This window comes from Ochrobactrum sp. 19YEA23 (assembly GCF_029909865.1).
Classification (GTDB): domain Bacteria; phylum Pseudomonadota; class Alphaproteobacteria; order Rhizobiales; family Rhizobiaceae; genus Brucella; species Brucella gambitense.
Genome location: NZ_JASAMQ010000003.1, coordinates 402,347 through 460,017 on the forward strand (window position 1 = coordinate 402,347; position 57,671 = coordinate 460,017).

Genomic DNA, 57,671 nt, shown 5'->3' on the forward strand with positions numbered 1-57,671 from the left:
TGGTTTTACCCTGAATCTGTGTGGCGTTGGCTGCTGCGTCAGTCTTCATGCGCCGCAATACGAAGATCAGCGCCGGTGCTGCAAAGCAGGCAGCCAGAATGCCTGTCGGGATGAGTGTGCCTGCGCTACTCAGCCACTGTGCGGCAAGGTCGGCTGAAAGCAGCGCGACAGCTCCCCACAGGCAAGCGGCGGGCAAAAGCACATTGTGCCGAACCATGCCGGTGGCGCGCAGCAAATTGGGCACTGCCAGACCAATGAAGCCGATGGGCCCGGCGATGGTGACAGCAGCGCCGGATAGCACGATTGTTGCCAGAAGGCCGATCAGGGCCGTCGCCTTGCCCAGCCCAAGGCTTGCCGCCATATCACTGCCGAGCGCCATGACGTCGAACTGGCGGGCGAGGGCGACAAGCAGCAGGATAGCACCCAGGATCAAGGGTGCGAGTGTTGCAACCTTGTTCCAGCCAGTCTGCTCCAGCATGCCGGACGACCAGAGAATGATGCCGGATGCGCGATCATCGGCAATCAAGATAATGGCGGAAGAGAGCGCCGAAAAGGAAAGCGACACCGCCACACCGGCCAGCGCGAGCCGAACCGCTTGTGCTCGCAAACCGCCGCCAACCAGCAGGCATATTGTTCCGCCAAGCGCACCGCCGATGATCGTGGCAAGAAAGCCCGGAAAGGCAAAAGGCAACAGCAGGCTGGAAACAACCAGCGCCAGTTGTGCGCCGCTGGTGACTGCGAGAATGTCCGGTGCTGCAAGTGGATTGCGCAAAATGGTCTGCATCACCGTGCCTGCGGCAGCAAGCGCTGCGCCGACCAGTATGGCTGCGATTGCGCGGGGCAGGCGAATGGTCTCGATGATGATCTGCGCGAGGGATTGCGGGCGCGATGGTGACTGCAAGACATCCTGTAAGGTGACATTGCCGCTACCTATGACAAGTTCGGCAGTTGTCAGCGCGACCAGCAGCAGGATTGCCAGAACAACAATGCCTACAGTGAAGGTCGCCGTTTTTGTCTGGTTCGATGCCAGAGGCTGCGCAGTCATTCCGCGTTCCGCTCATGTTCGGCGGATGGCTGAACCGTTGGATCATTGACCCAGCGGGGCATGCAGAACGGGATCGGCAAAACCGGATGCGCTGTCACCTCGATGTCGAAGTCGAAGGCTTCCCTAAGACGCTTTGTTGTGAAAACGCTTTCGGGACTACCGGAGGCCATCAACCGGCCTTTGCGCATCAGAATAACATCGTCGGCCAGTTCCAGCACCTGATTGAGATCGTGCAGAACGGCGACGATGGTCAGGCCGTGATTGCGGTTCAACTGCTTGAGTAACGTCAGCAGTTCAGCCTGATGGCGAATGTCGAGAAAATTTGTCGGCTCATCGAGAAACAGGACGGACGGTTCCTGGGCGAGAGCCAACGCCACCCAGGCGCGTTGGCGTTCGCCGCCGGAGAGAGAAGCCACCTGACGATGACGCAGGGCATGCAGGCCCGTTTGCGTGATGGCGCGTTCAATTGTCTGTCGGTCATGATCGCCGAGGCGGGAAAACAGGCCGCGATGCGGATGACGTCCGTTTTCGACCAGCTCTTCCACGGTCAGGCCAGAGGGAACCTCTGGCATTTGTCCCAGCACGGCAATCTTGCGGGCCAGATCAATTCGTTTCAGGCGGTTGATGTCTTCACCGTCGAACAAAACCTGACCGCTTGTTGGTGTCTGAAGGCGCGCCATGCTTCGCAACAGTGTGCTTTTGCCCGAACCATTGGCTCCGCAAATGACGGTTATGCGTCCGGCCTCAACCGAGGCATCGACCGAATTCAAAGCCATCGCGCCGTCAAAACTGACGGAGACGCCAACCGTCCTGATGATTGCTTTGTCCTGCGTGGCCATCGGCTTCCAAACGACACGTTCTTCGATGCCGTGTGATAGCCAAGAGGATAGGGCTTCGCAAGTTTTCTAGAGCGTTCCAGTTAAGATTGAATCGTGGGAAAAATTTCACTGTCCAATGAGCGCTCTGCCAACAGGTGCTCGATCAGCGCGCGCGCCGAAGAGGTCAGCTCATCCAGTGAGCGCATACAAAGCGACAAATGCCGTGTGGCCCATGCATCCGTCAGCGGTATTGGCACGATGCCGATTGTTGTCATCATGCGATGCGCGACCAGTTCCGGAATGATCGCCAGACCGACGCCTGCGGCCACCATCGGGCAGATGCTCTCGAAAGTGCGCAAACGTGTGCGCGTCTTCAGCTTGACACCAAGGCGTGCCGCGTGGGATTCGATGTGATCGTAAAGTGCGCCTGAATAGAGCCCGATGAACGGTTCATGGAGGATATCAGCAAGGCATGCCGATTTTCTGCCGGCAAGTGGGTGCTGCTGCCCGGCAATGAGGACCAGCCTGTCTGTGGTGAAGGGGAGGAGAACCAACCCGGTGGTATCGACAGCATCCGACAGGATGCCGATCTCGACAAAGCCGCCGGAAACGGACCGTGCGATTTCCGCACTCTGTCGTTCTTTCAGCTCAACATCGATCTGCGGATTATCCGCCATGAACCGGGCAAGTCGTGCCGGGAGGTATTCGGTCACGGATGCCGTGTTGGCCGCAACGCGCACAGTGGAGCGCATGCCCTTGGCATGGGTGATGAGATCGGCATGCATGTCAGTCATCTGGCGGAGCACGAGGCGCGCATGATGCGCAAGCGCTTCGCCTGCCGCAGTGAGCGTGACGCCACGTCTGCCGCGTTCGAGAAGCTTGACCTCGCCGATGGTTTCCATGTCGCGCAAGCGTTCGCTTGCCGAGGGCAGGGCGAGCCCCACTTCCGATGCGCCGTGCGTAATGCTTCCGGCGTCGGCAACGGCGATGAAAAGGCGAAGGTCTGTAAGGTCGAAACGCATGCTTGTTTATCGCCCATATTGTGCCTTCGGTAAAGCCGAAGGCACAATATGGAACTTCCGCATTTCGCAAAATGAGGATTTCTTTATAGCGAAAGCATGACCCAATCAGCCGCACTTATCGTTACGATCACCCTCACTTTCCTTGGCGCGGGCTTTGTCAAAGGCCTGACCGGCATGGGATTGCCAACTGTTGCCATGGGCGTGTTGGGGGCGTTGATTTCACCGCTGACAGCAGCAAGCCTGCTTATTGTTCCGTCATTCATCACGAATGTCTGGCAGCTTCTGGCCGGGCCGAGTTTTCGTGCGCTGGCTCTGCGCCTTTGGGCCATGATGCTGGCAATCATCGCCGGAACATGGATCGGCACGTTCATGCTGGTCGGTGGCGAGACGAGCCTGACCACCGCGATGCTTGGTGCATGTCTTGTCGTATATGCTGGGTATACCCTGCTCGCCCGGCAGTGGCATGTCGCGTCGCAGCATGAGGTCTGGCTGTCGCCGCTGATTGGTCTCCTGACCGGCTTGATCGCCGGTGCGACAGGCGTGTTTGTCATCCCCGCCGTTCCCTATCTGCAGGCACTTGGGCTGAAGAAAGACGATCTGGTGCAGGCATTGGGGTTGTCCTTCACGATATCGACCATTGCACTCGCCATCGGGCTTTCGTCCCGTCAGGCTTATAGCGGCGATATTCTTCTCATTTCGCTCGCTGCCGTCCTGCCTGCGCTGGCAGGCATGGGGCTTGGACAGGTTTTTCGTCAGAAAATAAGCCCGGAACGGTTTCGCCTCTGGTTTCTCGTCGGGCTTATGCTATTGGGAACGGAAATGCTGGTGAGACCGATATTCTTGTTAAGCTTTCAATAGCGGAAGAATTTTCTTTTCCCCTCCGATACATACGGATTTGCTTTCTTGTTCGCATATGCCGGAGACAGGATACTCACGCTCATGGAAGCGGGATCTGTTGCAGTTCCCGGGAAAGCTCGGAATAGACAGGCCGCCTCTGGCTGTAGTGTGACATGACCCGACATAAATCTCCTGACCATAACGGGTCGCCTGCGTCGCGATTCCGGCTGTTTAATCCGATGCTTGCGGGCGCAACGCTGCGCGAGCGCGCCATTGCCTGCATTGGTGCGCTGGTTGGCATCGCTCTCACCGGTTTCGTCTCGGGTTTTCTGCTGGGCAACGGCCCGCATCTTCCGTTGATCGTTGCACCTATCGGCGCATCGGCTGTGCTGCTGTTTGCGGTGCCGAACAGTCCGCTGGCGCAACCATGGTCGATCATCGGTGGCAATACGATTTCTGCGCTGGTGGGTGTGATCGTCGCTCGCTATGTCAGCGACCCGGCGCTCGCCATCGGTCTTGGCGTTTCACTGGCAATCGCAGCCATGTCGGTCACCCGCAGTCTCCACCCGCCGGGCGGCGCTGCTGCTCTGACGGCTGTGCTGGGTGGTCAGGCGGTCGCAAGCTGGGGGCTGTGGTTCCCGCTCGTGCCGGTCGGTTTCAATTCCTGTCTGCTGGTGGGGCTGGGTATCCTGTTCCACAAGCTCTCCCGTCGGAAGTATCCGCATAATGTGGCCGCCGCGCCGGTGAGCATGCACGCAACGAAGGACTTGCCGCCCTCCGTTCGGGCAGGCATCCGCGAAGAGGATATCGACGAGGCGCTGAACACGCTGGACGAGAGCTTCGACATCGACCGCAATGATCTTGGCCGGTTGTTGCGACAGGTTGAGTTGCAGGCATCGATCCGCGCTCATGGCGATCTGACCTGTGCCGATATCATGTCGCGCGATGTTATCAGCATTGGCGAAGACGATTCCGCCGATCAGGCCCGCAATCTGCTGTTGCGCCATCGTATCCTGACCTTGCCAGTGACGGGTTCTGATGGACGGCTCACCGGCATGGTGGGTTTGCGCGAATTGATTCAGCCGGGCGAAAGCCTGAAAGATCATGTGATCCCGGCCATTACGGCTGGGCCGGATGATGCCGCATTAAGCTTGCTTCCAGTCCTGACGGATGGTCTTACCCATGTGGCCGTGATCGTGGACGAGAACAGATTTGTGGTTGGCGTCGTGTCGAAAAGTGATCTTCTCAGCGCCATTGCACGTGTTTTGCCGCAAGCGGCTTCATCTTCCATCCGGGCCGCAGCCTGACATTTCAATAGGGCCGCATGTTCTTGTTCTTACCTGTTTTCGGCATGGCTTCTCATGGCCCTGCCGGAAATACGCTATTGAATAAAAAGCAGATTTTGGGCAGGGTCGACTCCCAAGACAATGTCGGTGAGTGAATATGTCCGTCCAGCGCGCAAGTTTCTATATTCTTCTGGCGCTCGTCACGATCGCCTTCGCCTGGCTGCTTATCCCTTATTACACAGCGGTCCTTTGGGCGATCATTCTTGCCGTCATCTTCTATCCCGTTCAGCAGTATCTCGTGCGGCTTTTGCGCGGACGGCGCAATTTTGCAGCCTTTCTGTCGGTGCTGATGTGTATTTGTCTGGTCATCATTCCGGTGCTGATCATTTTCAGCTCGCTGGTTCAGGAAGGAAACTCTCTGTACCAACGGCTGAGCAGTCGCGAATTCGACCTCAACAGCTACATCACCAGCATCCTATCCGTGCTGCCAGATTCGCTGGAAGACTGGCTCAAACGTTTCGAGCTTGGCAGTTTCGCCGAATGGCGTTCGCGTATTTCAGCGACAATTCTGCAAGGCAGTCAGCTTTTCGCCGGTCGTCTCGTTAGCTTTGGCCAGAACACGCTGCAATTTTTCATCGGTTTTGGCATCATGCTCTATCTGCTGTTCTTCTTGTTCCGAGACGGTGCGGACCTTGGACGCAGAATCCGGCAGGCCATTCCGCTGAGCGACGACTATACGCGCCAGTTTCTGGAAAAATTTACCGCTGTCATCCGCGCGACGGTCAAGGGCAACATCATCATCGCAATCATTCAGGGCGCTATTGGCGGCGTCGCTTTCTGGCTATTGGGCATCGAAGCCGCCCTGTTGTGGGGCGTGATGATGACCTTCTTCTCCATGCTGCCAGCAGTCGGTGCGGCGCTGGTCTGGGTGCCAGCCGCCGTGTGGTTCTTCGTCAGCGGCGATTGGGGCAAGGGCGTCATTCTCGTGCTGATCGGAACGCTGATTATCGGCCTCGTGGATAATCTGCTGCGCCCTCCGCTGGTCGGCAAGGGCACGCGCATGCCGGATTATGTGGTGCTGATATCGACGGTTGGCGGCATTTCGCTCGTTGGCATCAATGGCTTCGTTATCGGGCCGTTGATTGCCGCCATGTTCATTGCCGCATGGTCGCTACTTGCCGAAGAGCAGAAGGACAAGCCCATCGCCGCCGACGGTCCCAAACCGTCGGTAGTGAAGGTGAGACGCTCGAAATAATCAAGGATCAGGCGACTTTGAGCGTTTCTACGGGCAGGCCGGTATCGGTCATCTTGTTGTCGATGCCGTTTTCATCAAGGAACTGCTTCATCTCCGCATAGGTTTCAAACCATGCACGGTTGTATTTGTCGAATAGCGACTGATCCCAGTAATCTTCCAGACGGAACGGCTTGTCGCTGAAAACGTCATAGCTCGGAATCTTGTAAGTCTCGGCAAATTCGGCCGTGCGGCTGTCATAGGTGAAATAGATCGACGGCACGCCATTGGCGAGCGCCATCAGATTGCCGTGCAGGCGATAGCCAAGCACCAACTGTTGCTGGCGTACTAGGTTTTCATAATCGGCCACAACATCGGAATAGAACATCCTGTTGCGGTAGAGTTTTTCGATTTCTTCGTCGAAGTACCAGTCGGCGGTCCAGCGATGGCCTTTCAGTGCGGCGATGGCCTCTTCCTTCTGCTCGGGCGTGCCGAACACCATCTTTTTCTCGTCGATCTCGCCTTGGGCCATCAGCGTGACATCGAAGCGCCGCGCCATTGTCTTGATGAGATCGCGGTGGCGGGTGAGATATTGTTCAATGTCCTGCGCATAGGCGGGCGAAACCTCACGGCGCACCGTGACGCCAACCTTCTGGACACTGTCGAGTGGCGGCAGCTTGATGCGCAAATGCTGGTTGTTGCGGCGGAAAGCCGTGGGGCAGCCGATGATGCGCACATTGTGAATGCCGATATCGTTCAGCACCTGCGCCGTATATGCGCCGCGCACGCCAATGGAGACGGTCGAATCCGCGATGATGCGTAGTACGGCTTTGGTTTCTTCTGAAAGTTCCAGCGCGCCCTTGGAGGGGGCCTGCGCGCCGATGCCAAACGCGATGACCGGCAGTTTCAGCCGTTGCATAACGGCAATGCTCTCGCGCCAGTTCATGTCCTTGTTCACATAGTTCGACCCGCGCAGAATGACATAGTCATAATCCTCGCGCAGCTGGTCGATCTTTTCCGGCGAATAAGCGGTTATGGGAAGCTCGGACGCCTTTTCATAGTTCATCAGCTTGAGCGATGACTCGAATACGAAGGCATCGCCAATATTGTGATAGTGATTGATGCTGCCCTGCACGTCGGTGTGACGATACCAGCGCACATTGTCGTGGTCATACACTTCTCCAGCGGGAATCATCACGAGGGCGCGGGGGGCACGGGCCATTCGGTTTTCCTTTAGTTTTAGTTCAGGTAAGCCAGGCTCAGCTTGCCTGAGAGAGGACAGTTTCACTCACTGCCGGCTTCGGTTTGCGAGGCTTCGCCTCACGCAGTCGATTATAAAGGTCGAGATGCTCTTTGGCGCAATCAACATAGTGTACAGGACGACGGATGGAATTGTGAAGTCGATCCCAGATGCTCGGTTCGCTTAGAACTTCTGTGAAACGGTCGGCGAGATCTTCAGCGCTGCGGACGCGGAAATGCAGCCCGTCTTCACCATCGCGGATTTTCTCGGCCATGCCGCCAATATTGGAGCAGATGACCGGGCGGCGGTGATGCAAGGCTTCCTGAATGACGATGGGCGAGTTTTCCCACCAGATCGACGGCATCACCACCCAGTCTACCGACTGCATGAGACGCGGCATTTCCGCATTCTGGTAAGCACCATAAAAACGCACGCGAGGACCGGCTTCTTCGATCAGTTTCTGCATCCGCTCCTGAAAGGCAGGCGGCTGCTTTTCCAGATTGCCTCCGAAAATCATCAGGCGGGAATCTTCACCCCACACCTGTTCTGGAACACGCGATACCGCATCCACCAGTACATCGATGCCCTTGAACGGATTAATCTGGCCGAAAAAGGCAAAGCGGCTGCGGCGCGGGTTCGGGCCGGTCAGTTCGCGCGGCGGCGTAACCTCGCGAATGGCGATGCCGTTCTCGATGACAGCCATCTTGTCGGGGCTCAGCCCCCATTCGTGATAGCGGTTTGCCAGAAATTGGCTTGGCGAGATGAAGGCATCGGCCAGCTCCAGCATCCCGCGCACAAAGCGCTCACGCTTGAGGAACCGTGCTGGCGGAACCTGCGGAAAGCAAGCGTGGCAATCAATGGGCGAGGCCTCGTTGCAAAGCTTCGAGGTTCCGGCTTTCACCATCTGGCCGTCATTGTTACAGATCGACAGGAATTCGTGGAACGTGACCAGAATGATGCGATCTGGCAGGGCCTCGCGGATTGCATAAAGCGTTTCCAGTCCGAGCCCCATCACATGATGGAAATGCACGATATCCGGATCGAAATCGCGCACGAAACGCAATAGATCGCGACGGATTTCGTCTGTGTTCTTGTTCGACAGATAGAAGTGATCATACTCGTCGGCGTGAAACAGGATTTCATCGCTGGCGCGGCGCATGCTCATCAATGCCGTGGTGCCGTGGCGTGGGATCGGGTGTCCGGCGCGGGCCAGATAGACCGATTGCACGCCGGGAATGGCATTCAAACCCTTATGCAGATTATAGGATGCGATTTCACCCCCACCGAGCGAGATCGACGGGTGGGCGTGCGAGATGACCAGAACGCGGAGTTTATCGCTCATGCGGGTTCCTCAATCTGTGCGCTGCGCCTGCCAGAAAGAATATTCGACCAGCGAGCATCAAAGACCTGACGGTCGATTCGCTCGATCAATGCGATGGTTGATGCTCTGTCAGTGACTGACACATCGTCGGAACCGAGCATCTGCGCCGATGGCAGCCAGTAGGAGCGCAAGCCGGACTGTTTCAGTTTCAAGCCAAGATCGAGGCCTTTTTCATGCGTGCCGAGATAGCCGCGCGTGAAGCCGCCGACTGAAAACAGTGCATCACGCGGCAGAATGCAGCATTCGAAGGTGGCTGTGGCGACTTCTGTGAGTGACATGCCGGAAACGGAATCCATCGGATAACCGGCATAGCGGCTGATGAGGGCTCGATCTGATTGCGGCCCGGCAACCCAGGTTCCGGCCCAGCGTATGGAGTCGTCTTCGTAAACGAGTGTTGGCGAAAGAACGCAGTCGTGATGTGCATCATAAGCCGTGACGAGCTTGTTCAGCCAGCCTGCACGCCGTGGCAAAAGCGAGCCTGCCAGAAAGACCACCTTGTCGGTTGTTACGGCGCGCGCGCCCACTTCCAGCGCATCGTAAAGGTCTTCCGAACCGCTGGCTGAAACGAGGCGGATGCGCAGGCGATAGAAGTCTGCAAGCCTTCGAACCTGTACTCCGATGCGGTCGATGATTTCCGTCGCGGCTGCAACGACAATCGGCGCGATGCGGGTTTCCGGATCAAGTGCGAGCAGCGCCAGCAGAGGCTCGATCTCTTCCACGCGTTCATCGACACCGATGATGATCGCCAGATTGGCAGCGTGGTTTACCGCATCTTCGAACGGGCCAAGATCGACGACGCCGAACACTTCCGGCGCCGGACGGCTGACCCCGCTCAGCAGCGGAACCAGCTGCTGATCGACAATGTGGCGCAGCGCCCAGGCATTGGGGTCGGTTGCGCGTATCTGCCGGACAATCGCATCGCGTGACGTGACACGGGTCGGCGTCAGTGGATGAAAGGCGCGGCGTCCATCGCTGATGGCAAGCTCGATATAAAACGGTGATGTGCTATCGCCAGCAAGCTCTGGCGCAAAGGCCACGAAACCATGCGCGTGACGATTGGGGTCGAGACCGGCATTGAAGGGCGGTTGATTGTCGAACTCGCGAGTGACATCTGGACGGTCGTAACGGGTCCAGGTGCCGTCGACCTGTATCTCGCCGCGATGGCGGCGCAGCTTGACGCTTTCCACATGGCTGTCGGGGTCGAGCAGCCAACCAGAAACCAGAATGCCGCTGCCCTCGACGCGGAACACGTTGTCGATGCCAAGCCGCACCGGGAAGGGCAGGCCAGAGACAGTCTCGCCGCCGTCGAAACGATTGGCCGCCGAGCGTAGCCGGAGCAGAATATCTGTCGAACTGCGCACGCGCGGCAGGATGGCGCGAATGTGTCCCGGCGTCTCACGCGATCCGGCCAGCAGCCTGCGATCATAGACTTCCGTGAAGCGCCAGCCGCGTCGTCCGCGAAACAGAAGCCGCTCAATATCGTTCGGTTCCACCAGCTCATTGGCGAGCAGCAAACCGGCAAAACCCGACGCCTGATCGTTGAGATCGGGGCGCGCGAAAACGCTGATCGAACATTCTGCCAGCGAAGAGTTTTTACCGCTGATGAGAAGTCGTGTGACGGCGGGCGTCAAATCCTGCGCCCAGCCCTGAACGAAAATTTCGCCTTCGTCGCTACCGCCAATCAATTCGATACAGCCATCGGAGCGCGCTCCGACCTGCAGTAAAACGGTGATCGCAGCAAGCTTCTTGCGCCCAATAGGACCGGAGATCAGCCCTTCCACCAGTTCATCGATGACGGTTGGCAGGCTTGGCCCGGCAAGATCGCCGATCATGGCGACGAAATCGGCGACAGGTGCGGCGCGCGAGGCGAAATTATAGCGCGCCACCTTGGCCTTATGCTGGAACATCACCGTCTTGAGGATGCCCCGGCGCAAGATGCCAGTTGGCACAATGGCCACGAAGCCATGGGTTCCAGCAGGCGACGGCTCTTTCAGCGGCCAGGTGACGAGGTTCACCTTGACGCTGAGCGCCGGATCGCCATTCAGAAAGGCCGTGACCTGATCGCCGCTCGCATTGCCGATGCCGAGCACAAGCAAAAGCGTTTCCTCGATCACACAGCCGACAACCATCTCGCCTTCCATCATCATGGGCGGGCGTTCCGATGGTCGGGCAGGTTTTGCTGCCGGTTGCTGCGTGGCGGGTCTTTCGTCTTGCGTCATGGGTTTCCCCTCAGCGCATCACGAAAAGGGTCAGGATGGCGCCTGCGACAAAGCCCGCCATAACGTACATCAGCATGAACAGCAGCTTCACATCGCCACCGGCGCGTTTGCGCACGTCGTCCATGCGTTTTTCAAGCCCTGCGACCACACCATCCATACGCATGATATGCACGTCGAGTTCGGTCATGCGCTGATGCAAATCGGTACGCAGGCCATCGACCGAGGCGGCGATGTCTCCCATTTCGGCGGGCGCAGCATTGCCTGAACTGTCGAGCACCGGAGCCACGCGCTGCAGCGAACGCTGATTAACCTGCAACTGGCGTTGCGCGGCCATCAACATGTCGAGCTTATCCAGAATGCGGGTCATCGGCGCTGCAATGAGCGCTTCAGCGGCCTGTTCGTCGGGTTTCGGCACACGCAGTTTCTGCTCATTGCCTGCCGCATTGGCTGCGACGACAACAAGCTCACCGGCGCGGGCGGCTGCAAATTGTGGCAGCATCACTTCGAAAGCATGCAGGCCGTCGCCAATGCCGTTGCGTTTCAGGTCGGGACGTTCCTTGTCCGCCGGTGCTTCCGCGATGGGCTTATCATCGAGCAGAACGCGGATCAAAAGCCGTTCGGTGGGCGCTCCGGGATCGAACGCCCAGCCGTAAAGGCGGCCTTCCTCGATGGCGTCAACGCGTCCTTTCATGGCTTCGGTCCTCTGAGGTGCGGCGGATGCAGCCTGTGCTGCTGCCGGTTTTGCTGCCCCTTCGGTTGGAACTTTGGTCGCGATGTTCATGATCTACCTCTTATGCTGCCTCGACACGGGCCGTACGCAATGTCCCGATCAGATCGAGATAGTGCGAAGCCGTCGTGTCGATGGTGTCCGGATGGCGTGCATTGTCGCTGAGTGACTGACGCAGCTCCGGGTTTTCCGCCATGCGGCGCATGGCTTCCGCCAGCGCCTGCGGATCATTGGGCGGAACGGTCAGGCCGTTTACGCCGTCCGTAATCATTTCAGCCATGCCGCCGATATTGGAACAGATGACCGGGCAATCCTGTCCCTGTGCTTCCTGAATGACGAGGGGCGCATTTTCCCACCAGATCGACGGCATGATGGCGCAATCGACGGTGCGGATCAGTTTCGCGATATCTTCACGCCGATAAGCGCCACGCCGTTGCACGAAAGGGGCTGTTTCAGCGAAGAGCTGGTCGATTTCGCTGACAAAACTCTCGCTTTGAAACGGTGCCGCGCCATGCACGCGCAATTCGAAATCGAAGCTTTCGTTGATCAGCTGCTGCGCTGCCCGGAGCAGAACAGGCGCACCCTTCCATGGGTTCAGATTGCCGAAATAACCGAACACAGGTTTGGTTCGTTCGCGACGTGGGGTGTTGATCGCAGGACGTTCCGGTTGGCCGTTTGGGATGACACTGATCAAATTTTCCGACAGACCCCAGTCAACATAACGTTGCTTGAGGAATTCACTCGGGGATACGAAGGCATCAACGGCGGTCAACAGCGACTTGATGTGGCGTTCGCGCAGCACGAATTTGTCGAGCGCGATGTCCTTGAAACAGGCATGGCAGCGATCCGGGCTGGCACCGTAACAAAGTTCCTTGCCCGTCGTACGCACCATCAGGCCGTCGTGGTGACAGATCGGGTAATAGTCGTGCAATGTCAGGACGATACGGCAATTCGGTAATGTGCGTCGAACAATATGCGGAAATTCTGCGCCGAGCAGCAGAAGGTGGTGAAGATGCACCACATCCGGTCGAAAATCCTTCAGCAGTTCCACAATGTCCGGCACGATACCGTAGAGATCGACCTGGCTCATGTTGAACCGGTCGAAATGACCAGACCAGAGCAAGATTTCATCACCGCCATTGCCGATGCTCTGAAAGCTCGTTCCCGGGCGTTCCTGACGGTGAACCTTGTTGGTGGCTCCCAGAAACAATGCTTCGCAACCCGCACGCTGATAGGCGCGAAACAGGTCATGGGCGAAGATTTCCGTCCCGCCGGGATGCAGCGAGGGATGATTATGAGCGGCGACGAGCACGCGTTGGGCCATCAGGCAGCGCCTCCGCGTGTCGCGATGAACAGATCCTGATAATGGTCGGATGCGATCCCACGCCAGTGGCCGAATGACTTCAGTTCCAGTGTCAGGCCGACACCCGCCAGAGCTCGATCCAGAAAGCCATTCTCAAAGCCGACTGCCGCGAGTGGTGGAAGTTCCGGCACGTACCAGCACGGGCCTGCACCGCTGCGTTCGAAACTGAGGCGTGGGTCTCGCTTGCCATGGCGGTCGCGCGCAGCAATGTCGTCGACAACAAAAGCCGTCATGAACAGTTTGCCGCCGGGCGCCAGCACACGGGCGATCTCCCGCAGATAGACTTTGACTTCGTCAGCGGCGAGATGCGTCACCACTGACGTCATGATAACGAAATCGATACTCTTGTCCGGAAACGGCAGGACAAGGTGATGCCCGTCGACAGCGCCACGCGGATTATAGAGCGCGTGTGCGATATCAATATGCTGGAACTGGAAGTTTGGATAAAGCGCGCTGATGTGCTGACGGCACCAGTTCGTGCCGCCCGCTACCGGATCAATACCCGCATAACGCCCTTTGGCCGGATCGAGATATTGCGTCAGCGGCACAGCCATGCGTCCGATGCCTGATCCGATATCGAGAACGCGCGCATCGGGCTTGAGACCACCTTTGCGGATGAAGTGACCGAGAAACTCTGCACCCACAGCCCGGAAATCGCCGTCGCCCACAAACACGCTGTTGGGGTCAGGCGAGGGCAGGAAGCGGTTCTTCAAGACGGCGCGTGTCAGCCAGCCGATCTGTTCTTCGGGAATTGGAAGTTTGGTTTCAGGCTGTTTCAGCGCTACCACGTCGGTCAAGCGACGCTCCTTTCATATTTGGCAACGATCACATTGGACGACGGCGCGGTCTGCGTGTCGTCCTCTGGCGGAGCCATCAAGTCGGTGATGTCTTCATCCCAGCGCTGGGTGTGCATCCAGGAATTATATTGGCTGGCGAGGCCGCGCATATAATCAGCGCTGCGGCGGATCGAGCGGCGCTCGAAATGATAGAGCGCGACGGCCGGATCGTAATAAACCTGAAAGCCAAGCTGGCGTATTTTCAGGCAAAGATCACTGTCTTCATAGTCGCCGATGATATAGTCTTCAGTATATCCACCGACGAGATCGAAGATATCCTTGCGCGTTATAAGGCAGGCACCAGTAATGCCGGGCACATCGCGTCCGACAAGGGCAGGCGCATAGCTGCCGGGCATGCCCTTGTAGTAATGATGGTTGAGCCAGACGCCGTGGCGATCACGGGCGAAATAGAGGCCTGCGTGCTGGAGCGAGCCGTCTTCAAACAGAAGTCGGGGGCCGATAGCGCCGAGCCGCTTGTTATCGAAGAGCGGTTGCAGCAGGTCTTGCAGCCAGCCGTGCTTTTCCGGCACGACATCGGAATTCAACATCACAATGGCCGTACCCGTCGCCACGCTCGCACCGGCATTGCAGGCGCGAGCATAACCGCCATTGCGGTTCATGATGACAAGGCGGAATGGCAGGTCGTGCAATATATGCAGGCCACCCAGCATATGCTCGGTATCGTCGTGTATTTCCGGCGAATCGAGAACGAAAATGAGTTCTGCATTGGCGACGATCCAGGGATCGGTTGCCAGTGACGAAAACTGGAAGCGCAGGAAATCCAGATTGCGATAAAGCGGGATGACGATTGACGCGACCGGGTTGGCGGGCGTGGTGCCAAAATCCTTGGTTTCCGCAATGCGCACGGTCGCGCCCAGCTTCTTTTCCACTTCGGTCAGCGCGGGAGCGAGAATGGTCTCAAACACTTTCGGGCGTGCGTGCTGCGGCGGCACGGCGCGCAAGATGCGCTTGCGCTGCTCCGCGGGCTCGAACGGTTGCGGGGCAGGGACCAAGGGTGCGGTTGCGCCGGACGTAAACCGCATCTGGAAACGCGGCTGCAAAAGCGGACCAAGGTTCTTGGCAGCAGGCAGCCAGGCGACGAACCCCGTCACATCGGCCTGTGGGGCATCTTCCCGTTTGGCGATCTTGCCGGGGAATTTGTGGAAATGGGCTTTCAGTGAAATAGCGCTGCCATTGGCAGGCAGATATTCGATGTCGCCCAGCATCGCCGATGGATCGTGATACCAGCCGCCGACGATCAGCCCGTTATCCAGTGCAAGAGCAAGGTCGATTTCCGCCGCCGGGTTATGGCTTGCGGATTGTGTGATCTGGCGCAAAGGAAGAGGAGAACGGCTTTGCAGGTCGATGGCTACAGCCGGGCCACTTTGGCCAAGTTTGGCGAGTTCGCTGACCAGAAATTCGCGCAGATCGGCATTGCCTTGCCATTTGGTCCACCATTTGCCGAAATCCATCGGTTCCGAGGGACCATCGGATAATTTACGGATCGCAACGCCTTTCTGTCCGGTCAGGACGAACAGAAATGATGATGGCAGGGCTTGTGGAGATTCAACCAGAAGATGGCAGGGCTGCCATGCCTTGTGCGATTGCTGGCCGACAGTGAAGCGCGGCGGGATAACGATGACGCTACCATTGCTCACGCCATAGATGGCGGAGATTTCGCCGAGCATCGGATCGACAGCGGTTTCCAGCAGATGATGCCCGCCAACAGGCTGGCCGCAGTTCTGGATTTCGCGCGGTTCCGGCGTCAGCGCCAGCGTGAGGTTGCGAACGAGGGCTGCAAAAGTTTGATTGCGCGACAGGCGAAACGCGCTGCGCCACGTCGTGAGAATGGTCGAAAGCAGCTTGATGTGCCCCGGCAGGGTCAGGTCTGACAGGACGCGCTCGCTATCAAAGGATGCAAGCTCGTTGGCCGGGTAGAGAATGGACTGAACCGTGGGGCCGAGAGAGCCCGCAGACAGAGCGAATTCAACAGGCTCGCTGCCTGTGCGCATAGCCCAGAACATTCGCGTGCCGCCACTTTCCAGCGGAATGCCGACGCTCAGCAGTGGCACCGGTTGGACAGGCATCTCAAGCGCACATTTAGTCGACTGGCGTGCCGGGCTTGGAATGTCCCAGGCGATCACGACAACATCGGCACAAAGGCGGCAAATGGAGAGATTCTCGGGTTTACTTTCCCTGATATCGGCGGTTCTGCCGATATCATTTGCCCCGGTGCCGATTGCAATCTCCGCCGAATGGTCGAGGTTCAATGCGAATACCCTTTCATTCTTATCGGATGCAGGAAAATCAACGAGGAGCCCGCATTCTGATCCGAAAACTGGCAACCACTTTTCGGAATAGGCTTCAAAATCAAAACGTGCCCGGCGGGAGGCTGCCGGGCACGCCATTATTGGATCAATCAGTGAACAGTGAAGTACTGGTCAGGATGCGATTGGATGTCGTCAGCATTGGTGTTCACGAGGGTAACGGTGTCGCCATTGCCGAGATCGACAACGACATTGCCACCAACCTGCGTGACGCGATCGGCAAGATCGTCCGCGGACGAAATATCGAGACCATTGATACCTTTCTGGATCTGAAGGATGTCCTCGCCCGGATTGAAGTCGAGAATGACGTCGTTTCCGCCGCCACCGTTGAACAGGAACGTATCGCTCCCGTTACCACCAATGAGCACGTCGTCGCCGGCGCCGCCATCGAGGATGTCGTTGCCATTGCCGCCATACAGAATGTCATTGTGAGCGCCGCCATAAAGCAGGTCATCGCCGTTGCCGCCCTGGAGAATGTCATCTCCATTGCCGCCATACAGCACGTCGCTGCCATTGCCGCCGCTCAGAATGTCGTTTCCTTCATTGCCGTAAAGAATGTCATTGCCATTCTCGCCGAACAGGATGTCATTACCTGTGCCGCCAAAAAGAATGTCGCTGCCATTCCCGCCGAAGATGGTGTCATTGCCATCCCCTCCGAAGACGAGATCATCGCCGCCATGGGCACGGATGAAATCGTCAAAGCGGGAGCCGAACAACACGTCGTCGTAGGCGCCGCCTTCTAGAGTGGCCATCTGCTTCTCCTTGTGTTCCGTTGGGTTTCACAAGCCGGAATGCTCCGACCATTATGCTCGTAGTAGTCTGATACTTATCTTTGATAAATACAACATCGGAAAATGGTATAATTACAATAATGCCGTGTAACAATTTATTACGAAAGATTTATATTCCACAATTGTGAATTTCTTTTAAAATTACTTTTGTATCAATAATAATTTGTATTTGGATTATATTTGAGAGTAAATTGCTTCAAAATTTGAAACGTCACGGAATTGTCAAGAAAATGTCTATTTTTCAAAGCGATGACGCCGCACATTGTTTCTAATGCGCAGCGTCGCAAAAAACAGAAAATCTGAAATGTCTATGAGGAATACTGTGGAATACAGTTCTCCGAGGGTTGGCGGTCTGGCTTCGAAACGTTCTCAATCAGGGATTTGTCACGGGACAAGTCCAAACCATTCCATTTTGGAACATCTTGCTTGGAGGGGTTTGAAACTTGGAACGCGTAAGTTTTAATCTTCACGGAAGGCGCGGTTTAGACTGTCGGTGATCGGCGACACGATATAGTCGATTGCGCGACGTTCCTTATGCACGATGATGACTTCCGCAGGCATGCCCGGATACATGCGGGCTGTCGGATTGGCAGCCAGTGAATCCGGATTGATTTCTGCACGCGCCACGAAATAAGCCGAGTTGGTTTTGTCATCGATGGTTTGATCAGCGGCAATGTAGGTCAATTTGCCGTCAAATGGCGCCATGGAACGCTGATTATAAGCAGTCAGTTTGATCTGTGCTTTTGAACCAACTGCAACGCTGTCGATATCGTTAGGGCTGACTTTCATTTCCACCAGAAGAGGCTCGTTCTCAGGGACGATATCCATAATCGCTTCGGCAGGCGAGATGACACCGCCCGGTGTGCGCAGGCGAATATTGGCAACGATGCCTTCCTGCGGAGCAAGCACTTCAACGCGACGCATCACATCCTTCGCAGCGATGATCTGCTCTTCTGCGTCCGAGAGTTCGACCTGACTGGTTGTGATCTCACCGGCGATTTCCGATTGCAGATCGCTCTCTATGCCGGAGAGGGCGAATTCCGCGCCAGCCTTGGCTTGTTCGGCCTTGGCCTTGTCGCCGGTATATTCGCCACGGTCGCCCGCAAGCTGGCTTAACCGTGTCTCGATTTCGGTCAGCTTTGACTTCTGTGCGAATCCCTTTTCCACAAGGCTGGCGATGGCCTTGCGCTGCTCTTCAATCAAAGCGATCTGGCGGTCGGTCGCAGCGATCTGTGCTGTCGATGCCTTGGCCTGCTCGGTATATTGTTCGATGGTTTTCTGTTGAATGTCGATCTTGCTTCGCTTTTGCGTTAGCCGCTTTTCGAAGAATATCTGTTCGGCGCGAATGGCATTTTTCGCGTTCTCGCCGCCTTCCTCGAATCTCTCCGGGAAGGTGATTTCGTGCTCGCCCGCTTGTTCCGCTCTCAGGCGCGCCAGCTTGGCGATGAGACCAATCCGGCGGCTTTCCAGCGATTGCAGTTGCGAGCGCGCTTTGGTGGCGTCGAGACGCAAGAGCGGCTGGCCGACCTTGACCAGATCGCCTTCCTGAACCAGCAGTCGGTCGAGAATTCCGCCTTCCAGATGGCTGATCGTCTTGCGCTTCGAATCGACGATGACGGTTCCATTGGCAACGGCGGCACTGCCAAGTTCGGCAGAATAGGCCCAGGCGAAGAAACCACCAAAGGCGACACCAATCGTCGCCATACCGGCGATGATGAGATCGCGCAGCGGAGACTGGTTATCCTCGCGTTCGAGATCATAGGCCCATTCGGGTTTGACGCTGCCGAAGCGGGTGAGCGCCTTGTGGTCGGATGATTCTGCACGCGGCGCGAGCAGATTCGAAACGCGGCGGGGAATGACGGATTTTCCGGTCATGAGTTCACGGCTCCTGCCTGCGGATTATTGTTGCCGGGCGTCAGCGACGCCACGACGTCGGTGCGCGGGCCGAATTGTGTGATACGACCGTTTTCAAGCACGAGCAGTTTGTCGGCGACCTGCATGATAGTCGGGCGATGTGCGATCATGATGACGATAGCGCCATCATCGCGCGCGTGTTCAATGGCGCGCATCAGGGCGCGTTCGCCGATGGCGTCGAGATTGGAATTGGGTTCATCGAGCACGATGAGGCGCGGGCGATTATAGAGGCAGCGCGCCAGGCCGATGCGCTGGCGCTGGCCGCCCGAAAGCGTCAGTCGTCCGTCGCCAACCGGCGTGTCGTAACCGAGCGGCATGCGCCCGATCATTTCATGCACGTCGGCAAGGCGAGCTGCTTCCAGTACGCGGTGCGGGTCGCTGTCGCCCATGCGCGCAATGTTGTCCTTGATGGTGCCATCTAGAAGCGAGACCGACTGCGGGAGATAGCCCGCGATCTCGCCGAATGAGCCACGCTCCCAGAGATAGACATTGTTGCCGTCTAGAAAGACGCCGCCCGCAGTGGGTTTGACGATACCGATGAGCAGGCGCGCCAGCGTGGATTTACCAGCCGCTGAAGGGCCGACCACCCCCAGCACTTCGCCGGGCGAAATCGAAAACGAAATGCCCTTGATGATCGGAACCTCAACGCCGGGTGCGGCATAAATCAGCTTGTCGATCACCAGATCGCCATTGGGGCGTGGGGTTGGCATAGTCTGGCGCACGGCAAGGTTTTCGGACAGCAGCGACTGAACGCGCTTCCAGCTTGCTATGGCGCTGACCCATTGACGCCAGTTCTCGACAATGCGGTCGAAAGGCATCAGCAGTCGACCGATAATGATACTGGTGGCAATCATGGCGCCGGGGGTTATTTCCTGCTGCATGGCGAGCAGCGTACCGATGCCGAGTGAAGCGATCTGGATGATGAAACGTGCCGTGCGCGCAATCGACGACAGCGCTTTGACGCGGGTGCCGCCGAGGTCGAGAACTTCGAGCGCCTGCATCTGCATGGTGCGCCAGCGACGGGCGAGAGCGGGCAACATGCCCATGGCTTCGATGACTTCCGCATGACGCAGGCTGCTGCCGATTTTGGCCACCGCTTCAACATTGGCCTGATTGGCTTCCTGAATGAGATTGCGCGTCAGGAGATCAGTGAGCAGGCCGCAGGCGACCAGAATAACGACGGCTATGACGCCGATGACGCCGAGCATCGGATGCAGCAAAAACAGCACGCCGAGGAAGATTGGCGACCACGCCGCATCAAGAGGTGCATTGATGGCGGGGGAGGTCAGAAAATTGCGCAACTCTGTGAGGTCGCGCAGGGTTTGCGTCGCTTTCGGGAGACCTTGATCGACCGAAGCCTGGATGGCGGCCGTCAACACGGCCAGGTTGAGACGACGCACCAGAGCGGTGCCCATGGCTTGAAACGACAGCGCCCGGATGAACTCCAGAACACCGAAAACGACCATGGCACCGATGGCGAGAATCGTCAGCATGGTCAGCGTGTCGAGACTGCGACTGTTCAGGACGCGGTCGTGAACCTGCAACATGTAGAGTGGTACGGTGAGTTGTAGCAAATTGATACAGGCGCTCAAAAGCACGGCGTAAAGCAGCCCCGAGAGGAAGACGCGCCGAGCCCTGTAAATGAGGCTTTTCGGCGAAACTCCCACTTCGTCGGCGGCTTTTTTGCCGACGGAGCTCTTGCCATTTAGGTTCTTTTGGCCAGTATCGTTCATGCGCGGTCTGCCTTGGTATGGTCACAGGTCGTGGATATCCCTAAAGAGAGTCACCCATCTATCAGTATTATTCAAGTAATACCGCTTAGAATGTGACGGAAAAAAGTTATTACGGCGGGGAAATGCGAAAGGAGACAAGAAAATCTAATTGAAAATTTCTTCAAAATTTGAAGTAAAATTGAAAATGGAGAGTAAAAGATGCAAAAACTTCTGCACGAGGGAGTGGAAGTCGAAACATCAATTGACGGATATTCATCCGTTGATTTTCCTGAAGTAACCGCCGAGAAACAGGAACGCAGAAACCCGGTGCATACAGTCGTAATTACTCATTTCGAACTGGCCCGGATGATTGAAAGAGTGAACCGCCGCTTTGTGAGCCTCCTGAAGACGGAGCTTACCAAGTTGGGGGTAGAGGACATTGGCCCGGCACAGACGCTTGTTCTGATGGCGATTGGCGATGTCGAGCTCACTGTGGGTGAACTACTGGATCGCGGGCACTATGTCGGGTCCAACATTTCCTATTATTTAAAGCAGCTTACCGATGGCGGTTATGTTGATCGTGTTGCCTCGCAGCGAGACAAACGGTCTGCACGCATTCGTCTGACAGACAAGGGTGAACGCCTTTGCCTGAACCTGAAAAACGCCAGCAGGGACTATCATCATATCCTTGCTCGTGATGACGATGATCTTAGAAATCTCGAAATCGCATACCAGACTTTACACAGACTGGAATTGCTGTGGGGCAACGCCGCACGGTATGGCATTTGATGTTGATCGACGAATATCGACCAAAAAACCTACACGTTTTGTGACATGCATATAGCTTTTGTGCACAGACGTGGATTTGGTCAGTTCGCTGCTCTGGCCGGGCATCTGGCTGAAAGCGGACATGATGTAAGCCTGATTTGCGAGACGGTGGACCGTCGCCTCCCTGCGGTCCGCGTCATTCGCCACAGAGTTGAATCTGGTCCTCGCACCGATGGTGCGATGGCCAGATATCTCGAGGTTCCGGATCATCATACCCGGATCGGTTATCGTGTCGCCGAAACGCTTGAATCGATGGCGCGGCACGGTCAACCGCCGGACATAGTCATAGGTCATATCGGCTGGGGCAGCATGATGTTCGTCAAGGACGTGCTGCCCTCGACGCCGGCGCTTGGCTACTGCGAATTTTTCTATCGGGCGCATGGTGCGGATGTCGGCTTTGCGCCCGATGACAAGCCTGATGTGGAGATGCGTAAGCGGCTGCGGCTTAGAAACATGGCGCAGCTCGTGACGCTCGAAAGCATGGATGGCGGTTTCAGCCCCACGCACTGGCAGAAGAGCCTTTATCCGAAAGTGGCGCAGAATCGCATCGCCGTCGTGCATGAGGGTGTCGACACCAAGCTTTTCTATCCTGACCGTCACGCATCTTTGCAGCTGCCGGACGGTCGTGTTTTGAAGGCTGGAGAATCGCGCGTGATCACCTTTGTGTCGCGTGATCTCGAACCGTATCGGGGTTTCCCGCAGGCGCTGGAAGCGGCGGCGAAAGTCATCCGCCAGAACAAGGATGCCATATTCGTCTTCGTCGGGGGAGACGGGGTCAGCTATGGCACGCCACCTCCCGGTGGCGGATCGTGGCGGGAGCATCTGTTGCGCGATCATGATCTGCCGCCCGACAGGGTGGTGTTTCTGGGTTCCATCCCGCATGCCGATCTGCGCAAGCTCTACCAGATATCGACGGCGCATATCTATCTGACCTATCCGTTCGTGCTGTCGTGGTCGGTGATCGAAGCAATGGCGTGCGGCGCACTGATCGTCGGGTCCGACACGCCGCCGGTGCGCGAGGTGATCCGCGCCGGTCAGAACGGCCTGCTTGTTCCATTTTATGACACAGATGTGCTGGCTCAAACGGTGCTGGACGTTCTCGCCGACCCCGATGCCTGCCTCCCGATGCGGGCGGCAGCGCGCCGAACCATCGAAAATCGCTTTCGGTTGTCGGAATGTTTACGTCAGCAAAAAACGTTGATCGATGCAGTATTGAATGTCCGATGAGCAGTATGTGGCGACAATCGGGCATTCAAGTGCCTGTATTATAATATAATAGCCCGCAATTCTGCGTGTTTACGAGGTATAGTGAATATATCTGCATATTGTTTCAAATTTTGAATTAAACCATTTCCAATTATACGCAATATTATCATATAGTTGACGCTATATCACTGTTGACAATACATGGTCTGTATTTTCTCATTGTACTTGTAGGCCGAACCTCCCAATCGGCCATCAGACAATGGACGATTATGTTGAGCACACCACTTCCTGCGATCTCGGGGCGGAAGAACCGCCGCTATGCCATTGCTTCGATGCGTGATCGTGAAGCGCTGGAAGCGACTTCTCTGGGCGACGTGACTGCTTTCGTTGAAGGCGACGGCAAGCGTCTGCGTCTGGCGAATACATTTCCGCTCATTGCGGTTGCCGCTTCCGATGAAGGCGCGCACGAACTGAACGCCATACTGCAGCAGCTTTATCGCATGCGCACCATACCGGAAGTGCCGGTCGTGCGCGTTGACGAGGCTGGGCCGGAAACCGTGCCCATGCTGGTGACACAGTTGCTGGAAAGCAGTCTGGACCGCCTTGTCGGGCATGTCAGCAAGGTGCATGCGGAGCTTGCCATGTTGCGCCGCGAACGCGAAACGATGTTCGAAAATTATCGCGCCATCGAAGACGCCTTTCACGCCCGCAACTGGGATTCATCGACTGAGATATTCAGTCACGCGCCTCTGGTGGATCCAAAGGACGAAGGTTTTGCGCGCCTGCTGCGCGAATCTGAAATCGAGCAGCTTTTTCCGGTTTCAAGCTATGCCGTGTCCGGTTTCGCGCTGCATTTCCGCGATCTGCCCGCCAACCGCAACGGTCAGCTGATCGTCACGCTGGATTATCTCGAAAACGGCGAGGGCATTGCCGAATGGCTGGTACCTTATGGCACGCTGCATTCGGAGTGGAACTTCTTCTCGCTCCCGAAAGCCTGTGACGGCAGCCATCGCACCTTGCGTCTGCGCATATCGGCGACGGGCGGCGTGCCGCCGGAATTGTCTTTGGGCAATGTGATCGCCAATGAGCGCTATGCCGCGCGTGCGCGCATTCCGCATGCCGATCTCGACATGCGCCCGCTGGCGTTGAGAATCTTTACCGGCCTGCCGGGTGTGCGTCCGGCATCGCTGCCGAATGCCATTGTGCCGACCTCGATGATCAATGGTCGCAAGGTGGACGATTATCGTCTGCCGATCGAGCTGTTGCGCAATGTCTCCAATGTGTCGGTGACGCCGCTCACACCGGATTTCCCGACGGTGCGTTTTCTGGAACATGAAGACGCCATCGGTTGCCACCCGCTTGAAGAGGGTATCACCGCTGCTGCTATCCGACGTGTGGTTGCGCCGGGAACCGTGCGGATTTCCGCCCGTGCTGTGATAGACCATCCGGAAGGCCAGCCCTGCGCCGTCGGTCTGCTGCTCGTCAATCTGGCGTCCGATGCGCAGGAAGAAATCGGCGCGCTTGCTTCCATGGATCAACGGCGTTCGCAGGTCCTGTTCAGCGGCTGGTCGGAAGTGGCGCCCAATCGCCCCATCGACATCAACTTCATGCTCGAAGAGCCAATCGACCGCACGATGGATCTGGTCGTTTTGAGCAGGGCCGCCGGTGGGTCTGTCGATTTCTCATGGCTGAAGGTGTTCAACTTCCGTCTGGTCAAGCACGTTGAAGCCAGTCCCGCCCAAGAGGTGCTGAAAGAGGCTGCGAATGTACGATAGATCGAAGGATTTGATCGTCGTCGCCATGCCGCTCTACGGCCATGCGGCGCTGGCGCTTGAAGCGCTGGAATCGATCCTCACATCACAAACTGTGTTCCGCACGCAGATCGTGGTGTCGGTGGACGGCGATCCGCGCCGCGAAGTGTTTGACAGTCTGGCGCTCTATTCCGCGGCCCATCCGAATATCCATGTGATCTTTGGTGAAAATGCAGGGCCCGGTGGCGCGCGTAACCGCGCTGTCGATTATATTCTCGAAGAGATGCCTGACGTTAAAGCGGTCTACTTTGTCGATGCCGACAACCGTGTGCAGCCGCATACCATCGATACGCTTTACCGTAAGCTGCTCGCTTCCAATGCGGGCTGGGTCTACACGAATATCGACACGTTCTCGGTTAACTGGCGCGCCCATTATGGCGACAGCTATTCGCGGCTCATCCACTGTATCACGGACAATATTTGCGATACCGGCTCGATGATTTCTGCGGATGTATTCCGCAGCGGTGTCCGCTTCGATGATGACCGCCAGAACGGTTTTGAAGACTGGGAATTCTGGCTTTCGGCCATTGAAGCAGGCTTTGTCGGGACGCCGTGCCATGACACCGGCTTCGAATATCGTCTGCGTGCCGAAAGTCGCTTCAAGGAAGCCAATCGTGACCGTTCCGGTTCGATCAACTTTCTGCGCAAGCGGCACAAGGCGCTGTTCCGTCGCCCGACATTGGTCGGCTTCGAGCATGAGGAATGCCCACGTTACGGCGTCATTCGCGCGGGCGAGGGGACAGTCAGTCTCTTCACCGATCCGAGCCTTGGCGCGACCGATCTCAAGTTTGACGATGCGATCCGGGCGTTCTGGGGCAGTGTGTCGGAACCCGACAATTTCCATTTCCCGCCCTTTCTCGCTTCATCCAACACCGAAACGCTGAAACTGCTGGCGCGGTCGCGTCTGTTTCCGAACATTCTGTCGCGACTGGAAAAGCTCTCCGAGCAGGCCAACATCGTTTTCGTGGAACTGACGAATGTTGAAAACGAGCGGCGGATCGATACCGAAATCATGCCGTCCGGCACACGGCAGCCACATGCCGATCTGATTTTCGTTTCGACCCGGCTGATCCGCGAGATCATCGAAAACGATGCGCTCAATTGGTTCGCGTCGCTTGGCACGCAGCAATTGTGGCCCACATCGGCTCGCATGAAAGTGCGCTTTCCTTTTCCGCGGGTGCGCCAGCGTCGCGCCTTGTCGCGACCGGAGCAATCCATGCTCAATCTGGTCACGTCGATCGCCACAAGCCCGCTGAAGCAGAGTGCGGCTATGCGCTGGACGTGGCGTCCGCGCCGCTTGCCCGCTTTGTCTGAAATGTATCAGGTGCTGCGCGATGAGCTTGGTGGTGGGCCTGTCCTGCCGCTCGCACATAATCCCGCGAAGAAGAAGACGGCCGCCGTTCTGGTGCCGAATGCATCGTTTGGCGGTGCCGAAAAGGTGGCCTATGCCGCAGGTCGCGAACTGAAGAATCAGGGCTTTGAAACCCACCTCTTTGTTCTCGGCAATGAACGTATGGACGTGCTGGACGAGTTCGACCAGTCCTTCGATTATCTTCATTTTTGGAAAGACGGTATTCCGGCCTGGGGCGATACAAATCGCTTCCTCGGGCAGGACTTCATCACGGAAGATCATCCGCTCGACTGGAGCATTCTGCGCGGTCAGCTTTCGGGCTTCGATCTGGTCGTGAACAACCACGTCATGGCGGCGCATCCGCTGATGGGCAAGCTGCGATCCGAAGGAACGCGCACGGCCTGCTATCTCCATGTGGTGGACGAAACGGTCTTTCGCCGTCAGGCTGGACAACCCTATGCGGCCATCGCTTTCGAACATGCCTATGATGCGTTTCTCACCTGTTCGGATCAGCTGAAAATCTATCTGCACAGTTTTGGCGTACCGTTCGAGAAAGTCTTCTCGGTGCCAAATGGTGCGAGCTTCTCCATCGATGCGAAGCAGCGCGCGCAGGTGACGGCTGCCCGCAAGGAAGGCCGCAAGGGGCGACCAATGCGCATCCTCTATATGGGCCGCCTCGACCGCCAGAAAGGCATCGACCGGCTGCATGATGCGATCATGAAGCTGAGAGAGCAGGGCATTTCCTTCGACGCGCAGGCGATTGGTGGAGAAATCCTCTCCGATGATCCGAGCGCGTCCTGGATGACGAAGCTGCAAGAGGCGGGCGTTCGTGTGTCGCCTCCGGTCTTCGACGGCAAGGACATTGCGAACCATCTTGCATGGGCCGATGTGCTTCTGATGCCTTCTCGTTGGGAAGGCGCGCCATTGATGATTGCCGAAGCGCAGCAGCTTGGCTGTGTGCCGGTGGCAACAGCGGTTGGTGCGGTTGATGAACTCATCAATCATGGTCGCGACGGCATCCTGATCCGCAATGGCAATGATGCGCAGATCGTCGCCGACATGACGCGCATCCTGACCATTCTTGCGCAGGACAATGACGCCCTGATGCGGACGGCTGAAGGCGCTCTTGCCTCCGCAGCGCATCGCACATGGAGCGCGGCATTTTCCGACTTCACGGATTGGGCCAATGAAATCAGCCCTGTCTATCCGAAATCCCGGCCTTCCCAGCCGGATGTTGCAGACGATGCCAGCGCGATTGCCGTTCTCCCCGGCCGCGCAGTTGCCTGATTATACCAGAAAGGTCGACCTATGAGCCGCCCAGCCAACCCACGAATTCTCGTCACTGGCATCCCGAGCCATTTGACCCGCCTTATCCAGCGCGCGGAAAAATCCCAGGTTTATTATTCGGAAAAGCAACGCGTACCGGAATCCAAGGAAAACTTTATCCAGGAACTGAAGAACATCAGTAATACGGGTAATTATCTGATCGGCGAGGGCGCAATGACTGCCCTTCTGCCATCAGCAAAGCATATTCCGTTCTGGCATCTCTATAACTGCGTCAATAATGGTGCGGGTCTGGAAGAGATCAACAAGGAATTCGACATCTGCGTCTTCACCTGCGCCAATCTTCTGCGCAAGGGCCTGTCTGCGGATGCGGAAGCTCTGGTCTTGTCGAAGCTGGACATGCCGGTGGTGATGCTGGGCATCGGCATTCAGAACCGCCCGGACATCGAAGGTGAAGATGGTCTGCCGGCGGGCACGAAGAAGCTTCTGGACGTGCTCAAGTCCCGCGAGCATTATTTCCTCACGCGTGGTGAAAACGCTGCCGGTTACCTGCGCGATCAGGGCTTTTCCTATGTCCGCCCGGTTGGCTGCCCCTCGCTCTATTTCCGTCCAGATAATATGCGCAAGGCGATCAGCCGCCTGCCGGATGTGAAGGTGGGCGAGGGCCGTACCGTCTTTACCGGCTATATGGGTGCGGAACTGGAAACCATCGGCGACATGAATGCGCTCAGCTCCGATGACGGACGCTCGGCCTATGTCGTGCAGGATGAGCTTTTGCATTTCGACATGCAGCTGGAGCCTGACACCAATGGCCGCGCCTACGATTCAACGACGGGCGAGCTAGTCGGGCCGCTCACCTATAAAGGCTCCGGCGATCTCAAGAAGAAGATAAGCGTTCACGCTTTTCTCGACACCAATCAGTGGCGCGCCTGGTGCTCTACCATGGATTTCTCCTTCGGTCGCCGCTTCCACGGCAATGTCATTTCCATGCAGGCCGGTGTGCCGAGCCTGATGGTGGCCGTCGATGATCGCATGCGTGAAATGCTGAATTTCTCCGGTTTGCCAAAGATCGACGCCCGCGATCTCAACGCAGCCAACGACCGGCGCGCATTCGTGAGCGATCATATTGCGGCGATGAACATCCCCGACGTGATCGAAAAATATTCGGACCGCGAACGCAATTTCCGAAGCGCTCTTTCAGAAATCGGCATTGGATAACTCCCGATCCTAGTGGTCTGATTCCAACATTTGCATCCCTCGGTTCAAGCGCTGAGCAAATGTCGGAATCAAAAGACCACTAGCAAGTATATGTATCTAGTGGATTTTTCGAATTTGACGTTTGAAACAGCATACGTGTCAGCCGGGATTCAAACGTCAAATTCAATCCACTAGAAGCCGTCTCATAACTCCAGCGAAGATGGATCATCATGCGCATAATGATTACCGGCATCCCGTCATATTTGATGCGGACCGTCGAAAGCGTTTCCGGGGCGAGCGTGAAGCATCGTCCCTATTTCGAACCCATCCGCACGAAGAAGGATGTGATCGATCAGGTCAAGAAGATTGCCAATACGGGCAATTATCTGATCGGCGAAGGTGCCGCCAACGCCGTGCGCGGCCACGACGTGACTTATGTTCCGTTCTGGCATCTGGCCAACAGCCTCAATTCGCCGGACACCTATGCGAAGCTCAATGAGAGCTTCGATCTGTGCCTGTTCGCCTCGGCCAATCTTTTGCGCCCGGGCTATGCGGCAACGACCGAATCCTTCGTCTTCGAAAAGCTGAACATGCCGATTGTCGTCATGGGTATCGGCATCCAGAAGAAGGAAAATCTGAAGGAAGAACTGCCGGAAGGCACACGCCGCTTCCTTGAAATTCTGCGTCGCAAGGAAAGCTTCTTTCTGACGCGCGGGCATTTCACGGCGGAATTCCTCAAGGACGCGGGCATGAAATATGTCCGCCCGACTGGCTGTCCGTCGCTCTATTACGCGCCGGATCAGATGAAACGTTCGCTGAGCCGCCTTGCCGATCCAAGCCTGGCCGACGCGCAGAAGATCTCCTTCGGCGGCTATCTGGGCAGTGTTGCCGATACGATTGTGGACGCGCATGCACTGCTCGAAAAGGACAGTGTCGCAAGCTATGTCCTTCAGGACGAAGTGATCGTTTACAATATGAACATGGCCGGTGAAGACCACTCCGAAGCCTATGATCAGGCGGCAAGCCGCATCACTGCTCCTGTCGAGTACAAGCATATGGAAAAATGGCAGCGCAAGAACGAGCTGCTGGTGTTTTTTGATACGCACAAATGGCGCAGCTGGATTTCCAGTCAGGATTTCGGCCTAAGCCGTCGTTTCCACGGCACGATTATCGGCATGCAGTCCGGCATTCCAGGGCTGATGATCGCCGTTGATGACCGTATGCGCGAAATGTTGGGCTTTGTCGGCTTTCCGCATATCGATGCCAGCGTCTGGAACCGCGAACCGCAGAAGAAGGCTTTTCTGCGCGACTTCCTTTCGAAGATCGATGTGCCCGCCGCCATCAATCGCTATTCGGAATGCGAAGCCAACTTCAACGGCGCGCTAAAGGATATCGGCATACGATGAAACGGACGGTCATGAGCACCGGGGGCAGGAAACGGGCAATCGCAGCGCTTTTGGGTGTTGTCCTGCTTGGCATAATGCCGAACAGTGCTCTTGCCGATACGCGTTTCGGCGTCAACCGGGTCAATATGGCCTGGTTGCCCGCCGCAGAGCGCGAACGGATCTTCGACCAGATGGTGAAGAATGGTGTGGTCGCCGTGCGGCTGTCGCTGACGCGGCCTATCGACCAGAGCATCGATGCGGTGCGGCTTGCGCATGAAAAGAAGCTGGCCGTGCTGCTCGAAGTCTCGCTGAACAATGTGGATTTTTATCCTGAAGGCACCAAGCCCCGTTCGGGGCGAGGCCGGATCTGGGACATGTACCGGCTATCGGACATTGATCCGAAACGTTTCCAGACAGCGATTGGTGATGCGCTTCAAAAGATCGATGCGCTTGGCGTGAAGCTGATCGGCGTCGAAACCGGCAATGAAATCAACTGGGGTGCCTATAATGGTGATCTGGCTATTTTGCCGAGCGAAAAGACCAAGACTGCTCGCTCGTTGAGTGTAATGGAAGAACTTCCCATCGTGGAGAAGGGCGCGGAGAAATATGTTGAACTGCTGCGCGCCGTTCGTGCCGAACTGGCGAAGACCAAGCTCAATGCAAACGCCAAGGTGGTTTCAGCGGGGCTATCGGACATCCCCTTTGCGGATGCGGATCGGCGCGGGATCGATACGGTCGATCCGGAAGCCTTCACTGGTCTTCTGAAAAAACATGGTCTCGATGCGGTGGCTGACGGCTACGGTATTCACATCTATCCGGGCAGCAGCGGGACGCGCGCCGCGCGCGCAAAGCACGTCGAGAAGGCGCTTTCTTTCTGCGGCGGTGCCGATGGAAAGCCATGCTGGATTACCGAATGGGGCTTTGCCAACAAATCCAAAGCCTGCCCGGCAGATGACAATAATCGCCAGCAACTGGTGGAGAAGGCGCGGGAACGCTTCCGTCAGATGATGGATAGCGGCCAGATCGCGGCCGCTTATTATTTCGATTGGGACGAGGGAACTTACGGCGTCTGGCGTTGCGGGGCTCTGACCCCGGCAGGTCAGGCCGCAACGGTGACGAAATGAAACTCAAGACTGTAATCATTGGCGGTTCCAACACCGTCATGCTACCCGGCTATCTGCCGACCCTGCTTTCGACCATGGCGCGTCGCGGGGTAGAGCTGGACATTATGGCCGACCTCGCGGTTGGCGGTACGACGAGCGCCTTCGGCCTCTACCAGCTGAAGATTTTCGAGCAGCTGGAAGACTGCGAATTGCTGCTGATCGAATATGCGATCAATGATGCTTTCGTTTATGGCGACGAGCGTAGACCCTTCCGCCACTGGGCGCGGTTCTATGAAGGTATCATTCGCTACGCGCTGGAGCGCAATCCAAATCTGCGGATCGCAACGCTTGTTTTCGGCGCGCGCAACGGGTCGTTCCTGAACTCGGTTCCGTCCATCGACGCGGGCATCAATTACATCTCACAATGGTATGGCACGATCTGCGCCGATGTTTCGCGCATGTTGATGCAGCAATATGGCCGCGATGCCGTGACCAATCCGTCTTTCTATCTCGATCAGGGTCACTATTCGCGTCCCATCAGTACAACCATCGTTGCCAATCTGATTGCCGATGTGCTGGAACCAGCGCTTTCAATGCCCCATCGGCCAAAGGCGCTGCCCTTTGCCATCGATCCCTACCACTTCGCCAATGCACGCGCCTTGAGCGGTGTGCAGCTATGCAAGCGGTTGGGACGGACGCCGGTGGAATATAGCAATCGTCGTTTTTCGATTTCGGCAATTGACCTTGGCACTGACCGAATGCGCTTTGAAGTCGATAACGGCCAGTTGCTGGCGGTTGGCTATGTCTGTGATCCACGCACGTCGCCGCTTGATATTCGTATTGGCGATGAGTTGCACCGTGCCGCGATGATGAAGGGCGGTGTGCGTGACGGGACGTACAAGTTCCTCGCCTCAATGCTCAGCTTCGAGTTTCTCTATGGTGCCAGTCTGCTCGATGCGCGGGGCAATGTGGCGCTTACGCTTTCTGGTGCGGATAGCGATGTGGAGCATAAGCTGCATGTTCCGAAGGACAGTGTCCGTCAGGATAATTTGCCTGCCGACCCGGTTCTGCCGATCACCGGCATATTGTTTTCCGGCAATCTGAAAGTCATGTCGCTGGAGAAGAAAGTCGTGACGAACGAGCCCATCTCGGAAGCGGCGCAATAGAAGTTACTCGACGAAAATCTTGACGCTTGCCGCACGGCCTGCGGCGTCGATGACGGTCAGGGTCGAATAGCCGGTGCCGTCCGGTTGCCATGTGGCAGTGCGGCGGCGCTCCGGTTCTGCCACGGGCTTGCCGTTGGCGAGCCAGCGGAATGGTGCGCGGCCACCCTGCAATTTTAGCACGAGCGGCGAGGCGGTTTCAGTTAGCGCCTTCAAATCCACATGTGCGCCATCCGGCGGAAAGATAATGCGCGGCGCGGGTTCCGTGGACGCCTTCAACACCGGGAGCGAATCGCTGGCGGATGAAAAACGCGTTTGCGTTACCGGCAGATCGGCGCGTGCTGTTCGGAATGCTCCGGCTGGCGCGCGCGGCAGTGGCACCGAAACCACGCCCGACTTGACGAATGCATCGAACAGGATCGGCGCGGCAGATGCATAACCGGCAAGCCCCGGCACGGAGCCGCCATCAGCGCGACCGACCCAGACGCCGAGAACGTAACGTCCGTCATAGCCGACCGACCACGCATCGCGATAACCATAGGATGTTCCGGTCTTGTAGGCGAGGCCACGGCGTGGCGCGCCCTGTGGTGGCACGACGCCAGCCAGAATATCTCCGATCTGCCATGACGCCTGTTCGGTGAGAATGAGGCCGGACGGTTGCTTCGGCTCTGCCGTTTCGGTTCCGTCACGCAGGGCTGCACCGCGCCCACCATTAGCAAGCCCCGTATAAAGCTGCACCAGATCGCGCAGGCTGATACCAGCACCACCAAGCCCGATGGCGAGACCGGGCGGCTCGTTCTTCGGCAGTTGCAGATTGATGCCCGCCTGCCGGAACCGCGTGGTCAATCGCGCAGGGCCAATGGCGTCCAACAGGCTGACAGTGGGGACATTCAGCGACATTTGCAGCGCTTGTCGGATGCTCACATCGCCCTGATAGCTCATGTCGAAATTGCGCGGACGATAACCGGCAAAGTCCTGCGGGCGGTCTTCGATAATGGTTTCCTGCGCGATCATGCCCTGTTCGAAGGCAAGCCCATAAATGAATGGCTTGAGCGTCGATCCGGGTGAGCGCACGGCGCGGGTCATGTCGATCCAGCCCTGTCGTCTGCCATCGAAATAATTCGCCGATCCGACTTCGCCGAGAATATTGCCGTTGCGGCTATCGGCCAGCACCATGGCCACCGACACTTTCGGTCCCAGTTTTGATGCTGCTTCTCGGGCAGAAGCTTCAAGCCCGCGCTGGACGGATTTCTTCAGCGTCAGTGTGTGACGAGCTTCCGTCGGCGCTTTCTTCAGCGCCAGATCAGCAAAGTGAGCGGCAAGTGCTGGCAAGGCATGACGGGTTGCGGACATGGCCTCGCGCTTGCCGCGTTCGGCTTCGTCGATGGTCAGGACATCGGCCTGAACCATCCGTGTCAAAACGCGATCACGTGCCATGCGTGCTGTGCTGGCGGCGCGGTCCGGGCGACGACGTTCCGGCAATTGCGGCAGGGCGACCAGCATTGCGGCTTCCGATGTGTTGAGCCGCAGCGGCTCCTTGCCGAAATAGGCGAGCGATGCCGAGCGCACGCCTTCCAGATTGCCGCCATAAGGGGCAAGTGTCAGATAGCGCTCCAATATCTGGTCCTTGCTCAGACGGCGCTCGATCTGCACCGCACGGGCGAGCTGGCGGAATTTGGAGCCGAAGCTGCGACTTTCGCGTGGCTCAATCAGCCGGGCAAGCTGCATGGAGAGGGTGGAGCCGCCGGACACGATACGCTGATTGCCGGCAAGCTGTACCGCTGCACGCGCCAAGGCCCATAGATCGATACCGCTGTGATCGTAGAAACGCTTATCCTCATAGGCGATGAGCATTTTCACGAATTTCGGATCGACATCTTCAATGCGCGTGTTGAGACGCCAATAGCCGTCCGGTGTCGCATAGGCGCGCAACAGTTCGCCGTCGCGATCCATCACTTCCGTGGATATGGTCAGACGTTCAGGCAAGGGAGGAGGAAAAGCGCGGTCAAGCCAGTTAAGGCCGACCGTCGCAAGAGCGGCGATGCCGAGAATTGCGGCACCGCCAATCGCTATTTTCCATCGCCGTTTCATGTGTTGATCGTGGCCTCACCGGAAAAGGTTACGGCGCAGCAACCTCCATCATTCCGGTCGAAGTGCGGGCAGAATACTGCGGACGATACATGTCTTCGACAGTGGCTGCCGGATGGGTGTAAAGCCCAGGTGTCACCGCACGCACCACATAAGCAAGCACGATCTGTTTTTTCTCGCCTGCCGAACGGTCGAATGCTGCGACGAAACGATCATCGCGGAATTCGAGATGCGCTGCCTCGGTGCTTTCGAGCCATGGGAAATTGCCGAGATCGGCACTCGAAACCAGACCCGGATTGTCGATTTCGAGACCGGCTGGCAGAAGATCGGTGACCAGCAGGCGCGATTGCCATTGTTGCAGATCGTCGATCTTCAGCACCACGACGAAACGCTCGTTCTGGCTGATGCCCGTGATATTGGCTTCCTGCCCATCGAGCGTGTAATAAGCGCGCTCGATGTTGAAGCCTTCGCCACCGGCGGGCAGCGATTGTGCGGGCGGCGCAACGGCTGTCACCACGGCATCCACGGCATCGCTGCCCCGGTTCGTCACGACAAGCGGCTGAGCTTCAAGCGCATTGCCGTTGACCCGTTCGGAGAAAGCGCCCTCATGGGCGGCGCCGTTGATGTCGAGATTGATCCCGGCATTGTTCTCCTTGAGACCACGGGCTGCGAGCAGCATCCATGCCTGATCCTGTGTGCTGAGATATTTTGCACGGTCGCGTTCATAACCGACAAGCGTGACGAGCGAAGGCAGCACTTTCGGTGCAGGCTTGCTTTCTGCGGCCAGTGCCAGCATGGCCGCACCATCACGCAACCGCGAACCATAATCGGAGCGATTATAGTCGAATGCCGTGTTGGTGCTTGCGCGGTCGAGCGCGACATTAAACACCCGGTCCGAACGCTGCTGGTCGCCGTAAAGCGCCAGCCCTGCGGCCAGCTGGGCGATTGCCATCGGGCTTGTAAAGTTATCGAGCTGCGTATCCGCGTAATAACGCAGGTCGCCGACCGAAGCCTTCTTGTTGCGCGCCAGCACATAGAGCGAATAGGCGATTTCGCTGCCGCGATCCTTGGCGTCGGTGGTATAGCCGAGCGCGTTTTGCAGATTGGAAAGCGCCGAGAGCAGGGCTTCCTGCGGCACCACATAGCCTTTTTCGCGGGCACGGGTGAGGAAGTCGGTGACATAGGCGTCGAGCCACAGATCGCCGGAACCGGGTCCCCACAGGCCGAACGAGCCGGACGAGGACTGATAGCTAAGCACGCGATAGATTGCGTCCTGTACGCGCTTCTTCAGTTCATCCTGATCGCCATGACCAGCACTTGCTTCGGAGCCTGCCGCCATTTCGCTCAAGTAAAGCAAGGGCAAAGCTCGGCTGGTCGTCTGCTCGGCGCAACCATATGGATAGCGGTCGAGCGCCATCAAAAGTGACGGCACATCAAATGCCGCACTTCGGGTGATGCCAACGCTGACAAAAGCACCGTCGAGCAGGCTTTCCGACAGCAGGCCGCCATCGATCTTGAGGCTGCCGCCATTGGCGGGGAGACTGACCACCTGACGTGTCGTCACGGGCAGATCAACCGGGCGGACCGGTAATGACAGGTTCTGTTCGATGGATAGTCCGGCGTCGTTGTCGAGCCGGATCGTAATATTGCCCTGTCCCGTCTTCTGCGCGTTGAGCGGCACGGCGACAGACTGGCGTTTGCCACCGGCAAGCGCGAGCGTGTCAGGATAAGAGCCGATCTCCGTGCCGAGATTGTCGCTCGTTTCGACGCTCAGACGATAATTTCCGTCAGGCGCGTCCGTGTTGGCGATATCGAGGCGCAGTGTCGCCTGATCTCCCGGCGCCATGAAGCGCGGCAGGCCAGCTGTAATGACAACCGGATCGCGCACGATCACATCGCTGGAAGCGTGGCCCACGGCCTTGTTTGTCCAGGCCACGGCCATGACACGGGCGGTTCCGTTGAACTGCGGAATATCGAAATCAACGGTTGCCTTGCCATCGCTATCGAGTTCGACAGGGCCAGAGAAGAGCGCAACCAGCTTCTCGGTCGGCGGGCTGCCTTCCGCAGCCATGTTGCCGCCGTCACCGCCGGTGCGCAGCTTGCCGGTGGTGCCCAGCGAACCATCGATAAGGCGTCCATACATGTCGCGCAGTTCAAGGCCGAGCTGGCGCTGGCCGAAGAACCAGTTTTCCGGATTCGGAGCCTGATAACGTGTCAGGTTTAGTATGCCGACATCGACAGCGGCAACCATGACATAGGCCTGCTCGCCGCCTGCATTTTCTACCGAAACAGGAACCGAAAGCGTGCCACGCGGGGTGATTTTCTCCGGCGGCGTCAGCTTGACGGCCAGTTGTTTGTCGGCGGGATCGACCTTCAGCCATTTGAGGCCGATGGCGCGGGCGGGCATGCGGCTTTCCTGCGCGCTGCCTGGGCGGAAAAGCGTTGCGGTGACGTAAGCGCCAGCGCCCCAGTTTTCGCCGACTGGAATGTCGATGGTCGCACCGTCAGCCGATACGCTCTCGCTGATTGTCGTCAGCAGTTTTTCAGCGCCGATGGTGATCAGCAGCTCACCGGCAAAACGCGGGCTGATCTTCAGCTTCGCGGTTTCACCGGCTGCGTAATGATCTTTGTCGAGCGCGATTTCGAGGCCATCCGGCGTTTCCGTTGAGGTCGCGGCCACATACCAGCCCGCGTCGAATTCGTAGCTTGAAGCCGGACCGGAAGCGTCGCCCGTCTCGATTTCAAGGCGATAGCGACCCCAGTCGACCGGCTGGGTGATGCTGGCTTCCGCATCGGCCTTGAGGTCGATCTTGCCGGTAGCAACCGACTTGGTGAAGGTGACCGGCTCGTAGTTCCAGCTATTGCCGCTGCGATACCATTGATAATTGCGCTCGACCTTAACCAGCGACCAGACCGCACCGTCAAGGTTCGTGCGATTGCCGTTGGCATCCGAAGCGATGAAACTGAATTTTGCAGTGCCGCCTTGCGGAACTTCGTCACCGGAGAAATCCGGCCTGATGCCGATCATCGATCCTTGCGGACGAACGGCAAGGTCGAGCTTGCGTTCCACGGCGCGACCGCCGCTTTCGCGCATGCGAACAGTGACAGCTGCGTTGATAAGACGGGTGGTGGATGGCAGGTCATCGATCACGACCGGGAAGGTCGCCTTGCCATCGTCGCCAACCTTGGGCAACTGATCCAGCGGCAGGCGGGTGGCTTCGCCCTGACCTTCATCGGCAAGACCAAAATAATAGCCTTTGAAACGGTCCCAGTCGCGCTTGGTCGAAAGCGTGACTTCACCTTCCAGCGCCAATCCAGCCGCGGGCGCGCCATAGAGGAAGCGGCCATCGACGGTTACATTGGCAGCTTCACCGCTGGCGATTTCGGGCTTGTCCGATGTCAGGTCGAACTCAATGCGGTCCGGCACGAAATCTTCAACCAGGAACATCTGCGAGGCGACCGCCGGTTGCTTGGGGTCGGTATAGATATTCAGGCTCCAAGTGCCGCGCATGGCATTGGCGGCCAATGTCAGGTCGACGGAATGCCCGCCAGCCTTGCTGCTATCCGACACAAGGCGACGATCCTCCACGCCGTCCGGGCGTGTGAAGATGAAAGTCAGCGGCAGGTTGTCGACGGCCAGCGACGCATCATCCCGGGCGAGCGCTGCGGCATGAACCACTTCGCCTGCACGATAGATGCCGCGTTCGGTCCAGGCATAAACGTCGAGCGCCTTGGGCGCTGCGCGCCCGGAGACGCCGCGATCGGAAAGGTCGAAGCCTGCACGCGCCATATCGAGGAAGACAAAATCATCTTCACCTTGATTGGCCATCAGCACGGCAGGAACCATGCCGTCGGAGCCGCGGGTGAGACCTGCGGTAAAGGTGGCACGACCATCGCTATCGGTTGTCGCTTCGCCCAACACTTCGTTGTTGCGAGCCAGCAATGTCAGCTTGACGCCGGAAAGCGGTTCCGCTGTTTCGAGCGAACGCGCAAAGACATTGATGCCGTCCTGACCGGTATAGGTCGAAAGCCCGATATCCGACACGACGAACCATTGGGTCGCCTTGGTGTCATAGCTCTCGCCGCTCGCCTTGATTGGCTCTGCGGTCAGCACATAGACGCCCGGTTTTCGCTGTGGCAGTGCTTCATCGATGGGGAAACTGGTGGTGACTTCCTTGTTCAGCTCTGCGGCAGCGGTGTCGATTTGGCCTTTCCAGACGGGTGCGCCCATCTGGTCGGAAATTGTGCTGACATCATAGCCGTCGAGCTGGCGCAAAAACTGGTAGCCGGACAGAAGCTGCGTCAAGGAACGGTCGCCGATGCGATAGAGCTTTACCTTGGCTGCGCTCATATTGACGCTGACCATTGGAATGCCGCGACGCGCCTTGGCAGGCAGTACAAAGCTGTCGCCGGTAAAGCGCACCGATGGAGCACGGTCCTGCACATAGACGGACAGGGTTACCGGTGCTGGCAGCGTTTCACCGATGGCGGCAGGCAATCCGGCGCGGAATGTCACGCTATAGGTGCGGCCATGTTCCAGACCTTCGACGCAGATCTGGCGATCCTTGGCTTCAATAGCCTTGGGTGCGGCGCTGTCCAATGTCACGAAGCTGGAATAGTCGGTGTCGCTCTTGACCAGTTCTTCGGAAAACTGCGCGCAGATACGTGGCGATGCATTGTCGTTATCGACACTGTGGTCGACGATGCGGAAACCCTTGCGCGCCTTTAGGTCTTCATAGGCGGCGCGAACGGAAGCCGAATTGACGATATTGAGGCTCGCATCATAGGCCTGAAGGGCGGGCCGGGACAATTCGCGACGGTCGAGCGCCTGTGCCATCGCATTCAGTGCGTCGGCACGCGCGGCCTTGCTGCGCGAGGTCTGATAACCGTTCCAGGCTGCGGATGTCGCGTCGCGCTGGAATTTGGCCGTCTCTTCGCTGTTGGAAGGTTCCGTTGCCAAAGTGGCGAGAGCCAACCCGGTCCAGAGCGTGCTGTCGTCAGGCGAAGCGCCGGCTGCGGCAGCAAACTTTTCCATCGCCGTGCGCGGGTCGCTATTGGCGAGAGCGGAGGCAGCTTCGGCCTTCAGCGTGCTGAGGCCTTCGTTACTATCCGTAGCTAAAATAGCCGTGCGGAAACGGCGGGATTCATCGACAAGATTGTCAGCGAAGAATGTAACAGCTGGCGGCGCGCCGATGTCGGCTTTCGCTGTATCCTTGGTTGCGCCCGATACAACCTTACCGGCTATGGAGCCAACCGAAGGATTGAGCTTGTTGAAATCCGTCTTGAGGAAGCACCACTTGACCTTCGGATTATAGGTGAAGGCGCGGCAGGCATTGTCACCGAGGCAGGTGCTCTTGCACTGGTCCAGCGTCACGTTCTTCTGGGTGCGCAGGTCGAAGCCGAAATAATCGCTATCTTCGGTGATTTCGATACGACGCGTTTCAGCGGCGTTCGAAGGAGCGGGCGCAATGGCAAGCCCTGCGGTCAAACCGGTGATTGCAGCCAGCGTCAGGAAAATCTGTGCCCAAAGCGCACGACCCTGCTGCCGTTTGAAACCGTTAAGCATTTGCCTCTCCTTGCGATTTCGGTGCCCGGTCAATGTCCCCTGACAGAGCGGAAAGAATCTGCGCCATGTGAAGCTTGCGCACAACCCAGAGTCAAGTTGCTTTGCTAATATATACAGTGTTCAATCATCATCACCCGCAATTATGACGGCTGTTTCAGCTCCATGTGCCAAGCGTGCTTTCGGCGTGCAAATTGAATGAGACGTGTCGCGATTGAGACTGAGCCTTGCTCCCTTCGCCGTTACGTTTTCACTTTCTGACATCTTCGTTTGTTGTCCAACCTGGAGGAGGTAGACATGAGCAGGAACCGTGGCGTCGTCTATATGCGACCCGGAAAAGTCGAAGTGCGTGACATCGAAGATCCGGTGCTGTCTGCACCCGATGGGAGGAAACTGGGTCACGGTGTCATTCTGAAAGTCATCTCAACCAATATATGCGGATCGGACCAGCATATGGTGCGCGGACGCACGACCGCGATGCCGGGGCTTGTGCTTGGCCATGAAATTACTGGCGAGATCATTGAGAAGGGTTCCGATGTCGAGATGCTCGAGGTCGGCGACATCGTGTCGGTGCCGTTCAACGTCGCCTGCGGCCGTTGCCGCTGCTGCAAGGAGCAGGACACAGGCGTCTGCCTGACCGTCAATCCGTCGCGTGCTGGCGGCGCCTATGGCTATGTCGATATGGGTGGCTGGATCGGCGGGCAGGCCCGTTACGTCATGGTGCCTTACGCCGATTTCAATCTGCTGAAATTCCCCGATCGTGATCGGGCTATGGAGAAGATCCGCGATCTGACCATGCTGTCGGATATTCTGCCGACCGGCTTTCACGGCGCGGTCAAGGCGGGTGTTGGTGTTGGCTCGGTGGTCTATGTGGCCGGGGCCGGACCAGTCGGGCTGGCCGCCGCAGCCTCGGCGCGAATTCTTGGCGCAGCTGTCGTGATGGTTGGAGATTTCAACAAAGAACGTCTGGAACATGCACGCAAGGTGGGTTTCGAGCCGATTGACCTTTCCGCCAGCGACCGTCTCGGCGACATGATCGCGGAAGTTACCGGCAGCAACGAAGTGGATAGCGCCATTGACGCTGTGGGCTTCGAGGCCAGAGGCCATAGCGGGGGGGAACAGCCAGCGGTCGTGCTGAACCAGATGATGGAAATCACGCGCCCTGCTGGCTCCGTTGGTATTCCGGGGCTCTACGTGACGGAAGATCCGGGCGCGGTGGACGGTGCGGCCAAGCAAGGCAGCCTGTCGCTTCGCTTTGCGCTCGGCTGGGCCAAGGCGCAGTCGTTCCATACCGGTCAAACGCCGGTTCTGAAATATAACCGGCAGTTGATGCAGGCGATCCTGCACGGGCGTCTGAATATTGCTGAAATCGTCAACGCGGAAGTCATTTCGCTTGAAGACGCGGCGGCTGGTTATGAGAGCTTCGATCAGGGCGTAGCAAAAAAGTTCGTTCTCGATCCGCACGGTATTCTCGGTAAAGCCGCGTAACCTTGCGAAAGACCGAAGCGCTGCGCCCTCGCGCGGCGCTTCTGTTGTCGCCTATTCCGCGCAGCTACGCTAGAACAGCGGGTGGTAGCGACGATGCGGAGATTTCAATATGACCGACATTCGCCTCAAACGAATTTATGAAGCGCCATCAAGCGATGATGGCTATCGGGTTCTGGTTGATCGCGTTTGGCCGCGCGGCATGACCAAAGAGAAAGCCGCTATTGATCTCTGGGCAAAAGATATCGCCCCGTCCACGGAGCTTCGCAAATGGTTCAATCATGATTCGGCGAAGTGGGGCGAGTTTCAAAAACGCTATCTTGCCGAACTGCAAGATAGGTTGCCGGACCTCAAAGCACTGGTTGCAAAGGCCGGTGATGTGCCGCTGACATTGCTCTACGGCGCAAAGGACGAGGAACACAATCAGGCCGTCGTGCTGCACGAATTCATGCAGAATATCTGATTAGACAAGGTTGTTAGGCTCTAGCATGCAGAATATCTGATTAGACAAGGTTGTTAGGCTCTAGAACGAGAGCGCCATCAAATCGCGCCGGATTTGGTCGCCATTACCGTGCGAGAGATTCTTTTCGATTTCCGCATGGGTTGAGGTCCAGATAGGAACCGCGGCAGCCAAGGCCGCCTTGCCATCCGGTGTCAGTTGCAGCAGGCGCTCGCGGCGGTCGGCGGGATTGACCAGTATTTCCACCCAACCCTGTCTTTGCAGGGGCTTCAGCGCTGCGGTGAGGGTGGTCTGATCCATTGCCAGCAATTCAGCCACCGGTTTCATCGGCGGTGGCGCTGGCCGGTTGAGTGACATCATCAGGGAGAACTGCCCGTTTGTCATGCCAACCGGACGAAGAGCCTCGTCGAAACGCCGCGCAAGCGCGCGAGCTGCACGCTGGACATGCAGGCAGAGGCAGGTATCTCTGACCAAAAGGGTTGTTTCAAAAGGTACTTCGGCGGCGTTTGACATGATCCATTAATATTGATATCAATGTAAATCGTCAAGCAAATATCCCGATATAAACTGGGCGTTTTACAATCCGGGGGGCGGAGGAGGACTTGCATCATGAATGAAGTCGTATCCCGCGAAGTCTGGCTTGAGGCGCGTCGCGCGCTTTTGGCCAGAGAAAAGGAAGCGACGCATCTTCGCGATCGCGTCAATCAGGAAAGACAGGCATTGCCTTGGGTCAAGGTGGAAAAAGACTATGTCTTCGACACCCCGACCGGGCGTCGGACGCTGGCTGAGCTTTTTGACGGGCGCAGTCAGCTGGTTGTCTATCACTTCATGTTCGGGCCGGAATGGGAGCAGGGCTGCGTTGGCTGTTCTTTCCTGGCCGATAATCTCGACGGCGCGCTGGCGCATCTCAACAATCACGATGTCACGCTTGTCGCTGTCTCGCGTGGGCCTCTTGCAAAGCTGGAAGACTATAAGCGGCGCATGGGCTGGCATTTTCCATGGGTGTCGTCCTATGGAGGCGATTTCAACTTTGATTTCCATGTGTCGTTCGACAAGGCCGAGATCGAAGAAGGGCGCGTTTTCTACAATTTCGACAGGCTGGCGCCAGAGCAGGCGCATGATGAACTGCCCGGCATGAGCGCCTTCATCAAGGCTGATGACGGCATGATCTACCACACATATTCCAGCTATGCGCGCGGTATCGAGGAGTGGATCAGCACGCTGATGATCCTCGACCGGGCACCGAAAGGGCGTAACGAAAATAGCACCATGCATTTCGTGAAACGCCACGATGAATATGCTGCGCCAGCGGCAAAGCACAGCTGTTGCAGCTGAACGCTGAATTCAAATTCTGGGAGGAATGACAATGAAAGACGGAGCATCACCGTTCGTCTGGTACGAACTCATGACTGAAGATGCCGCCGAGGCCGCGAAGTTTTACGGCAACGTCGTCGGCTGGAATACGAAAGACTCGGGCGTCCCCGGTGTAAATTATACCCTTCTTGAAGCGCCGGGCTGCGCCGTTGCCGGTATGATGGCGCTTTCCGATATGCCCAGTGGAGATTGTGGCGCAAAACCCGGCTGGCTCGGCTATATCGGCGTGGCCGATGTGGATGCTATGTCCGAGAAGGTTACCGCCGCAGGCGGCAAAATCCTGCAACCGGGCTATGACATTCCAACCGTCGGGCGGTTTGCCATCGTGTCAGACCCGCAGGGTTCCGTCTTTGCGCTCTTCGAGCCGAAAGACCCGCCTGAACCACCAGCCGATTTTGGTTCGCGCAAGGTGGGCCACCCCGGTTGGCATGAGCTTTATGCCAAGAACGGCGAAGAAGTCTTTGGTTTTTATGAGAAAGTGTTCGGCTGGAAGCTCTCTCGCGACTTCGATATGGGAGCCATGGGCAAATACAAGATCTTCAGCATAAACGGTGCAGACGCGGGCGGCATCATGACAGCCCCGCCAAATGTGCCCAATGGCTGGGGCTTTTACTTCATGGTGGATGGAACGAACGCCGCTGCTGAACGTGTCAAATCGCAGGGTGGCACGGTTACATTCGGGCCGACCGAAGTGCCGAATGGCGAGTGGATCATCCAGTGTCTCGATCCGAAAGGCGTGGCTTTCTCGCTGGTTTCAGCGACGCAATAAGGGGCACGCGCGAAAGCGCATGAAACCAGAGCGTCAGGCGGCTTCTGATTTTAAATCAGAAGTCGTCTTCGTGATGATAATGGCGCAGATAGGCGAATGCTGTTCCCACCAGAACCGGCAGAAGCAAGATTCCTGTCCAGAATATAATGTTGCTCATTTTCTCCCTCCCTGTTGCCCTCAAACCGAAACGATAGCCTGAGACAGTATGCGGGCACTTCGAACAACGCAGAAAGCGGACATTTGTTCCAGCCAGCATCGCTTGCGCGTAAAGCTATTGCCATAACGTCCGCGTTTGAGTAGAAGTGCGAATACATCAAGAGTTGGGGAGACGCCCAACGCCAACCTGCCGCTCCGGGCAAGGTGGTACTCCCTGACAAGGGAGGATGTGGCCAAACCGGCAACTATGCGGATAAAGCCACTCGCGTCTACCTGACAGAATTAGGGACCGACGCGATCATGCCGATAAAAATTCCTGACGATCTGCCAGCAACCAGTGTTCTCCAGGCCGAGGGCGTTATGGTCATGCGCGAGGCGGATGCCGTGCGTCAGGACATACGGCCCCTGCGCATCGGCCTGCTCAATCTGATGCCGAACAAGGCGACCACCGAAACGCAGATTGCACGCCTGCTGGGCGCGACGCCGCTTCAGGTGGAGCTGACACTCGTGCGCATTACCAATCACGTCGCACGCCATACCTCCGCCGATCACATGCTTTCTTTCTACCGTCCGTGGGAAGATGTGCGTGATGAGCGCTTCGATGGCTTCGTGATCACCGGTGCGCCAGTGGAACGGTTGGATTTTGAAGACGTCACCTATTGGGATGAGTTGCAACGCGTTTTCGACTGGACACTGACCCATGTGCATCGCTCGCTGAACATCTGCTGGTCTGCGCAGGCCGCCGTCCATCATTTCCATGGCATGGGCAAGTATGAATTGCCGGCCAAGGCATCGGGCGTCTACAGCCAGCAGAATCTTGCGCCGGCATCGCCCTATCTGCGCGGCTTCTCGGACGATTTCACCATTCCGGTTTCGCGCTGGACCGAAGTGCGCAAGGAAGACATTCCACACAATAGCGGCCTGAATGTTCTCGTTGATAGTGCTGAATCAGGCCTGTGTCTGCTGGAAGACCCAAACCATCGGGCGCTGCACATGTTCAACCATGTCGAATATGACACCACGTCGCTGGCTGATGAATATTTCCGCGATATCCAAGGCGAGCCAGAAACGAAGGTGCCTGCGAATTATTTCCCGGAAGACGATGCCACGCGCCCGCCGCAAAACCGTTGGCGCGGCCACGCGCATCTCCTGTTCGGCAACTGGATCAATGAAATCTACCAGTCAACGCCTTATGATCTGGAAAATATCGGCAAGAAGTGATTGCCTGTGAATAAAGAAAACCCCGGAATGGAAGTTCCGGGGTTTTTGTTTGGGATGAAGCGAACTCAGCTGCCGACGCGATCGAGCCAGCGATGCCATTCTGCTTCCGAACCATGGAACACGTTCAGGTCGATCTTGTTGCTCACGCCCTGAGACAGACCCGATCCCGAATATTGCCAGAACAGCCATGGGCGGCCCGGATACACCTTGGATGGGTGCTGGGCGACAGCGCGCAGCCAGAACGGGTAGTTGGTGAAAGCGCCTTTCAGATTGTCGTCATAGAAATCCGGAGCGGTGTAGATGACCGGGCGCTTGCCGTAATGACGCTCCAGCTTGTCCATGAAAACCTGCATCTTCTCGCGCACCTGTTGCGGCGACGGGCGACGACGGCAGGCGGAATCGCCGTTCCATTCCACATCGATCACCGGCGGCAGTGCATCGGGATCTTTTGGTACATTGCGGATGAACCAATCGGCCTGCTCGCTGGCAACGCGGCACCAGTAGAAGAAGTGATAAGCCCCGCGCTTGATCCCGGCTTCCTTGGCCTCTCGCCAGTTCTTGCGGAACATCGGGTCGAGATGATCACCGCCATCGGTCGCCTTGATATAGGCGAAGTTCGCGCCTTGCGTGCGCAGTTTCGGCCAGTCGATATCGCCCTGCCAGCGCGAGACGTCAACGCCGTGAACAGCGAGCTTGCGCGGCGATGCGCGACCAAAATTGATCGGCTTGGCATCACGGAAGCGGTGGCTGTAAATTCTGGAGCGGTCCTGTGCCGAGCGGGCTTGTGGTTCGAGACGCACTGCCGGATAGGCCGCAACCTGTGGTGCAGGCATGCGCGGCGCTGCTGCCTGCGGTGTCGGCACCTGGGGAACAGGGGCTGGTATCTGCGCGACGGGCCGTTCCTGCAAAGGTGCGCGCGGTTGGGGCGCAACGGGTGCAGGCGGCTGTACCTTGAACGGTCCGCCATCGGGAACAGGTCCCGCCCAGGCGAGCACTTCTTCTTGCGGCGGGAGAGGCTGCGCGCGCGGCGCGCTTGCCGTTTCGGTTACGGCTGCGGGCGGAACCGGCCTCACAACAGAACTGGTCATCTCCGCCGAGGGTTTCGGCTGGAGCATGATGCTGTCGATGCCGGAACTCGATGTGCAGCCCGACAGGGCGGCGCAAGCGAGCGCAATGGCAGACACGACCAAAGAACGCGAAGGCGAAGAACGCATGGGCACCCGTACTCAAAACAAATGGGCTGCAACGCTCTTCCGAGTCATTGCTTTGTTTAGAGTAGCGGCAAAAACTGAATCCAAAGTTTACGAAAGTGCTAACGCACGCGGTTCAAATTGAGCTTTCGAGGATTTTTATCAATGCTGTTGCAGATTTCTCCAGATGGGCTTCATCAAAACCTGAGAAACCGAGGATAAGCCCTTGTCGGGGTTGGAAAAACCTGTAGAGCGGTGAGAGCGGTTGAACGTTGATCCCGGCATCTGCGAGTTTTTCTGCAAGCGCCACATCATTTTGGTTGTCGGAAAGCGCCAACAGCAGGGTCAGGCCCGCAGGCGGCGCTTCGATCCTGAAAAGTGCCGGTTCACCGGGAGACAATGCCGCGATGAGCTTGTTGCGACGTGAGGCGTAGAGGCGGCGCATCCTCCGGATATGCTGGGCGAAGGCGCCGGTTTCGATGAACTGAGCCAGCGCGGGTTGCGCGAGAAGCGATGGCGGCGGTAAAAGCTCTTGTCGAAGTGTGCGAAACTTGTCCGTCAGTTGTGGAGGCACAATCAGGAAGCCGAGCCGCAAGACGGGCGAAAACACTTTCGAGAAACTGCCGATATAGAGAATGCGGTCGCGATCAAGCGACATCAAGGCCGGAAGCGGCTGGCCGATATAGCGGTGCTCGCTGTCATAATCGTCTTCGATGATGAATGCGTCGCTCTCGCGTGCCCAAGCGATGAGATCGAGGCGCCGGGCCAGTGGCATGGTGACACCTGTCGGATGATGGCGGGCAGGCGTTACAAATGCCGCACGCGCATGCATGGCGGCGTGCCGTCCCGCGGTCACCTCCAGACCATTGCCGTCGACGGGCACCGAGACGACGTCAATTCCCTGACCGCCAAGAATGTTTCGGGCGGGAGAATAGCCCGGTTCTTCCATCCAGATTTTGTCGCCCGGTGCGAACATGGCTTCACGGAGCAGAGAAAACGCGTCGGTGCTGCCGCCAGTAATCAGAATTTGCGCGGGGTCAACAGCCATGCCGCGCCATTCGTGCAGATGGCGGGCGAGGGCGGCGCGCAGCGGCAAATAGCCGAAAGGATCGTGCCCGTTCAGCAGGCTGGCGTCAGGGTTGCGCCAGATGCGCCCAAGCAGCTTGCCCCATTCCGCATGGGAAAAATGATCGCTGTCGAACACGCCTTGCTGGAAAGGCTGCGGGACACGCGCTGTCTTGGTTACGGTTTTTGCTGTTTTGAAAGTGCCGGTTGGCCCAGTTTTCAGTGTCACTTCCGGCAATTGAGCGGCTATGCGTGTGCCTGAACCATGCTTGCCCTCCAGATACCCCTCGGCGATCAACTGGTCGTAGGCTGCCAGCGCCGTGGCGCGAGACACGCCCAATTCTTCTGCGAAGGCGCGTGTTGATGGAAGGCGGCTTTCAGGCTTCAGCCTTCCGGTCAGAACAGCCTGCCTTATCTGTTCGGCCAGCTGCACCGCGAGCGGGGTATCGCTCGTCCGGTCAATGCCGAACTCCGGTATCGATGCGATAAGTGGCATGGTTCTATATCTTTTAAGTGGCTATTTTCAACATACCACTATGGCGGCATTTTGCATGTATTGAAAGTCCAAATGCAGACGGGAACGACCAGCATGATGAATGCCCCCACAGACAGAACCAGAATGAAACGCCTGCATGATCGCGGCCATTATGATGCGAACAGCGTGCATGCAATCATCGATGCGCAGCCGCTCGCCCATGTGGCCTATGTTTTCAATGGCACGCCCTATGTGTCACCGACGCTGGTATGGCGCGAAGGCAATTTCATTTACTGGCACGGTTCATCCGCTAGCCGCATGCTGGAAGCCTGCGAAGAAGCAGAAGTCTGCGTCAGCTTCGCGACATTGGACGGGCTGGTTCTGGCGCGCTCTGCCTTTCACCATTCCTGTAACTATCGTTCCGTGATGGCTTTTGGCACTGCGAAGAAGATTACGGATGTCGCGGCGAAGGAACGGCATTTGCGTAATTTCGTGAATGGACTGTTTCCAGATCGCTGGGAAGGGCTGCGCCCGATGATGGCAAAGGAACTAAAAGCGACCATGCTTTTGGAGCTGGAGCTGAACGAGGCGTCGGCCAAGGTTCGCTCCGGTCCGCCGAAGGATGATGAGGCGGATTATGCGCTGCCAATCTGGGCGGGGGTCATCCCGGTGACGACGCAGCTTGGCGAGCCGGTTGACGACGAACGCCTGTTGCCGGGCGTAACGGCTCCGCAAAACGTGCTGCAATTCGGCTATCTGGCGGATGCGGCGGAATAGGCAGCCAAAGTATCAGACCGCCGGGGCGTAAACGGAGCCTAGGCGGTCTTGGACCGTATGACGGCAAATTGATCGAGCGTCGGGGCAGCATCCGCACGATGCTTGACGCTTTCGATCTGCTTCATGAGTTCGGCGATCTTTTCCGGTTGAAAGACGCCGCACTCGTAAATCTGGATGATTTCACGAACCAGTTCGTCCTTCAGGGGAGAGGTAACCGGACAACAGCCGATGGCCGTGCAAGTCTGGATATAGGCTTGCTGCAACCTTGCCAGCTCATCGGCCTTGAACCGTCCGAAGTAATAGTCCCTCGAAAAAGGCATTCCATGCATTCCGCTATGCGACCCGTGGGAGCGGCCCACGCAAGTCAGTGTTCGGAAACTTACCAATCTGCTATGGCTAACTATAGCATATAACCGGAAACCCTAGCCGCCAATCGTTTACGTCTTGTAAAATATTTGTGTTTTTTGGAATATTTATTACGAAAATAAGTATTGTTTCAATTAATTATCCATCGCTTACTCAAGCCTGCTGTCACGGGAAGGTGATCAGCGCAGGAAGACGGTATTTGCCTCGGTCGTCATGGCCATGGCTTGCATGAGTGCCGCCGCGTGCAACAACCGGTCTTTCTCAGCGCTGCCTGCGGTCTCTGATACGGCCAGAATGCGCGTTGCACCGGCCTTGGTGGTTTTGATCAGCGTTGCAGGGTCGAAAGCAGCCAATGTCCGCAGCATGTCCTGTACCGCCATGCGCACATCCGGCACCGGATGGTCGGTCAACTGCGCAAGTTCTAACGCTGCCGAGCCGAGGTTCAACACGGCCAGCATGCCGCGTAAATCCTGATGTGCCTCGGTAGAAGCAGCCGAAGTCTCCGTCACCAATAGACGCGAGATACGGTCCGCGCTTTGGCTGATCCATGCTTCGATGGTGATTGAGCGCGGTGCGGAACCGATCTTCTTCAGACTGTCGCGCATGGCGCGTTTCATGCGGCGCTGTGCGGCATGGGTGTTTGGCGGGATGAGCAGCGAGAATACAAGCGTTCCAATGCCGATGCCGAGAAGGAGTGCGATCACGCCATTCAGAAATGAAGTGGCGTCGGGCCGCGTGAAATTATCAGGTCCGATCAAATCCCAGAAAAAGATTGCGAATGCCGATCCTTTGGCAATTGTCGATGGATTGCGCATGGCGAGCCCGGCGCAGATCAGCACGGGCGCAATGACAATAGTGAAGGGCAGGAACCCCCATATGACTGGCAAAACACCAAAATTCATGATCGCCGCCACGACCGCGGCGATGGCGGAACCTTTCAGAAATTCCGTGCCGCTGGCAACCGGGTTTGGTCTGGTTGCGAAAAGGGCGTTGACCACACCAACGACAATGACGAAACCGGCCCCTGACGGCCACGCGGTGAAAATCCAGATTGCAGAAGCGGCGGTGAGGGCCACGAATGCGCGAATGCCGTTGATCACCGCTGCCGTGTGATCAACGTGATAAGAAAGGCGAACACGGTTGGCTTTTGGGTGGGTCGTGTCGAGTTCGGCCTCAATGGCCAAAGCCTGCTCCTGAAAGCCGAGCATACTTCGCAGGCGGTACAAGAACATCAGCCGTCCGGATGCGAGATCGGCATTGCTGGCGGTTTCTTCTTCCGCCGTGCGGATGATCTTTTCGCGCAGGGCTTCCAGATCGACGCTTTCGTCACCATCCGCGATCCGCGCCATGGCGTCTCTTGCCTCCAGCAGCAAAGGATCGTCACGGGTGGTTTGCGGCGGCATTTCCAATATGGCGCGGACTGCCGATGCCTGCTGCAACGTGACGACCATGGCCTGACGGAGATAGCCGACGCTGCGTCGGACAGTAACGGAACTCGCGGCTTTGTATTCAATGGCCGTATCGAAGGCGATGGCGTTGCGATAGGCGGTTTGGAGCGCGCCGGTTCCGGCTTCTCCGCCGAGCATTTCAGCGCAGAGTTTTGTCGTCTGCCGCATGAATTTTCCAAGCTGCGCGCGGGCCTCCTCGAAGGGATTGTCGGTACTGAACAGCCAGGTGATGATTGCTTCGGTGACGATGCCCAGCGCGATGTAGATCAATCGCGACATGGCGATTTCAAACACATTGTCCGGATCGGACAGCGAGTCGATGGCAACGATGGCCGCCGTATAGCCAGCGAGTACCGCGCCATAGGAGCGAAAGTTGCGCAAGCCTGTCGAAAGCGCAGTGCAAAGGCCGATCCAGCTTGCAAGCACCAGCAGAAACAAGGTTGGCGTCTGGATGAAGATTGCCGTGAGCAATACGGCGACAACAACGCCGATTGCCGTGCCCATCAATCGGTAGATGCTCTTGGAAACGCTCATTGCGCGGCTGCTTTGAGCGACGATCCATACTGTCATGGCGGCCCATTTCGGGTCGTCCATATTCATCAGGAAGGCGATATAAAGCGCGATCAGCGATGCGGCGGTAGTGCGTACCGCAAAAATGAGATCGTTGCGCTTGATGATCATGATTTCAATAGGTTGCCGCAAGAGGCCGAAAGAATGGCGATACTAAAAATGACGATGATAGTGGTTTGGCTGCTGCGTCAAGCAACTATTGTTTCAAAACAGCGTGTGTTGCGGCCTATAGAGGTTGTCGCTTTATTCCAGAGCCATAAAATAGGCTGCAAGTTTATTGAAAGCTGATTGAAAGCTTGGCTGCTGTAACCATTCTTCACCGATTAGAGGAATCGGCTGCATATCAGGAGGAGGGTTCGGCTTTTGCCGGACTGAAGCATTCCTTGGAGGAGCCTATATGAAAATTTCAACGAATTCGCTTCGGCTTGTTTGGCGCGCTGCGCTTTTGAGCGGCGTCATGGTGCTAGGCGCCGGTGCTGCGCATGCCGAAAAACTGACGGTTATCGTCGGCGGTATGGAAAAGCAGATTTATCTGCCGGCTGTACTGACCGAAAAGCTTGGTTACTTCAAGGATGAAGGCCTCGACGTCGAGCTGATCAACAGTCGCGCAGGCGTGGATGCCGAGAACGAACTGCTTGCCGGAGCCGCGCAGGCCGTGGTCGGCTTCTACGACCACACCATCGACCTTCAGTCGAAGGGCAAGTTCATTCAGTCCATCGTACAGTTCAGCCAGGCGCCGGGCGAAGTGGAACTGGTTTCGACCAAATATGCCGACCAGATCAAGTCGCCAGCCGATTTCAAGGGCCACACGCTGGGCGTGACGGGCCTTGGCTCTTCCACAGACTTCCTGACGCAGTATCTGGCAGTGCGCAACGGGCTGAAGCAGGGCGATTACACGCTGCTGCCGGTCGGCGCAGGCAATACCTTCATCGCAGCCATCAAGCAGGACGCTATTCAGGCCGGTATGACCACCGAACCGACGATTGCCACCATGCTCAAGACCGGCGAAGCCAAGGTTCTGGTTGATATGCGTACGCCGGAAAAGACCGCCGAAGCGCTTGGCGGACCTTACCCGGCTGCGTCCTTCTATGTGCAGTCGGCATGGCTTGAAACCCATAAGGAAGATGCGCAGAAGCTGACCAATGCTCTGGTCAAAACCATGCGTTACATCGCTTCGCACAGCGCCGAAGAAATCGCCGAGCAAATGCCGAAGGACTACTATGTCGGCGACAAGGACCTTTATGTGAAGGGCTTGGCTGAAGGCAAGGCGCAGTATACGCCCGATGGCCGCATGCCGAAGGATGGTCCGGAAACGGTTCTGAAGGTGCTCGCAACCTTCAAGAAGCCGTTGCAGGAAAAGCAGATCGACCTGTCGAAGACCTACACGACGGAATTCGTCGACAAGGCCAACGCGACGCTCGACGCCGCGAAGTAAGCGGGCCCCCGGCTGGCGTTCGCAAATGAACGTCAGCCCCGCCGACCCAACCACATTCAACAGCATTGCAGGCGCGCGATATTAAACATTGCGCGCGAGCGGTGCCGCACATCCGCGAGGAACCTATGCTGATGGAAGCCCCGAAAACCATTGCGCGCGACGAAGCCGGTAATGGCGCGCCCGCAATCGAACTCAACAATGTTACCCGTCGCTTTGTCACGCCCGACGGCAAGATGATGACGGCGCTGCGCGATTTCACCATGCATGTCGGCAAGGGCGAGTTTGCCTGCGTCGTCGGTCCGACCGGCTGCGGCAAGTCCACAACGCTCAATCTCGTGACCGGTCTCGCCAAGCCAAGCGCCGGTGAAGTGCGCCTGATGGGGCAGCCCATCGAGGGTATCAGCCCCGATATCGGCTTTGTGTTTCAGGCGGATGCGCTGTTTCCATGGCTCAATGTCATCGACAATGTGAGCGCGGGTCCACGCTATCGCGGCTTGGGCAAGGAAGAAGCCTATGAAAAGGCGCGCAGCTGGATTGCCCGCGTTGGCCTTGCACGCTTTGAAAAGCACTACCCGCACCAGCTTTCTGGCGGTATGCGCAAGCGCGTGGCGCTGGCCCAGACCTTCATCAATGAGCCGAAAATCCTGCTCATGGACGAGCCGTTCAGCGCGCTCGACATCCAGACCCGTACGCTGATGCAGGCCGAATTGCTCGATCTCTGGCAGCAATCCGGCGCTTCGGTGATTTTTGTCACCCACGACCTCGAAGAAGCCATCGCTCTTGCCGACAAGGTTTACGTGCTGACTGCCGGACCAGCCACGGTCAAGAGCGTTTACAACATCGACATTCCCCGCCCGCGTGTCATGGAAGACATTCGCTACGACGACAAATTCGTCGAAATCGCAAAAGTGATCTGGGACGACCTGCGTGAAGAAGTGCAGATCGGCCAGCAGCGCGCGCTGGCAAGCGGCAAATAAAACCGGGAGGAACCGACATGACTGCACAAACTCTTGCTTCTCCCGCGGGCGCTCAGGCCAATGGAAGCGCTGCGGAACTCGCCCGCACGGAAGCGACCTTCCGCGCCAAGTCGCGCCAGCGTCGCGCCGTCGTTATTCTCGTTCGCCTCGCCATTCTGTTTGCAGTCCTTGGCGGCTGGGAACTGGGCGCACGCACGGGCTTTATCGATCCGTTCTTCTTTGCCAGCCCGTCGGGCATTGCCGACCAGATATGGATCTGGATCACAGAAGGCACATCGCAGGGTCCGCTTTCCGAGCAGATCATCGTAACGCTTGAAGAAACCGTGCTTGGCTTCCTCATCGGTGCTGTGGGCGGCGTCATCTGCGGCATCATTCTCGGTCGTAACAAGTTTCTGGCCGATGTGTTTTCGATTTATATCAAGATCGCCAACTCGATCCCGCGTGTTGTTCTCGGCTCGATCTTCATCATCGCGCTTGGTCTCGGCATGGCCTCCAAGGTCGCGCTTGCCGTGGTCATGGTGTTCTTCGTGGTCTTCGCCAATGCGTTCCAGGGTGTCCGTGAAGCTGATCGCGCCTTGATTGCCAATGCGCAGATTCTCGGCGCTTCGCCGTCGCAGATCACCCGCTCGGTCATCATCCCATCGGCCATGAGCTGGATTCTGGCGAGCTTGCATGTCAGCTTCGGCTTCGCGCTTGTCGGTGCGGTGGTGGGTGAGTTTCTGGGCGCCAAGAAGGGCGTTGGCCTGATGATCTCGACGGCTCAGGGCTCGTTCAATGCCAATGGCGTTTTCTCCGCCATGGTCATTCTGGCCGTGCTGGCTCTGGTGGTTGAATACATCATCACGCTGATCGAAAATCATCTCGTCAAGTGGCGTCCGCAGGCTTTGTCCGAACAGGGCAGCTGATAACGAAAGCTGAGAATTGATAGAGCGGTTCCGTCGGAACCTCTCTATCCGTTGGTTTTCACGCATTATCCTACGCAAAACCGCTTCGCACTTTTGCTGGAAATGCTCTTAAATCAGGCGGCGGGCAAGGTCACAATGACCGTTAGCCCGCCGCCTTTTGTTTCGAGAAGCTGGACGTCGCCATCCGCCGCATCGGCAACTTCCCGCACGATGGCAAGGCCGAGACCGCTTCCTTCGGCAAGCGTTCCCGGCACGCGGTAGAAGCGTTCGAAAACATGTTCGCGTTCTGCAACGGCAATTCCGGGACCGTTATCTTCAACCGTGATACGAACCCGGCTATCCTGACTGTCGATGCTCAAGGTCACCATGCCGCCTTGCGGTGTGTAAGAGAGGGCATTGTCCACCAGATTGACGATCATTTCGCGCAGCATCGTGCCATCGCCAGAGACAGCGGCATTTGCCGTTTTCAGATCGAAGCCGAGATCGATGTTGCGGTCGAAGGCCTTTCCGGCGAGGCTTTCCAGCACCTGTTTTCCAGCTTCGGCCAGATCGATACGATCAGCGCGGGGCCGCCTGCTTCCGGGTTCGGCACGCGACAGTGTCAGCAATTGCGCGGCGAGGCGGGATAGCTGCATCGCCGTATTTTTGAGACTGGTGAGGACTTCGTTCCGTTCATTCTCACTGGTCGTGCGCACGGCAAAACTTGCCTGTGTGGTCAGCGTTGCAATCGGCGTGCGAAGCTGGTGCGCGGCATTCTGGATAAACCGGCGCTGTGCGGACATCTGTTTGCGTACCCGCTCCATATACTGGTTGAGCGCGGTAACGAGGGGTCGCAATTCCGTCTGGACCGTCTCAGGATCGAACGCTTCGAGTTCCGATTTGCGATTGCGCACTTCGTTGCGCAGCCTGATGAGCGGGCGCAACACGAAACGTAGCCCCAGCAGGGATAAAGCGCCCGCTGCGATGATGAGCAGGGATTGTTGCCACACCGAATGCAGCCAGAGATCGCGCTGCATGGCATCATAACCGGCCATGGTCACACCGACGATAACATCGATTGATTGCGGTAAGTTCGCGGAAGCGGCAACAGGATGGCGCAGAACCACGAGCCGCAATTCGCGGTCACGATAGGTTCCCAGGTAATGCTGCGGATCAAAATTGGCTATTGTCGCAGGCTGCGGCAAATCGGGATAACCGGCCAGCAGGCGACCGTCCGAGGTTTCGACACGATAATAGACGCGATCGCCGTAGCCGGTTGAAAACATTTCCAAGGCGACCGGCGGTATGACTGCATCGATGGCGTCGTGTGACGCTGCTGTCGCTTCGCCGATTGCGCGGGCAGAGGCTGTCAGCATCCGGTCGGAGACGATGCCTGCGATATTTTCCGAGGAGCGCCACGCCGTCCAGAGATTGAGGGCCGCGACAACGATCAGCGGCACGACAATCCACGAGACGAGCTGGGCGCGAAGACTTTGGGACAGTCGGGAGAAAAGCCGGGCCATGTCAGCCCGCGTCGCGCAGAAGATAGCCGAGGCCGCGTAACGTCACGATCTCCGCCTTACTGCCTTCGAGTTTCTTTCGCAGACGATGAATGTAGATTTCGATGGCGTTCTCGTCCGTCTCGCTGTCAAAATCATAGATGCCTTGAACCAGTGTCGCCTTGCTGACGGTGGTCCCGATACGGCGCAGAAGCTGTTCCAGCACCGCATGTTCCTTGGGGGCAAGCGGTAGAGCATCATCCCCGACTGAAAACAGCCGCGTATTGGTGTCGAAGCGCAGAAAACCACAGGTGACGACAGGCGCTGTACGCTGGCTCGCGCGGCGCAGATGCGCGCGGATACGTGCTTCCAGCTCGCTTAATTCAAAAGGCTTTGCCAGATAATCGTCTGCTCCGGCGTCCAGCCCGCGAATACGGCCATCGAGGCTCGCATTGGCGGTCAGGATGATGACCGGCACTTCATTGCCGCGACTGCGTATCTGCTCCAGCACGTCCAGCCCGGTCTTGTCCGGCAGGCCCAGATCGAGGATGACGAGATTATACTCGGTGAAAGCCAAAGCCTGCTCAGCATCGGCGGCATCGTGCACCGTATCGACGTTGTAATTCGACTGTTGCAGGCTTTTGGCAAGCCAGCTCGCGAGGGTCAGATTGTCTTCGACAAGCAATATACGCATAAGCGGCGATGATAGAGCACAAGGTGAGAAGTGTGAAACGGTTTTGCGAGAAGATGCGCGTAAAAACAAAATGTTAGAGCACTAACTTGATTCAACCGCGATGAACCTAAACTGATAGGTGGCCTTCACATTATCAAGACCGGGCGTTATAAGCGTTCCGGCTTACCGGATATGAGGATAAGACCTTGAAAATCGGCGTTGTTACCGTTTCTGATCGTGCAAGTCGCGGCGAATATGAGGATCTGAGCGGTCCTGCCATCGAAGCATGGCTGAAGAGCGCAATCGTCACGCCTTATGAAACGGTGAAGCGCGTCATTCCCGACGGAATGGCGTCGGTACGCGATACGCTGATTGCGCTTTGCGATGATGAGGCTTGCGATCTGATCCTGACCACTGGCGGCACGGGGCCAAGCCCACGTGATGAGACAACGGAAGCCATGCAGGTTGTGCTGCATAAGGAATTGCCGGGTTTTGGCGAGTTGATGCGCCGCGTCAGTCTGGAACAGACACCGACGGCCATTCTTTCGCGTCAGACGGCTGGCAGTCGCGGCAAGAGTTTCATTTTGAACCTGCCGGGCAAGCCCGCATCCATCGCAATGACCTTGCAGGCGGTCTTTCCAGCTATCCCGTATTGTTTGGATTTGATCGGTGCGGGCCGCATTGAAACGGACCCTGCTGTCGTTAAAGCGCACCGTCCCAGCTAGGAAAAACGGTACAGCGATTCCCAATTTGGTCGGGATTCTACATTGCCTTTCGTCCGTTGTCATCACGACGAATTGCGCAACCCTGCTTTGCACTTTTATATGATTTCAACGCTTGCTTTTCCCCGAAACCGCGCTGAATAATAGCGGAAAAAGGGGTATTAAGTGAAGCCATTTGACGAAATGCTCAACCATGGCGGGAATGTCCGCCCACCTTACGAATTTCTCAAACAGTGGCTCGACGGCCAGGATTCTGGCAAGCTTTTGCAGAAATCTCATGATGCCGAAAGCGTCTTTCGCAAGACCGGCATTACCTTTGCGGTCTATGGCGATCAGGAAGCCGCCGAGCGGCTTATTCCCTTTGATATCATCCCGCGTATTATTTCCGGTCAGGAAT

Annotated in this window: 45 protein-coding genes and 1 riboswitch (2 of these 46 running past the window's edge); of the genes, 23 read left to right on the forward strand and 22 right to left on the reverse strand. The window is 57.3% G+C overall.

What is annotated here, in order from left to right:
- The 3 genes from QBD01_RS10845 to QBD01_RS10855 form a co-directional block, all read right to left on the reverse strand.
- Positions 1–1,045 carry the 5' portion of an iron ABC transporter permease gene (locus QBD01_RS10845; protein WP_280992780.1) on the reverse strand. 935 nt of this gene lie to the left of the window's left edge, so only the first 1,045 of its 1,980 coding nucleotides appear in the window; its start codon is at positions 1,043–1,045; the stop codon falls past the left edge of the window.
- Positions 1,042–1,884 carry an ABC transporter ATP-binding protein gene (locus QBD01_RS10850; protein ID WP_280992781.1) on the reverse strand — a complete coding sequence of 281 codons (843 nt, stop codon included), beginning with the start codon at positions 1,882–1,884 and terminating at the stop codon, positions 1,042–1,044. Before QBD01_RS10850 ends, QBD01_RS10845 begins: the two co-directional genes overlap by 4 nt.
- 80 nt (positions 1,885–1,964) lie before the next feature.
- The gene (locus tag QBD01_RS10855; RefSeq protein WP_280992782.1) at positions 1,965–2,885 is read right to left on the reverse strand and encodes a LysR family transcriptional regulator; all 921 of its coding nucleotides are present in this window, start codon (positions 2,883–2,885) and stop codon (positions 1,965–1,967) included.
- 96 nt (positions 2,886–2,981) lie between these two features.
- On the opposite strand from QBD01_RS10855, the gene QBD01_RS10860 reads away from it, so the two are divergent.
- The 3 genes from QBD01_RS10860 (at position 2,982) to QBD01_RS10870 (ending at position 6,263) form a co-directional block, all read left to right on the forward strand.
- Positions 2,982–3,743: a sulfite exporter TauE/SafE family protein gene (locus tag QBD01_RS10860; protein ID WP_280992783.1), complete on the forward strand. Its 762-nt coding sequence runs from the start codon at positions 2,982–2,984 to the stop codon at positions 3,741–3,743.
- Between the two features lie 152 nt (positions 3,744–3,895).
- Positions 3,896–5,029 carry an HPP family protein gene (locus QBD01_RS10865; protein ID WP_280992784.1) on the forward strand — a complete coding sequence of 378 codons (1,134 nt, stop codon included), beginning with the start codon at positions 3,896–3,898 and terminating at the stop codon, positions 5,027–5,029.
- 136 nt (positions 5,030–5,165) lie between these two features.
- A complete protein-coding gene (locus QBD01_RS10870; protein WP_280992785.1) occupies positions 5,166–6,263 on the forward strand; it encodes an AI-2E family transporter in 1,098 nt (365 codons plus the stop codon).
- A 7-nt stretch (positions 6,264–6,270) separates the two neighbouring features.
- Here QBD01_RS10870 and QBD01_RS10875 read toward each other — a convergent pair whose 3' ends face one another.
- The 10 genes from QBD01_RS10875 to QBD01_RS10920 all read right to left on the reverse strand — a co-directional run bounded on the left by QBD01_RS10875 (position 6,271) and on the right by QBD01_RS10920 (position 20,770).
- Positions 6,271–7,461: a polysaccharide pyruvyl transferase family protein gene (locus QBD01_RS10875; RefSeq protein WP_280992786.1), complete on the reverse strand. Its 1,191-nt coding sequence runs from the start codon at positions 7,459–7,461 to the stop codon at positions 6,271–6,273.
- Positions 7,462–7,498: 37 nt separating this feature from the next.
- The gene (locus QBD01_RS10880) at positions 7,499–8,821 is read right to left on the reverse strand and encodes a glycosyltransferase family 4 protein (protein ID WP_280992787.1); all 1,323 of its coding nucleotides are present in this window, start codon (positions 8,819–8,821) and stop codon (positions 7,499–7,501) included.
- A complete protein-coding gene (locus QBD01_RS10885; RefSeq protein WP_280992788.1) occupies positions 8,818–11,079 on the reverse strand; it encodes a hypothetical protein in 2,262 nt (753 codons plus the stop codon). Before QBD01_RS10885 ends, QBD01_RS10880 begins: the two co-directional genes overlap by 4 nt.
- A gap of 10 nt (positions 11,080–11,089) precedes the next feature.
- Entirely contained in the window at positions 11,090–11,860 is a 771-nt protein-coding gene (locus tag QBD01_RS10890) for a hypothetical protein (protein ID WP_182520565.1), read from the reverse strand.
- Positions 11,861–11,870: 10 nt separating this feature from the next.
- Positions 11,871–13,130, reverse strand: coding sequence for a glycosyltransferase family 4 protein (locus tag QBD01_RS10895; RefSeq protein ID WP_280992789.1), 1,260 nt, complete (start codon positions 13,128–13,130; stop codon positions 11,871–11,873).
- A complete protein-coding gene (locus QBD01_RS10900) occupies positions 13,130–13,966 on the reverse strand; it encodes a class I SAM-dependent methyltransferase (RefSeq protein ID WP_280992790.1) in 837 nt (278 codons plus the stop codon). Before QBD01_RS10900 ends, QBD01_RS10895 begins: the two co-directional genes overlap by 1 nt.
- Positions 13,963–16,275 carry a glycosyltransferase family 2 protein gene (locus tag QBD01_RS10905; protein WP_280992791.1) on the reverse strand — a complete coding sequence of 771 codons (2,313 nt, stop codon included), beginning with the start codon at positions 16,273–16,275 and terminating at the stop codon, positions 13,963–13,965. The genes QBD01_RS10900 and QBD01_RS10905 overlap by 4 nt, the downstream gene beginning before the upstream one ends.
- A 149-nt stretch (positions 16,276–16,424) precedes the next feature.
- Positions 16,425–17,084 carry a calcium-binding protein gene (locus QBD01_RS10910; RefSeq protein ID WP_280992792.1) on the reverse strand — a complete coding sequence of 220 codons (660 nt, stop codon included), beginning with the start codon at positions 17,082–17,084 and terminating at the stop codon, positions 16,425–16,427.
- 498 nt (positions 17,085–17,582) lie between these two features.
- A complete protein-coding gene (locus QBD01_RS10915) occupies positions 17,583–18,998 on the reverse strand; it encodes an HlyD family type I secretion periplasmic adaptor subunit (protein WP_280992793.1) in 1,416 nt (471 codons plus the stop codon).
- Positions 18,995–20,770, reverse strand: a complete 1,776-nt coding sequence (locus QBD01_RS10920) for a type I secretion system permease/ATPase (protein ID WP_280992794.1) — start codon at positions 20,768–20,770, stop codon at positions 18,995–18,997. The genes QBD01_RS10915 and QBD01_RS10920 overlap by 4 nt, the downstream gene beginning before the upstream one ends.
- 198 nt (positions 20,771–20,968) lie before the next feature.
- On the opposite strand from QBD01_RS10920, the gene QBD01_RS10925 reads away from it, so the two are divergent.
- The 8 genes from QBD01_RS10925 (at position 20,969) to QBD01_RS10960 (ending at position 32,080) form a co-directional block, all read left to right on the forward strand.
- The gene (locus QBD01_RS10925; protein ID WP_182520559.1) at positions 20,969–21,538 is read left to right on the forward strand and encodes a MarR family transcriptional regulator; all 570 of its coding nucleotides are present in this window, start codon (positions 20,969–20,971) and stop codon (positions 21,536–21,538) included.
- A gap of 45 nt (positions 21,539–21,583) precedes the next feature.
- Complete coding sequence (locus tag QBD01_RS10930; RefSeq protein ID WP_280992795.1) at positions 21,584–22,804, forward strand: glycosyltransferase family 4 protein; 1,221 nt, start codon at positions 21,584–21,586, stop codon at positions 22,802–22,804.
- A gap of 248 nt (positions 22,805–23,052) precedes the next feature.
- Positions 23,053–24,558 (forward strand): DUF6212 domain-containing protein, encoded by a 1,506-nt coding sequence (locus QBD01_RS10935; protein WP_280992796.1) that lies wholly within the window; start codon positions 23,053–23,055, stop codon positions 24,556–24,558.
- Positions 24,548–27,232: a glycosyltransferase gene (locus QBD01_RS10940; RefSeq protein WP_280992797.1), complete on the forward strand. Its 2,685-nt coding sequence runs from the start codon at positions 24,548–24,550 to the stop codon at positions 27,230–27,232. Before QBD01_RS10935 ends, QBD01_RS10940 begins: the two co-directional genes overlap by 11 nt.
- A gap of 21 nt (positions 27,233–27,253) precedes the next feature.
- A complete protein-coding gene (locus QBD01_RS10945; RefSeq protein ID WP_280992798.1) occupies positions 27,254–28,447 on the forward strand; it encodes a polysaccharide pyruvyl transferase family protein in 1,194 nt (397 codons plus the stop codon).
- Between the two features lie 209 nt (positions 28,448–28,656).
- On the forward strand, positions 28,657–29,832 hold the full coding sequence (locus tag QBD01_RS10950) for a polysaccharide pyruvyl transferase family protein (RefSeq protein ID WP_182520554.1): 1,176 nt from the start codon (positions 28,657–28,659) through the stop codon (positions 29,830–29,832).
- Entirely contained in the window at positions 29,829–30,935 is a 1,107-nt protein-coding gene (locus tag QBD01_RS10955; RefSeq protein WP_280992799.1) for a glycosyl hydrolase, read from the forward strand. The genes QBD01_RS10950 and QBD01_RS10955 overlap by 4 nt, the downstream gene beginning before the upstream one ends.
- Entirely contained in the window at positions 30,932–32,080 is a 1,149-nt protein-coding gene (locus QBD01_RS10960; protein WP_280992800.1) for an SGNH/GDSL hydrolase family protein, read from the forward strand. The genes QBD01_RS10955 and QBD01_RS10960 overlap by 4 nt, the downstream gene beginning before the upstream one ends.
- 3 nt (positions 32,081–32,083) lie before the next feature.
- On the opposite strand, the gene pbpC is transcribed toward QBD01_RS10960, so the two are convergent.
- Together pbpC and QBD01_RS10970 are read right to left on the reverse strand one after the other, a co-directional pair.
- Positions 32,084–34,168 (reverse strand): penicillin-binding protein 1C, encoded by a 2,085-nt coding sequence (gene pbpC / locus QBD01_RS10965; protein WP_280992801.1) that lies wholly within the window; start codon positions 34,166–34,168, stop codon positions 32,084–32,086.
- 28 nt (positions 34,169–34,196) lie between these two features.
- Positions 34,197–39,731, reverse strand: a complete 5,535-nt coding sequence (locus tag QBD01_RS10970; RefSeq protein ID WP_280992802.1) for an alpha-2-macroglobulin family protein — start codon at positions 39,729–39,731, stop codon at positions 34,197–34,199.
- A 294-nt stretch (positions 39,732–40,025) separates the two neighbouring features.
- Here QBD01_RS10970 and fdhA point away from each other — a divergent pair, with 294 nt between their 5' ends.
- On the forward strand, positions 40,026–41,216 hold the full coding sequence (gene fdhA / locus QBD01_RS10975) for a formaldehyde dehydrogenase, glutathione-independent (RefSeq protein ID WP_280992803.1): 1,191 nt from the start codon (positions 40,026–40,028) through the stop codon (positions 41,214–41,216).
- A 109-nt stretch (positions 41,217–41,325) separates the two neighbouring features.
- Complete coding sequence (locus QBD01_RS10980) at positions 41,326–41,676, forward strand: DUF488 domain-containing protein (protein ID WP_280992804.1); 351 nt, start codon at positions 41,326–41,328, stop codon at positions 41,674–41,676.
- A 60-nt stretch (positions 41,677–41,736) separates the two neighbouring features.
- Here QBD01_RS10980 and QBD01_RS10985 read toward each other — a convergent pair whose 3' ends face one another.
- Positions 41,737–42,186 (reverse strand): MarR family winged helix-turn-helix transcriptional regulator, encoded by a 450-nt coding sequence (locus QBD01_RS10985; RefSeq protein ID WP_280992805.1) that lies wholly within the window; start codon positions 42,184–42,186, stop codon positions 41,737–41,739.
- Between the two features lie 93 nt (positions 42,187–42,279).
- Here QBD01_RS10985 and QBD01_RS10990 point away from each other — a divergent pair, with 93 nt between their 5' ends.
- The 3 genes from QBD01_RS10990 to metA all read left to right on the forward strand — a co-directional run bounded on the left by QBD01_RS10990 (position 42,280) and on the right by metA (position 45,193).
- Entirely contained in the window at positions 42,280–43,008 is a 729-nt protein-coding gene (locus QBD01_RS10990; RefSeq protein ID WP_280992882.1) for a thioredoxin family protein, read from the forward strand.
- Between the two features lie 31 nt (positions 43,009–43,039).
- The gene (locus QBD01_RS10995) at positions 43,040–43,816 is read left to right on the forward strand and encodes a VOC family protein (protein WP_280992806.1); all 777 of its coding nucleotides are present in this window, start codon (positions 43,040–43,042) and stop codon (positions 43,814–43,816) included.
- Between the two features lie 305 nt (positions 43,817–44,121).
- Positions 44,122–44,231: riboswitch (SAM-I-IV-variant riboswitch) on the forward strand.
- A gap of 41 nt (positions 44,232–44,272) precedes the next feature.
- Positions 44,273–45,193: a homoserine O-succinyltransferase gene (metA, locus tag QBD01_RS11000; protein WP_280992807.1), complete on the forward strand. Its 921-nt coding sequence runs from the start codon at positions 44,273–44,275 to the stop codon at positions 45,191–45,193.
- A gap of 65 nt (positions 45,194–45,258) precedes the next feature.
- On the opposite strand, the gene QBD01_RS11005 is transcribed toward metA, so the two are convergent.
- Positions 45,259–46,407, reverse strand: coding sequence for a GH25 family lysozyme (locus QBD01_RS11005; RefSeq protein WP_182520545.1), 1,149 nt, complete (start codon positions 46,405–46,407; stop codon positions 45,259–45,261).
- On the opposite strand from QBD01_RS11005, the gene QBD01_RS11010 reads away from it, so the two are divergent.
- The gene (locus tag QBD01_RS11010) at positions 46,307–46,528 is read left to right on the forward strand and encodes a hypothetical protein (protein WP_280992886.1); all 222 of its coding nucleotides are present in this window, start codon (positions 46,307–46,309) and stop codon (positions 46,526–46,528) included. The two genes, QBD01_RS11005 and QBD01_RS11010, sit on opposite strands and share 101 nt — an antisense overlap.
- On the opposite strand, the gene QBD01_RS11015 is transcribed toward QBD01_RS11010, so the two are convergent.
- The gene (locus QBD01_RS11015) at positions 46,520–47,944 is read right to left on the reverse strand and encodes a PLP-dependent aminotransferase family protein (protein ID WP_280992808.1); all 1,425 of its coding nucleotides are present in this window, start codon (positions 47,942–47,944) and stop codon (positions 46,520–46,522) included. The two genes, QBD01_RS11010 and QBD01_RS11015, sit on opposite strands and share 9 nt — an antisense overlap.
- Positions 47,945–48,037: 93 nt before the next feature.
- Between QBD01_RS11015 and QBD01_RS11020 the strand changes: the two genes are divergently transcribed.
- Positions 48,038–48,700: a pyridoxamine 5'-phosphate oxidase family protein gene (locus QBD01_RS11020; protein WP_392391383.1), complete on the forward strand. Its 663-nt coding sequence runs from the start codon at positions 48,038–48,040 to the stop codon at positions 48,698–48,700.
- A gap of 38 nt (positions 48,701–48,738) precedes the next feature.
- Here QBD01_RS11020 and QBD01_RS11025 read toward each other — a convergent pair whose 3' ends face one another.
- Both QBD01_RS11025 and QBD01_RS11030 read right to left on the reverse strand, forming a co-directional pair.
- On the reverse strand, positions 48,739–49,020 hold the full coding sequence (locus tag QBD01_RS11025) for a hypothetical protein (protein ID WP_182520542.1): 282 nt from the start codon (positions 49,018–49,020) through the stop codon (positions 48,739–48,741).
- 225 nt (positions 49,021–49,245) lie between these two features.
- Positions 49,246–51,195, reverse strand: coding sequence for an FUSC family protein (locus QBD01_RS11030; RefSeq protein WP_280992810.1), 1,950 nt, complete (start codon positions 51,193–51,195; stop codon positions 49,246–49,248).
- A gap of 286 nt (positions 51,196–51,481) precedes the next feature.
- Here QBD01_RS11030 and QBD01_RS11035 point away from each other — a divergent pair, with 286 nt between their 5' ends.
- From QBD01_RS11035 to QBD01_RS11045, 3 genes are all read left to right on the forward strand, one after another.
- A complete protein-coding gene (locus QBD01_RS11035; protein WP_392391376.1) occupies positions 51,482–52,519 on the forward strand; it encodes an ABC transporter substrate-binding protein in 1,038 nt (345 codons plus the stop codon).
- Between the two features lie 125 nt (positions 52,520–52,644).
- A complete protein-coding gene (locus tag QBD01_RS11040; RefSeq protein WP_280992811.1) occupies positions 52,645–53,496 on the forward strand; it encodes an ABC transporter ATP-binding protein in 852 nt (283 codons plus the stop codon).
- A 17-nt stretch (positions 53,497–53,513) separates the two neighbouring features.
- Complete coding sequence (locus tag QBD01_RS11045; RefSeq protein ID WP_113533464.1) at positions 53,514–54,401, forward strand: ABC transporter permease; 888 nt, start codon at positions 53,514–53,516, stop codon at positions 54,399–54,401.
- Between the two features lie 113 nt (positions 54,402–54,514).
- Here QBD01_RS11045 and QBD01_RS11050 read toward each other — a convergent pair whose 3' ends face one another.
- Together QBD01_RS11050 and QBD01_RS11055 are read right to left on the reverse strand one after the other, a co-directional pair.
- On the reverse strand, positions 54,515–55,903 hold the full coding sequence (locus QBD01_RS11050; protein ID WP_280992812.1) for a sensor histidine kinase: 1,389 nt from the start codon (positions 55,901–55,903) through the stop codon (positions 54,515–54,517).
- A 1-nt stretch (position 55,904) separates the two neighbouring features.
- Positions 55,905–56,573: a response regulator transcription factor gene (locus QBD01_RS11055; RefSeq protein WP_182520537.1), complete on the reverse strand. Its 669-nt coding sequence runs from the start codon at positions 56,571–56,573 to the stop codon at positions 55,905–55,907.
- A 185-nt stretch (positions 56,574–56,758) separates the two neighbouring features.
- Here QBD01_RS11055 and mog point away from each other — a divergent pair, with 185 nt between their 5' ends.
- Together mog and QBD01_RS11065 are read left to right on the forward strand one after the other, a co-directional pair.
- Entirely contained in the window at positions 56,759–57,277 is a 519-nt protein-coding gene (gene mog / locus QBD01_RS11060; protein ID WP_280992813.1) for a molybdopterin adenylyltransferase, read from the forward strand.
- 162 nt (positions 57,278–57,439) lie between these two features.
- Positions 57,440–57,671, forward strand: the start of a protein-coding gene (locus tag QBD01_RS11065) for a circularly permuted type 2 ATP-grasp protein (protein WP_280992814.1). 1,181 nt of this gene lie beyond the right edge of the window; only the first 232 of its 1,413 coding nucleotides appear in the window; the start codon lies at positions 57,440–57,442; the stop codon falls past the right edge of the window.

Coding starts and splice junctions, on each gene's coding strand:
- QBD01_RS10850 (WP_280992781.1), bottom strand. CDS start 1,884: ATGGCCACGCAGGACAAAGCAATCATCAGGACGGTTGGCGTCTCCGTC.
- QBD01_RS10855 (WP_280992782.1), bottom strand. CDS start 2,885: ATGCGTTTCGACCTTACAGACCTTCGCCTTTTCATCGCCGTTGCCGAC.
- QBD01_RS10860 (WP_280992783.1), top strand. CDS start 2,982: ATGACCCAATCAGCCGCACTTATCGTTACGATCACCCTCACTTTCCTT.
- QBD01_RS10865 (WP_280992784.1), top strand. CDS start 3,896: ATGACCCGACATAAATCTCCTGACCATAACGGGTCGCCTGCGTCGCGA.
- QBD01_RS10870 (WP_280992785.1), top strand. CDS start 5,166: ATGTCCGTCCAGCGCGCAAGTTTCTATATTCTTCTGGCGCTCGTCACG.
- QBD01_RS10875 (WP_280992786.1), bottom strand. CDS start 7,461: ATGGCCCGTGCCCCCCGCGCCCTCGTGATGATTCCCGCTGGAGAAGTG.
- QBD01_RS10880 (WP_280992787.1), bottom strand. CDS start 8,821: ATGAGCGATAAACTCCGCGTTCTGGTCATCTCGCACGCCCACCCGTCG.
- QBD01_RS10885 (WP_280992788.1), bottom strand. CDS start 11,079: ATGACGCAAGACGAAAGACCCGCCACGCAGCAACCGGCAGCAAAACCT.
- QBD01_RS10890 (WP_182520565.1), bottom strand. CDS start 11,860: ATGAACATCGCGACCAAAGTTCCAACCGAAGGGGCAGCAAAACCGGCA.
- QBD01_RS10895 (WP_280992789.1), bottom strand. CDS start 13,130: ATGGCCCAACGCGTGCTCGTCGCCGCTCATAATCATCCCTCGCTGCAT.
- QBD01_RS10910 (WP_280992792.1), bottom strand. CDS start 17,084: ATGGCCACTCTAGAAGGCGGCGCCTACGACGACGTGTTGTTCGGCTCC.
- QBD01_RS10915 (WP_280992793.1), bottom strand. CDS start 18,998: ATGACCGGAAAATCCGTCATTCCCCGCCGCGTTTCGAATCTGCTCGCG.
- QBD01_RS10920 (WP_280992794.1), bottom strand. CDS start 20,770: ATGAACGATACTGGCCAAAAGAACCTAAATGGCAAGAGCTCCGTCGGC.
- QBD01_RS10925 (WP_182520559.1), top strand. CDS start 20,969: ATGCAAAAACTTCTGCACGAGGGAGTGGAAGTCGAAACATCAATTGAC.
- QBD01_RS10930 (WP_280992795.1), top strand. CDS start 21,584: ATGCATATAGCTTTTGTGCACAGACGTGGATTTGGTCAGTTCGCTGCT.
- QBD01_RS10935 (WP_280992796.1), top strand. CDS start 23,053: ATGTTGAGCACACCACTTCCTGCGATCTCGGGGCGGAAGAACCGCCGC.
- QBD01_RS10940 (WP_280992797.1), top strand. CDS start 24,548: ATGTACGATAGATCGAAGGATTTGATCGTCGTCGCCATGCCGCTCTAC.
- QBD01_RS10945 (WP_280992798.1), top strand. CDS start 27,254: ATGAGCCGCCCAGCCAACCCACGAATTCTCGTCACTGGCATCCCGAGC.
- QBD01_RS10950 (WP_182520554.1), top strand. CDS start 28,657: ATGCGCATAATGATTACCGGCATCCCGTCATATTTGATGCGGACCGTC.
- QBD01_RS10955 (WP_280992799.1), top strand. CDS start 29,829: ATGAAACGGACGGTCATGAGCACCGGGGGCAGGAAACGGGCAATCGCA.
- QBD01_RS10960 (WP_280992800.1), top strand. CDS start 30,932: ATGAAACTCAAGACTGTAATCATTGGCGGTTCCAACACCGTCATGCTA.
- pbpC (WP_280992801.1), bottom strand. CDS start 34,168: ATGAAACGGCGATGGAAAATAGCGATTGGCGGTGCCGCAATTCTCGGC.
- QBD01_RS10970 (WP_280992802.1), bottom strand. CDS start 39,731: ATGCTTAACGGTTTCAAACGGCAGCAGGGTCGTGCGCTTTGGGCACAG.
- fdhA (WP_280992803.1), top strand. CDS start 40,026: ATGAGCAGGAACCGTGGCGTCGTCTATATGCGACCCGGAAAAGTCGAA.
- QBD01_RS10980 (WP_280992804.1), top strand. CDS start 41,326: ATGACCGACATTCGCCTCAAACGAATTTATGAAGCGCCATCAAGCGAT.
- QBD01_RS10985 (WP_280992805.1), bottom strand. CDS start 42,186: ATGTCAAACGCCGCCGAAGTACCTTTTGAAACAACCCTTTTGGTCAGA.
- QBD01_RS10995 (WP_280992806.1), top strand. CDS start 43,040: ATGAAAGACGGAGCATCACCGTTCGTCTGGTACGAACTCATGACTGAA.
- metA (WP_280992807.1), top strand. CDS start 44,273: ATGCCGATAAAAATTCCTGACGATCTGCCAGCAACCAGTGTTCTCCAG.
- QBD01_RS11010 (WP_280992886.1), top strand. CDS start 46,307: ATGATGCTGTCGATGCCGGAACTCGATGTGCAGCCCGACAGGGCGGCG.
- QBD01_RS11005 (WP_182520545.1), bottom strand. CDS start 46,407: ATGCGTTCTTCGCCTTCGCGTTCTTTGGTCGTGTCTGCCATTGCGCTC.
- QBD01_RS11015 (WP_280992808.1), bottom strand. CDS start 47,944: ATGCCACTTATCGCATCGATACCGGAGTTCGGCATTGACCGGACGAGC.
- QBD01_RS11020 (WP_392391383.1), top strand. CDS start 48,038: ATGATGAATGCCCCCACAGACAGAACCAGAATGAAACGCCTGCATGAT.
- QBD01_RS11025 (WP_182520542.1), bottom strand. CDS start 49,020: ATGCCTTTTTCGAGGGACTATTACTTCGGACGGTTCAAGGCCGATGAG.
- QBD01_RS11030 (WP_280992810.1), bottom strand. CDS start 51,195: ATGATCATCAAGCGCAACGATCTCATTTTTGCGGTACGCACTACCGCC.
- QBD01_RS11035 (WP_392391376.1), top strand. CDS start 51,482: ATGAAAATTTCAACGAATTCGCTTCGGCTTGTTTGGCGCGCTGCGCTT.
- QBD01_RS11040 (WP_280992811.1), top strand. CDS start 52,645: ATGCTGATGGAAGCCCCGAAAACCATTGCGCGCGACGAAGCCGGTAAT.
- QBD01_RS11045 (WP_113533464.1), top strand. CDS start 53,514: ATGACTGCACAAACTCTTGCTTCTCCCGCGGGCGCTCAGGCCAATGGA.
- QBD01_RS11050 (WP_280992812.1), bottom strand. CDS start 55,903: ATGGCCCGGCTTTTCTCCCGACTGTCCCAAAGTCTTCGCGCCCAGCTC.
- QBD01_RS11055 (WP_182520537.1), bottom strand. CDS start 56,573: ATGCGTATATTGCTTGTCGAAGACAATCTGACCCTCGCGAGCTGGCTT.